47 protein-coding genes and 4 pseudogenes are annotated in these 50,372 nt (G+C 61.5%); 31 read left to right on the top strand and 20 right to left on the bottom strand.

The window, feature by feature from the left end; translation table 11 throughout:
• Positions 1–968, top strand: a 968-nt coding sequence (locus HV823_RS27145; RefSeq protein WP_210270928.1) for a M10 family metallopeptidase C-terminal domain-containing protein, incomplete at its 5' end; no start/stop codon positions are given.
• A gap of 345 nt (positions 969–1,313) precedes the next feature.
• Here HV823_RS27145 and istB read toward each other — a convergent pair.
• Positions 1,314–1,997, bottom strand: coding sequence for an IS21-like element helper ATPase IstB (gene istB / locus HV823_RS24935; protein ID WP_425487700.1), 684 nt, complete (start codon positions 1,995–1,997; stop codon positions 1,314–1,316).
• Between istB and HV823_RS24930 the strand changes: the two are divergent.
• A pseudogene (locus tag HV823_RS24930) lies at positions 1,881–2,152 on the top strand (transposase domain-containing protein); the annotation flags it as partial. The gene istB and the pseudogene HV823_RS24930 overlap by 117 nt on opposite strands.
• Before the next feature lie 470 nt (positions 2,153–2,622).
• On the opposite strand, the gene HV823_RS24925 reads toward HV823_RS24930, so the two are convergent.
• The 9 genes from HV823_RS24925 to HV823_RS24885 form a co-directional block, all read right to left on the bottom strand.
• Positions 2,623–3,774, bottom strand: coding sequence for an ABC transporter permease (locus HV823_RS24925; RefSeq protein ID WP_425487699.1), 1,152 nt, complete (start codon positions 3,772–3,774; stop codon positions 2,623–2,625).
• Positions 3,775–3,820: 46 nt separating this feature from the next.
• A complete protein-coding gene (locus HV823_RS24920) occupies positions 3,821–4,963 on the bottom strand; it encodes an ABC transporter permease (RefSeq protein ID WP_176952375.1) in 1,143 nt (380 codons plus the stop codon).
• Positions 4,963–5,664, bottom strand: coding sequence for an ABC transporter ATP-binding protein (locus HV823_RS24915; RefSeq protein WP_176952374.1), 702 nt, complete (start codon positions 5,662–5,664; stop codon positions 4,963–4,965). Before HV823_RS24915 ends, HV823_RS24920 begins: the two co-directional genes overlap by 1 nt.
• On the bottom strand, positions 5,661–6,761 hold the full coding sequence (locus HV823_RS24910; RefSeq protein ID WP_176952373.1) for an efflux RND transporter periplasmic adaptor subunit: 1,101 nt from the start codon (positions 6,759–6,761) through the stop codon (positions 5,661–5,663). Before HV823_RS24910 ends, HV823_RS24915 begins: the two co-directional genes overlap by 4 nt.
• A gap of 46 nt (positions 6,762–6,807) precedes the next feature.
• Entirely contained in the window at positions 6,808–7,851 is a 1,044-nt protein-coding gene (locus HV823_RS24905; RefSeq protein ID WP_176952372.1) for a helix-turn-helix domain-containing protein, read from the bottom strand.
• A gap of 277 nt (positions 7,852–8,128) precedes the next feature.
• Positions 8,129–8,842 carry an IS6 family transposase gene (locus HV823_RS24900; RefSeq protein WP_176952371.1) on the bottom strand — a complete coding sequence of 238 codons (714 nt, stop codon included), beginning with the start codon at positions 8,840–8,842 and terminating at the stop codon, positions 8,129–8,131.
• Positions 8,843–8,861: 19 nt separating this feature from the next.
• Complete coding sequence (locus HV823_RS24895) at positions 8,862–9,035, bottom strand: hypothetical protein (protein ID WP_176952370.1); 174 nt, start codon at positions 9,033–9,035, stop codon at positions 8,862–8,864.
• A 329-nt stretch (positions 9,036–9,364) separates the two neighbouring features.
• Complete coding sequence (locus HV823_RS24890; protein ID WP_176952369.1) at positions 9,365–9,652, bottom strand: HigA family addiction module antitoxin; 288 nt, start codon at positions 9,650–9,652, stop codon at positions 9,365–9,367.
• Between the two features lie 11 nt (positions 9,653–9,663).
• Complete coding sequence (locus HV823_RS24885) at positions 9,664–9,942, bottom strand: type II toxin-antitoxin system RelE/ParE family toxin (protein WP_176952368.1); 279 nt, start codon at positions 9,940–9,942, stop codon at positions 9,664–9,666.
• A 275-nt stretch (positions 9,943–10,217) separates the two neighbouring features.
• Here HV823_RS24885 and HV823_RS24880 point away from each other — a divergent pair, with 275 nt between their 5' ends.
• From HV823_RS24880 to HV823_RS24830, 11 genes and pseudogenes are all read left to right on the top strand, one after another.
• Positions 10,218–11,573 carry an NAD(P)/FAD-dependent oxidoreductase gene (locus HV823_RS24880; RefSeq protein ID WP_176952367.1) on the top strand — a complete coding sequence of 452 codons (1,356 nt, stop codon included), beginning with the start codon at positions 10,218–10,220 and terminating at the stop codon, positions 11,571–11,573.
• Positions 11,574–11,682: 109 nt separating this feature from the next.
• Positions 11,683–12,531, top strand: coding sequence for an IclR family transcriptional regulator (locus HV823_RS24875; protein WP_210270927.1), 849 nt, complete (start codon positions 11,683–11,685; stop codon positions 12,529–12,531).
• 17 nt (positions 12,532–12,548) lie between these two features.
• Positions 12,549–12,902, top strand: a complete 354-nt coding sequence (locus tag HV823_RS24870; protein ID WP_176952366.1) for a RidA family protein — start codon at positions 12,549–12,551, stop codon at positions 12,900–12,902.
• A 54-nt stretch (positions 12,903–12,956) separates the two neighbouring features.
• Positions 12,957–13,967, top strand: coding sequence for an ABC transporter substrate-binding protein (locus HV823_RS24865; protein ID WP_176952365.1), 1,011 nt, complete (start codon positions 12,957–12,959; stop codon positions 13,965–13,967).
• A gap of 69 nt (positions 13,968–14,036) precedes the next feature.
• Positions 14,037–14,927 carry an ABC transporter permease gene (locus HV823_RS24860; protein ID WP_176952364.1) on the top strand — a complete coding sequence of 297 codons (891 nt, stop codon included), beginning with the start codon at positions 14,037–14,039 and terminating at the stop codon, positions 14,925–14,927.
• Between the two features lies 1 nt (position 14,928).
• On the top strand, positions 14,929–15,708 hold the full coding sequence (locus HV823_RS24855) for an ABC transporter permease (protein WP_176952363.1): 780 nt from the start codon (positions 14,929–14,931) through the stop codon (positions 15,706–15,708).
• Positions 15,705–16,811 carry an ABC transporter ATP-binding protein gene (locus HV823_RS24850; RefSeq protein WP_176952362.1) on the top strand — a complete coding sequence of 369 codons (1,107 nt, stop codon included), beginning with the start codon at positions 15,705–15,707 and terminating at the stop codon, positions 16,809–16,811. The genes HV823_RS24855 and HV823_RS24850 overlap by 4 nt, the downstream gene beginning before the upstream one ends.
• A 22-nt stretch (positions 16,812–16,833) precedes the next feature.
• Positions 16,834–18,300 carry a 2Fe-2S iron-sulfur cluster-binding protein gene (locus HV823_RS24845; RefSeq protein WP_176952361.1) on the top strand — a complete coding sequence of 489 codons (1,467 nt, stop codon included), beginning with the start codon at positions 16,834–16,836 and terminating at the stop codon, positions 18,298–18,300.
• Entirely contained in the window at positions 18,297–19,454 is a 1,158-nt protein-coding gene (locus HV823_RS24840) for an NAD(P)/FAD-dependent oxidoreductase (RefSeq protein WP_176952360.1), read from the top strand. The genes HV823_RS24845 and HV823_RS24840 overlap by 4 nt, the downstream gene beginning before the upstream one ends.
• Positions 19,455–19,496: 42 nt before the next feature.
• On the top strand, positions 19,497–20,924 hold the full coding sequence (locus tag HV823_RS24835) for an aldehyde dehydrogenase family protein (RefSeq protein ID WP_176952359.1): 1,428 nt from the start codon (positions 19,497–19,499) through the stop codon (positions 20,922–20,924).
• 397 nt (positions 20,925–21,321) lie between these two features.
• Positions 21,322–22,301, top strand: a pseudogene (locus HV823_RS24830) (IS3 family transposase).
• Positions 22,302–22,365: 64 nt separating this feature from the next.
• Here HV823_RS24830 and HV823_RS24825 read toward each other — a convergent pair.
• From HV823_RS24825 to HV823_RS24795, 7 genes are all read right to left on the bottom strand, one after another.
• A complete protein-coding gene (locus HV823_RS24825; RefSeq protein ID WP_176952379.1) occupies positions 22,366–23,235 on the bottom strand; it encodes a DMT family transporter in 870 nt (289 codons plus the stop codon).
• On the bottom strand, positions 23,232–24,881 hold the full coding sequence (locus HV823_RS24820; RefSeq protein ID WP_176952358.1) for an ABC transporter ATP-binding protein: 1,650 nt from the start codon (positions 24,879–24,881) through the stop codon (positions 23,232–23,234). The genes HV823_RS24825 and HV823_RS24820 overlap by 4 nt, the downstream gene beginning before the upstream one ends.
• Positions 24,878–25,825: an ABC transporter permease gene (locus tag HV823_RS24815; RefSeq protein ID WP_176952357.1), complete on the bottom strand. Its 948-nt coding sequence runs from the start codon at positions 25,823–25,825 to the stop codon at positions 24,878–24,880. Before HV823_RS24815 ends, HV823_RS24820 begins: the two co-directional genes overlap by 4 nt.
• On the bottom strand, positions 25,822–26,745 hold the full coding sequence (locus tag HV823_RS24810; RefSeq protein ID WP_176952356.1) for an ABC transporter permease subunit: 924 nt from the start codon (positions 26,743–26,745) through the stop codon (positions 25,822–25,824). Before HV823_RS24810 ends, HV823_RS24815 begins: the two co-directional genes overlap by 4 nt.
• A gap of 69 nt (positions 26,746–26,814) precedes the next feature.
• Positions 26,815–28,323, bottom strand: coding sequence for an ABC transporter substrate-binding protein (locus tag HV823_RS24805; protein ID WP_176952355.1), 1,509 nt, complete (start codon positions 28,321–28,323; stop codon positions 26,815–26,817).
• A gap of 141 nt (positions 28,324–28,464) precedes the next feature.
• Complete coding sequence (locus tag HV823_RS24800; RefSeq protein ID WP_176952354.1) at positions 28,465–29,427, bottom strand: dihydrodipicolinate synthase family protein; 963 nt, start codon at positions 29,425–29,427, stop codon at positions 28,465–28,467.
• Between the two features lie 73 nt (positions 29,428–29,500).
• Entirely contained in the window at positions 29,501–30,232 is a 732-nt protein-coding gene (locus tag HV823_RS24795; RefSeq protein WP_176952353.1) for a FadR/GntR family transcriptional regulator, read from the bottom strand.
• Between the two features lie 107 nt (positions 30,233–30,339).
• On the opposite strand from HV823_RS24795, the gene HV823_RS24790 reads away from it, so the two are divergent.
• From HV823_RS24790 to HV823_RS24770, 5 genes are all read left to right on the top strand, one after another.
• On the top strand, positions 30,340–31,044 hold the full coding sequence (locus HV823_RS24790; protein WP_176952352.1) for an FCD domain-containing protein: 705 nt from the start codon (positions 30,340–30,342) through the stop codon (positions 31,042–31,044).
• A 191-nt stretch (positions 31,045–31,235) separates the two neighbouring features.
• A complete protein-coding gene (gene araD / locus HV823_RS24785; RefSeq protein ID WP_176952351.1) occupies positions 31,236–32,966 on the top strand; it encodes an L-arabinonate dehydratase in 1,731 nt (576 codons plus the stop codon).
• 44 nt (positions 32,967–33,010) lie between these two features.
• Positions 33,011–33,736, top strand: coding sequence for a ribonuclease activity regulator RraA (locus HV823_RS24780; RefSeq protein ID WP_176952350.1), 726 nt, complete (start codon positions 33,011–33,013; stop codon positions 33,734–33,736).
• Between the two features lie 37 nt (positions 33,737–33,773).
• Positions 33,774–34,697, top strand: a complete 924-nt coding sequence (locus HV823_RS24775; RefSeq protein ID WP_246301956.1) for a 2-hydroxyacid dehydrogenase — start codon at positions 33,774–33,776, stop codon at positions 34,695–34,697.
• Between the two features lie 77 nt (positions 34,698–34,774).
• Entirely contained in the window at positions 34,775–34,933 is a 159-nt protein-coding gene (locus tag HV823_RS24770) for a hypothetical protein (RefSeq protein ID WP_176952336.1), read from the top strand.
• Here HV823_RS24770 and HV823_RS24765 read toward each other — a convergent pair.
• Together HV823_RS24765 and HV823_RS24760 are read right to left on the bottom strand one after the other, a co-directional pair.
• Positions 34,865–35,055, bottom strand: a pseudogene (locus tag HV823_RS24765) (integrase core domain-containing protein); the annotation flags it as partial. The gene HV823_RS24770 and the pseudogene HV823_RS24765 sit on opposite strands and share 69 nt — an antisense overlap.
• Before the next feature lie 485 nt (positions 35,056–35,540).
• Positions 35,541–36,289, bottom strand: a pseudogene (locus HV823_RS24760) (IS6 family transposase).
• Between the two features lie 38 nt (positions 36,290–36,327).
• On the opposite strand from HV823_RS24760, the gene HV823_RS24755 reads away from it, so the two are divergent.
• Positions 36,328–36,525: a hypothetical protein gene (locus HV823_RS24755; protein ID WP_246301955.1), complete on the top strand. Its 198-nt coding sequence runs from the start codon at positions 36,328–36,330 to the stop codon at positions 36,523–36,525.
• 13 nt (positions 36,526–36,538) lie between these two features.
• Here HV823_RS24755 and HV823_RS24750 read toward each other — a convergent pair whose 3' ends face one another.
• Entirely contained in the window at positions 36,539–37,609 is a 1,071-nt protein-coding gene (locus HV823_RS24750; RefSeq protein WP_176952348.1) for a LacI family DNA-binding transcriptional regulator, read from the bottom strand.
• 267 nt (positions 37,610–37,876) lie between these two features.
• On the opposite strand from HV823_RS24750, the gene HV823_RS24745 reads away from it, so the two are divergent.
• The 12 genes from HV823_RS24745 to HV823_RS24690 all read left to right on the top strand — a co-directional run.
• Positions 37,877–38,674, top strand: a complete 798-nt coding sequence (locus HV823_RS24745) for an ABC transporter substrate-binding protein (RefSeq protein WP_425487701.1) — start codon at positions 37,877–37,879, stop codon at positions 38,672–38,674.
• Positions 38,675–38,731: 57 nt separating this feature from the next.
• Positions 38,732–40,240: an amino acid ABC transporter permease/ATP-binding protein gene (locus HV823_RS27140; RefSeq protein ID WP_176952346.1), complete on the top strand. Its 1,509-nt coding sequence runs from the start codon at positions 38,732–38,734 to the stop codon at positions 40,238–40,240.
• Positions 40,241–40,261: 21 nt separating this feature from the next.
• Positions 40,262–41,269: a Gfo/Idh/MocA family protein gene (locus tag HV823_RS24735; protein ID WP_176952345.1), complete on the top strand. Its 1,008-nt coding sequence runs from the start codon at positions 40,262–40,264 to the stop codon at positions 41,267–41,269.
• Between the two features lie 50 nt (positions 41,270–41,319).
• Positions 41,320–42,450, top strand: a complete 1,131-nt coding sequence (locus tag HV823_RS24730; RefSeq protein WP_176952344.1) for an NAD(P)/FAD-dependent oxidoreductase — start codon at positions 41,320–41,322, stop codon at positions 42,448–42,450.
• A 158-nt stretch (positions 42,451–42,608) separates the two neighbouring features.
• Positions 42,609–43,631, top strand: a complete 1,023-nt coding sequence (locus HV823_RS24725) for a LacI family DNA-binding transcriptional regulator (protein ID WP_176952343.1) — start codon at positions 42,609–42,611, stop codon at positions 43,629–43,631.
• Positions 43,632–43,800: 169 nt separating this feature from the next.
• Positions 43,801–44,814, top strand: a complete 1,014-nt coding sequence (locus HV823_RS24720) for an SIS domain-containing protein (protein ID WP_176952342.1) — start codon at positions 43,801–43,803, stop codon at positions 44,812–44,814.
• Positions 44,815–44,900: 86 nt separating this feature from the next.
• Positions 44,901–46,226 (top strand): ABC transporter substrate-binding protein, encoded by a 1,326-nt coding sequence (locus tag HV823_RS24715; RefSeq protein WP_176952341.1) that lies wholly within the window; start codon positions 44,901–44,903, stop codon positions 46,224–46,226.
• Between the two features lie 10 nt (positions 46,227–46,236).
• The gene (locus HV823_RS27285; RefSeq protein ID WP_343052059.1) at positions 46,237–47,205 is read left to right on the top strand and encodes a carbohydrate ABC transporter permease; all 969 of its coding nucleotides are present in this window, start codon (positions 46,237–46,239) and stop codon (positions 47,203–47,205) included.
• Entirely contained in the window at positions 47,202–48,062 is an 861-nt protein-coding gene (locus tag HV823_RS24705) for an ABC transporter permease subunit (protein ID WP_176952340.1), read from the top strand. Before HV823_RS27285 ends, HV823_RS24705 begins: the two co-directional genes overlap by 4 nt.
• Positions 48,063–48,073: 11 nt before the next feature.
• Positions 48,074–48,919, top strand: a complete 846-nt coding sequence (locus HV823_RS24700) for a sugar phosphate isomerase/epimerase family protein (protein WP_176952339.1) — start codon at positions 48,074–48,076, stop codon at positions 48,917–48,919.
• Positions 48,916–49,779, top strand: a complete 864-nt coding sequence (locus HV823_RS24695; RefSeq protein ID WP_176952338.1) for a PfkB family carbohydrate kinase — start codon at positions 48,916–48,918, stop codon at positions 49,777–49,779. Before HV823_RS24700 ends, HV823_RS24695 begins: the two co-directional genes overlap by 4 nt.
• A gap of 2 nt (positions 49,780–49,781) precedes the next feature.
• Positions 49,782–50,372: NAD(P)/FAD-dependent oxidoreductase (locus HV823_RS24690; RefSeq protein ID WP_176952337.1), on the top strand; the 591-nt coding region annotated here is incomplete at its 3' end.

Here is a 50,372-nt window from a genome sequence, read left to right as displayed (position 1 = left end):
GCTTCGTCCATTCCGGCGCAGAATTGACCAAGGCTTCTTTCAAGGTCGCCGTCGAGGACGGCAACGAGGATGGCTCGACACCGGTCGCCGGAACCTTCAACCTCGCCGTCACCCCGGTCAACGACGCACCGGAGCTCGTCGCCACGCAGACATTGCGCCAGATCGCCGAGGGTGCCTCGACCGCCTCGGCGCGCAAGGTGGCGACGCTGAAGATCTCCGACCCCGACGGCGGCAACAACAAGCTGTCGCTCGCCGGCAGCGACGCGAAGCTGTTCGAGATCAAGAACGGCGCGCTATGGCTGAAGAAGGGGGCCAAGCTCGACTACGAGACCAACCCCTCGCTGAACGTTACCGTGCGCCTCGACGACCCCTCGATCGGCACGAAGCATGAGGACTGGCAGACCTTCAAAGTCGCCGTCACCGACGTGGCGGAAACGAAGAGGGGAACTTCCGGCAAGGACAAGCTGACCGGCACCTCCGCCGCCGACGTGCTCGAGGGCCGGGGCGGCAACGACGTGCTCTCGGGCGGCTCCGGCGATGACCGGCTGATCGGTGGCTCCGGCGTCGACATCATGACCGGCGGCTCCGGCCGCGATACCTTCGTCTTCACCTCGGTCAAGGATTCCGCCCCCGGCCAGTCCGGCCTTGTCAATAACGGCGGTTACAATCCGCTCTCGGGCAGCGACAAGCGCGACATCATCACCGACTTCGTCCACGCGCAGGACAAGCTCGACCTGTCGAAGATCGACGCCGACAGCACGCGCTCCGGCAACCAGGACTTCGTCTGGCGCGGCAAGAACGACTTCACCGGCAAGGCCGGCGAAGTGATCTTCCGCATCTTCGACGAAAAGGGCACGGAGAACGACCGCACCATCGTCTACGGCGACACCGACCGCGACCAGCAGGCCGACTTCCAGATCGAACTGACCGGCATCATCGGCCTGACCAAGGGCGATTTCATTTTGTAGAGAGCCGTCTTCGCTCTCAGCAGAGCGAAGGCGTTGCCATTTCTGGAGTGCGAGTTTGCTCCAGTAGCAACAGGTTCACCTGCTCGCGCTATCGGTCTTCGTCAGACAATCAACCGCGCCGCCCGGCCACGCTTGCGGTCGGGATTGTTGTAATAGGCGGCCGCCTGGGTCAGCGATCTCTGCTGCGATTGCTGCATCGCCTCTGGCTGTCAATCAGCACCGAGCATTGACCCCTTTTACTATCCAATTTTGACCCCCTTGTTGTGTAGATCAGCGCTTGGCCTGCCCGGCGCTGGCCGGGGTTGCAGAGGGTAGGCCAAGTGCGGGTGATGGTCGTCTTCGGCTTTAGCTTTGAGAACGGTTCTTGAAGCGCCAGGACTCGTTTCCGATTTCGACGATCTCGCAGTGATGGGTCAGACGGTCGAGGAGCGCAGTCGTCATCTTGGCATCGCCGAACACCGTCGGCCATTCGCCGAAGGCGAGGTGCGTGGTGACGATGATTGAAGTGCGCTCGTAAAGCCTGCTGATGAGATGGAACAGGAGCTGGCCGCCGGCCTGGGCGAACGGCAGGTATCCGAGTTCGTCGAGGATGATGAAGTCGAGACGGTTGAGATAGTCGGCCGTTCGCCCCTGCTTGCCGCTGCGCGTTTCCGTTTCCAGGCGATTGACCAGGTCAACGACGCTGAAGAAGCGCCCGCGTGTTCCGTTGCGGATGAGGGCTCGGGCAATGGCGATGGCCAGGTGGCTCTTTCCGGTTCCCGTGCCGCCGACGAGCACGATATTGCGCTGATCGGCGACGAAGGTGCCGGTAGCCAGTTCCCGCACCAGGGATTCATTGACAGGCGTATCGGCGAAGTCGAAGTCGTCGATGTCCTTGGCGAGCGGCAGCTTGGCGATGCTGAGCTGGTAGCGAATGGAGCGGGCCTGCTTCTCGGCGATCTCCGACTGCAGGAGATCGACAGCAACAGCGTCGAGCGGACCATCCGGCCGATTGCACTGAACCGAAAGAACGCACTCTTCGCAGGGCACGACACCGCGGCCGAGAACTGGCCACCATCGCCTCGCTCATCGAGACCTGCAAACTCAATGCCGTCGATCCGCTGGGCTATTTGACCGCTACACTCACAGCCATCGTGAACGGCCACAAGCAGAGCCGGGTCGAGGAACTTCTGCCGTGGAATTACCGGGAGCGAACACACGGCGGAAGTCTGCTGTTTGGCCCATGGCCGACCGTCCGCTGCCAAAACAACCAACAGGAAAAGAGGACATCGGAGCTTTTACCGCCCAGGTCCGGGAGTGGCTAAAAACGCCAGGCTTTGGGCCACAAATGCGTGTTTAAACCCGTAGGTGCCGATCGAAGAACCTGTCAAGTTAGCAGCGTGCCTGGATGATGATGTCGCCGTTTAAGGAAGAACCGCCCCTTAATCACCTGTAAAACTGATTGGCGAATTGGGACGCTTTGCGCCAAAAATCATCCCCCTGTAAACGCACGTCAATGTTTGACGTGTAGCTGAGGGCGGAAAGAACCCTTTCGTCGTGCTCGATGATGCCGATATTTCTATTGCCGTCGATGCCGCTGCCAACTCGTCCTTCTGGCCGATGGTTCATATCCCTTCAAGACCTTAGGTTCCTTGCGATTTGTTGTAGCCGTTCGCTAACCACGCGCTCGAAGCGCCGTTGTCAGCGGCAATCTCGTGGCGGCGAGGGCGGGCAGTGCGCCGCCGAGGATGCCGATGGCAAGGCCGAGCAGGCCTGTGGTCAACAGGATGTCGCGCGTCACGGCGAGCTGGAAGGCCATGCGGGTATTGTTTGCGCCGATCGTGCTAGCCTGCCAGCCGTTGAAGGCCAGCCATGACGCGAAGAGGCCGAGGACGACGCCGGCGCTTGCGAGCACCACGGCTTCGATCCAGGTGCCAAGAAAGGCCGAAAGGCGGCTGAAGCCGAGCGCGCGCACGGTGGCGATCTCGACGGTCCGATCGGCAACCGAACTCATCATCGTGTTGAGCGCGCCCGCCGTCGCCCCAACAGCCATCAGCAGCGCGATAGGCCAGCCGAACAGGCGGATGAGGCTCCCCGTGCGTCCGGATTGCGCTGCGTATAGATCGGCTTCGGAGACGGCGACCAGCGGGGTCTCCGTGATCGTGGAGAGAAACTCTTGCAAGCGATTGAGCGAAGCGGGATCGGTGAGGCGGAGTTTCAGGCTTTGCACCTGGCCCTGCCGGTCGAAGGCGGCGCGCACGGCGTCGAGGTCGGCCCAGAGTTCGGATTCGAAGGCGCTGCCACGGGCCGAAAAGTGACCGGCGACCGTCCAGTCGACGGCGCCGAGCCGGACCGTGTCCCCCATGCCGAGGCCGAATTCTCCGGCAAGCCGGTCTCCGACAACGATTTCGCGCGCACCGGGCGCAAAGACGCGGCCGGCCGAAAGCGTGATGCCGTCGCGAATCGACGGGCCGATCGCATCCATGCCGCGCAGCGCCAGCGTGCGCTGCCTCACATCGACGGGCACGACGATCTCGCGGGAAGAGACGAGTTTGCCGCCGGCATCGCGGACGACGCCCATATCACCGGTCATGGCGTCGAGTGTGCGGATGACGGAAGCGGGGATATCCGAGCCGGTCTCCTGATTGGTGCCGCCTCCGAGGACGACGGCGATGGAGTGGGAGCCGGCGCCGTTCAGCGCCCTCTCGAACCCCTTTGCCATGGACAGGAAGCCGGCGAGCACGCAGACGACGAGCGCGACCGACAGGGCCATGGAGGCGGAAATCGCGAAACGACGCGGCAGGCTGGACAAATTTGTCCGGATCATCACGAGCGCTTGTCTTCTATGGGTGGAGGCGAATATCGGCATGGGATTACCTCGTTCTGAAAGCTTTGATGATGGGGGTCCGCATCGCGTTGAAGGCTGGCAGCGCGCCGCTCGCAAGCCCGAGGACGGTGATGATCGCGATCGCCTTCGCCAAAACCGCTGCGGAGAAGACCAGCCCGAGCACCGGGCCGGCGGCTACGGTGGCGAGTTTTGCCAGGGCGAGGCCGATACCGCCGCCCACGGCGAAGACGAAGAGGGTTTCGCCGAGAATAAGCGCCAGGATGCGCAAGCGGGAAAAGCCGAGCGTCTTCAGCAGGCCGATCTCGAAGGTGCGTTCGCGCACGGCAAAGACCATGATGTTGACGACGATCATCAGGAGGGTGACGAAGGCCGCGCCGACAACGAGGTTCACGATCAGCTCGATATCGGCATATTGGCGCAGGAACGCCTCCAGGAACTGCTTTTCCGATTGTGTGCGTGTCGGTGTGGCGGAGTTGGCGAAAAGCGTATCGATCCTGGCGGCGAGTTCCCCCGGCGAAACGCCCGCGCGAGGGCGGACGACGAAGGCGTCGACGGTGTCCTTGGCGCGCGCACGCGCGGCGTTCACATAGCCGTAGCGGGCGATCATGAAGTAGGAGTCGGTGGCGGCGCTTTCGCCCTCGAATATGCCGGCAATCTCGAAGCGCCAATCGCGACCGCCGTCCTCCCTCGGTGTGTCGAAGGCGGTGACCGTCACGCGCTGTCCGACGGTCCAGCCCTGCGCCTCGGCCAGGGCGCGGCCGACCAGCACCTTGTCATGCGACTGGCCGATTGCGCCAACCAATGCGGGTGTCAGGCCCAACTCCTTACCGTTGACGGTCATCAGCAGGTCAGGATCGGCGGCGCTGATGGCAACGACATTCCTCTCCACATCGACGAAGCCGCGCAGTCGCTTGACATAGCCGACCACCGCCACGCCGGGATCGGCGGCGATTCGCGACTTCGCCGCCATCGGCAACGGCTGCGTGCGGCCGCCGGCACTCGTGACGCCGAGAAGGTCGTCGCTGGCTCCAGCCGCTCCCTGTGCACCATTGATGAAGCTCGCGGTCAGGCCGTAGATGAGGAAAGCGACCGCGATCGAGACCATGAGGAGCACGGTGCGCAGCGGCATTCGCCAGGCATTCTTTCGGGCAAGGTCTAAAAAGGTCATCAGGCGGCCCTCTTCTCTTCGACGAAATCGCCCTTGTCGAGGTGTAGCGTGCGGCGGGCGTAAAGCGCGGCCTGCGGGTCGTGCGTCACCATCACGATGGTCTTTTCCAGCTCGCGGTTGAGGAAGCGCAGCATGTCCAGAACCTCGTCAGCGGATTTTCGATCGAGGTCGCCGGTCGGCTCGTCGCAGAGAAGCAGGCCCGGATCGGAGACTATGGCGCGCGCAATGCCGATGCGCTGCTGCTGGCCGCCGGACATCATGGCGGGGTACTGTTTTTCCCACCCGGACAGCCCGACGAGGTCGAGGACCCTTTCGACGCGCAGGCGCCGCTCCTTGCGCGATAGCGGTTTCAACAGCAGCGGCAGCTCGACGTTCTCCGCGGCGTTGAGCATGGGCAGCAGATTATAGAACTGGAAGACGATGCCCATATTGTGCGCCCGCCAGGCAGAGCGCGCAGCCTCGCCCATCTGGTCGAGACGGCTGGTGCCGATGCTCAAGGTGCCGGCATCCGGACGGTCGATGCCGGCGAGCATGTTGAGCAGCGTCGATTTGCCCGATCCGGACGGGCCCATGACGGCGACGAAATCGCCGCGGGGGATGGTGAGATCGAGCCCGGAGAAGATCGGCATCATCTCGCCGCCGATGCGGTATGCCTTCCTGATGCCGATGAGCGCGATATAGGGGGCGATGTCTTGGATCATTGCGGGTTTTCTCCTGTTTCATCAAGGGCGATGCGGATACGGGCGGCCATGTTCGGCAGGATGCCGTCCGGCGGATCGTCGAGCGACAGGTGCAGCGTGACGGTACCTTTTTCCACGGAAGCGACGGGCGCCAGCCGCAGCAGCCTGACGGCGAAGGGTTGGTCGGGAAAACCGTCGAGCACCGCCTGGCCGAGAAGGCCGGGCTTCAGCGCGGCGATGGTGGTTTCCGCCACGTCGGCGTCGATCGCGAGGCTCTTCGTGTTTGCGATTGTCAGCAAGCTCTGGCTTTCGCGAACGCTGTCTATCCGTGCGAGCACCGTATCGCCGACACGGGCGTCGAGCCGGGTGACGGTGCCGGCGAAGGGCGCGCGAACGGTCAGTTCCGCCACCCGTTCCTCGGCGATGCGAATGGCGAGGTCGGCGCTGTCTGCGGATTGCCGGGCCTGCGCCACGGCGTTTGAGGCGCGCTCGGCGGCGGCGCGTGCGTCTTCAAGCGCCTGCCTGGAGGTCGCGTTGCGGGCGGCGAGGATTTCGGTGCGGTCCAGCACGGTGCCGGCCTGCGCAAGGTCGATGTCACGAGCGGCGAGGATCAAACCGGCCTGAACCTTCGCGGCGCTCGCCTGCTCGAGCGCGAACCGGGCGCCGGCATCCTCAAGCGTAACGAGAATCTGGCCCGCCTCGACACGGTCGCCCAGCACCACGGCGATCTGCGTGATCCTGCCTTCATATTTGGCAAAGACGGTCGTCGTGTCTGGCGCGACGACGAAACCGGAGCCGGTGACCTCGCGGTCGACGGGGAGGGGATTGCGAGCGGCGGATCGCTCGCCCTCCATCTTCGTCACGGCGACAAGGTCGACCGTCGCGCGCTCTGGCTCCGACAGGGCGGCATCGACATGGCGAAGCACGTCCGACCGATAGAGGACTGCGCCGGCGGCCGCCCCGACCACCAGCGCGGAAAGGCAAGCCGGAAGAACGAGACGCCGGAGCATCGGCTTCGGCAGCTGTCTGTCGCGGGGGAGGGGTTCAAGCGATAGCGACTTGAGCGTCTCGGCCAGTTTTCGGCCCTGTTCGGCGGCGATGTCGAAATGTGTGTTCATGCCGGACATCATGGCCGGCGATAGCAGAGCGGCGACCTAAAACGCGTTATGGGTCGTGCTTGATCGCGATCGGGGACGTCGCGGTCTTGCGCTCGCGCCATTCGAGCGGTGACATTTCGGTGACGCGGCGGAATTCGCGGTTGAAGTTGGACTTGGTCTGGAACCCCACCTCGAACATGATCTCGGTCACGGACTTGCCCGTCTCGGCGAGCAGCGCGCAGGCCTCGGCAATCCTGTGCTCGTTGACATATTGCGAGACGTTCTTGCCGGTCGCCCGGTTGATCGCCGTGGAAATCCGCCGCGCCGGTATACCGAGCTTGCGCGCCAGCCGGTCAAGATTGAGATCGACATCGCGATAGGCACGCTTGGTCGCCATCAGCGCTTCGACGGCGGAAAGCGTCTCCTCGTCGCTACCTGTTTCGGACCGCACCGTCGCTTCGCCCGTCTCCGCCACCGCGTGGCTTCGGCTGGCGGCGGCCGCGGCAATCGACAGGATGACCAGCGAGACAAGATTGCCGACCGCAATCAGCGGCGGAGCATATTGTCCTCCCATCCAGGTCAGATCGAGGAACACGAAGGTGTCGATCGCTGCGGAGAGAAGCAGAGCAAGTGCTGCAAAGAGGATGGCGCGGTAGGCGCGTGCCGCCTCCTCGAAGGGCGCGAGGCGCAAGGCATCCGTCCCCGGTCGCATTAAAAGCAGGATCGCGACCGCGTAGGCGACGAAGCTCAGCACGAGCGCCATGTCGATGGCGTCGCGCCACGTCGCGAGAAGCACGATGACGATGAGCATGGGAACGGCATGGAGGGCAAGACGGCGGACCAAAGACGTCCGGCTTCTGCGGACCAGTTCCGTCACCCCGGCATAGGCGAGCGGCGGCACGGCGGCGGCGCAGACCGGGGCAAGGAACATGATGGTGCCCTGCATGCCATAGCCCCAGCGCAGGCCGGAGAGCACCGACAGGAACGCGCTGATGAGGATGAGCGCCAGAAACGGCCGGTTCACCGGCCTTTCATCGCCGTGGCGCACGGCGGCGGCGAAGAGAACGAGCAACAGGACAGCGACGACGAAGGAGAGCGGGACGAAGGGCATGGATATCCGGTGCAGGAATGAAACGAGGCAGTCTCCGATATCCTGACCCGCAGGACAATCTCTCGCGACCTGTATCGTGTTCGAGGTCCTTTATGGCCGTCTTTCGCGAGACGTTGATTGCAGTACGGCCGCCCAGAACACGATATCGCCAACTTTTCCTTGTTCGGCGAAAAGACCCAGCAAAACATGAGTGCCAGCGGCTGTCAGTCGGAGCGGGGTTGTAAGGGCACTGTAACGTTAACGCTGCGCATTCAAGATGTGGAATTGAGGCTTTGGTTCAGGCGGCTTGAAGGCGTGCGATCTGGTGCCAGGTACCCAAGGCTACGGCTCGCAGTTCACGATGGTGGGCGGATGGAATGTCGTGGCGGGGAATATGAAAGAGGTTGGCAATCGGGTCGTGCATGGAAGTGAAGCGCTGAAGGTGTCGTGCCGACTTGAAGCGCTTCATGATCTGTTCCCGCCGTCGGATTGGCTGATGGGAGTTTTCCGCCCGATTGTTCAGGGCCTTATGCGAACGATGCTCGACGCCGGGCATGATCTGACGTTTCGCCGCACCGTAGGATCCAAGCTTGTCGGTGATCATCACGCGTGGCGAACGGCTTTGCCCTTTCAGAAGCTTTCGCATTAAACGCTTTGCAGCCTTGGCATCGCGGCGGCTTTGAACCAGCACGTCAAGAACAAAGCCGTCCTGATCAACGGCGCGCCAAAGCCAGTGTTTCTTTCGACCGATGGTGATGACAACTTCATCGAGGTGCCACTTATCGCCGAGCCTGCCGGCTGATCGCTTCCGGATATCATTGGCGTATCTGCCGAATTTCTCCGCCCAGAGCCTCACTGTTTGGTGAGAGACGATGACACCACGGGCGGCCAGCATATCCTCGACCATGCGCAGACTGAGGGGAAATCGGAAATAGAGCCACACCGCATGGGCAATCACCTCTGCGGGAAATCGATGACGTCGATAAAGCGGATCACGGGCCAGTCTGGTCATGCCACCAGATGCCACATTTTCACCAATGCCCGCTTAACGTTACGATGCCGTCAGCGCCGTTCTCAATCTGACCGTGGTGGAGCTCGATGCGGTTGTCAGCCGGGCCGTCGCGGCCGGGGCGACCATCCGTGATGCCGCCCAACTGGACGATAGAGGCGGTCGTTCCGCCGCCGTGCTCGATCCGTTCGGCCATATCTGGGGCCTGTCCAAGCGCATCGCCGATGCCTCCCAACTAGCAGCCTGATCCTACTTGCGAAATGAAGCCGCTGCCTCTCAGCGGCTTTTCTCTGGACCGTATATTGTGGACTGGCGCTGCACTAAGTGACCTACATCGTCATATCCGACTGCGCCCGGCTCGCTCCCGAGGCGAGCCATCGCGCTGATTTCATCCGGACTCGGGTTGGCCATCACGTCATCGAGCAGGTTGTAGTAGTACCGCCGTTCCTCGCCCGTCAGCGTGGCCGGTCGAGCTGACCGGCTATTGCGGACCGTACCCGGTCCAGGGTGTCGCCGGCTTCCATTTCAGGCCGCCGCGTTTTGGAGCGGCCGCACTGGCGGTTGCTCATGCTGCATGGCCACCCACAGGTCATAGTTGGCCTGCAGGTTGATCCAGAAGCGCGCCGTGCTGACCCCGGCCTTTTCCAACCGAAGGGCCAGATCCGGGCTGATACCGGCCTTGCCATTGAGTACCCGCGACAGCGCCACCCGTGACATGGCCAACCGCTCGGCGGCTTCGGTCACGGAGAGTTCCAGCGGCTCAATAACCGTTTCTTTAAGGATTTCGCCCGGATGAGGATGGGTATGGATCATGGTTCGTGTCCTCAGTGGTAGTCCTGATAATCGACCAGTTCGACGTCAGCCCCGTCGAAACGGAAGGGGATGCGCCAATTGCCATTCATCCACACCGACCAATGCCCTTTCAGGTCGCCTTTCAGAGGATTCAGCCGCAAGCCCGGTTGATTCAGGTCCTGCGATTCCTTGGCCACATCGAGCATGGCCAGGATCATCCCGAGCTTTCGGGCATGGGCGGCTTGAATGACTTTGGTTGTACCGGTGCGGTAAAAGGCTTCGAGGCCCTTGTGCCGAAAGCTGACGATCATAGTTTTCTGTATCGCGTATCGCGTATCGCGTATCGCGTATCGCTACAAGATGCAACAAAAAGGGGCGGCACCTGACCGCCCCTTTTCCCCGTGTCCCATCGTGCTTCTCTGCTGCGCCGTTCCTGCCGACCAAAAAGGTGGTCTCCAGCTTGCTGCGTAGGAGGTCGATCGCTGCGTTCAGCATATCGCGTGAAAAACGATGTTGACAAATCGAAAATTTTTCGATGTGATGTTTATATCGATATAAAAATATCGCATAGCGATAGAAGGTCTGAATGTACGATCCCCTCGTCCACCCGTTTCCAGATCAGAAGCAGTCCAATCCGGACTCATACTGGCTGAGAGTGAGTAAGAACGAACCTGAGGATGATGGGGCAGTCGCAGGAGATGTCGACACCGAGGTTGCCATCATCGGCGGTGGCTACACGGGCCTATCGGCAGCATTGGCTTTGGGGCGCAATCACGGGATCAAAGCCACTGTTCTCGAGGCGCGGTCTTCCGCATGGGGATGTAGCGGAAGAAATGGCAGCTTTGCCCGCATCTCCGGTGGGCGTATGCCCTGGTCGACCCTGATCATGGCGTATGGTGCGGATGTCGCTCGGGCCTATTTCGGTGAACTTCGCCAAGGTCTCGATACCGTTCGCGCGTTGATCGCAGACGGTGGCATCGAATGCGACAAGCAGCCGGACGGCGTCTACAAGGTCGCAACGTTCGCCGGCCATGCCGCAGCGCTGAGGCGGGAAGAAGAACTCTACAATACGGTTCTCGGGTATTCCGCACGCTATGTCGACGCCGCGGGCGTGCGTGGCATTCATGAGGGACCGGAAAGTCATGGCGCTCTGCATCTGCCTGACGGGTTCTCCCTCGATCCTTTGAAGTTTGCGCAGGGTGTTCATGGCATGGCGCGCAGCCACGGTGCGCGCGTTCATACGAATTCTCCCGTCGTCGGCTGGAAGACCAAAGGCGATGTTCATCACCTTTCGACGCCCGCCGGCACGGTTCGCGCCAAACGGGTCATCGTGGCGACCAATGGCTATACGTCGTCGCAACTGCATTCACGACTGGCTGCCCGGGTTCTGCCCGTCCATTCCCAGATCATTGTCACCGCCCCGATGACACAAGCGCAGGTGGATGCGAGCCTGCCTTCTGGCAGTTGCATGTTCGATACCCGTGGCCTGCTCTTCTACTACCGCCGCCTTCCCGACAACCGCATGCTGTTCGGCGGACGCAGTGCGATTTCGGGCGCGGACGCGGCGGCGCCCCGCCACCGGCAATATCTCTATGACGCGATGACGCGAAAGTTTCCGGCACTCGCCGGGATCGAGGTGGAGAACTGGTGGGGTGGATGGGTCGCAGTCACCCGCAATTCCCTGCCGTTCTGCTATCGGGTGCCGGGGCTCGGCGCGGTTTTCACCGCCGGTGGCTATGCAGGCAGTGGCGTGTCCTTCTCCATTCACCTCGGCACGAAGCTGGCGATGATGGCGGCCGGCAAGCCGTTCGAGACGGGTGCGACATTCCTGACCCGTGAACCGGAGCGCTATCCGCTCGCGTCGTTCATCCGGCTTGGACAGTGGATGGCCTATCGCTGGCTGCATGCGAAGGACGCGCGCGAAGCGCGGCAGGCAGGTTGAACATGATCAGCAGCTTTACGGCGCAGCGTCATCTGAGTTCGCTCCGGTCCTATGGGGGCGGACAAGCCACACGCCACCGTTGCATCGTGACAGCAGGGAGGGGAATGCTATGACTGCAGGTATCTCCAACCTGACGCGATTGGCTACTATGACCGAAGCTGAAGATTCACCTCTCTACGTCACCGCTCTTGCCAAAGGCCTTTCCGTTCTGACGGCCTTCGGCCCTTCGAGACCCGCGATGAACCTGCTGGAACTTGCGGATGCCACCGGCCTCAACAAGAGCACCGTGCAGCGTTCCGTATTCACGCTGGAGGCTCTTGGCTACCTCGCCCGTGACGGCGGCTCCAAGCGATATCGGCTGACCGTGAAGTCTTTGGAAATGGGAACCGGCTATCTCCAGACCGCGGAACTGGTCGAGAGGGCGAACCCCTTCATCCAGCAGCTGAATCGCCAGACGGGCGAGAGCTGCAACCTGCTCGAGCCGTGGGAAACGGACATGGTGTATGTGGCGCGGTTCACGAGCCACAAGGAAATGCCGATCCATGTTCCGATAGGGCAACGTCTTCCGATGTACTGCACGGCGGCAGGCCGCGCCTATCTCTCGGCGCTGCCGAAAGAGGCAGCGAGGGAGTATATAGAGCGATCCAACAGGATGGCGTTCACCGCCCATACCGTTACGGATCCCGACGCGCTGATGGAGCTCCTGCAGCGCGCCCATACGGACGGCTTTTCCCTTACTACGGAGGAAATCTACGTCGGCGACATCGCCGTCGGCGCGTGCATCGTCAACGCTGACGGCCAGCCGCTTGCCGCAATAAATATTTCCGTGCCGTTCAGCCGGTGGCGGCCAGAGCAGGTCCTGTCGGATCTTGCCCCACAGCTCGTGAACACCGCGCGGGCCATTTCGAGTGCCGCGAAGGGGCTGAAGCCCGCCGGCACAATCAAGCAACAAACTTAGTTTCGTAAGGAGACCGAATGTCCATCCAACGCTTTGAACCGAACGGCAAGCGCCTGAGCCATGTGCTCGTTCACAACGGTATCGCCTATGTCACCGGGCAGGTTCCGGCCGATCGCAGTCAGGATGTCGCCGGCCAGACCGCACAGGTTCTGGCGCGCATCGACGAGCTTCTCGCCAAGGCGGGAACCGACAAATCCAAGATCCTATTCGCGCAGGTGTGGCTGAAGCATGTCGTCTCGGATTTCGCGGCGATGAACAAGGCCTGGGAAGACTGGATTCCGGAAACGGCACTGCCGGCCCGCGCAACCGTTGAAGCCAATCTCGCGGCAGAGAACATTCTCGTCGAGATCGCAGTCCAGGCGGCTGTGTAAAATTCAAGCGCATTCACAATCGAAGAATTCCAAGCAAAGGATGGGGAACTGAACATGCGTAATATTCTTGCAATGACTGCCATGGCGACACTTCTCGCCGGCACAGTCGCCAACGCTGCGGATACGACACTTACGATCTCGAGCTATGGCGGTGTGTACCAGGAAGCCCAGTCGAAATCCTATTTCCAGCCCTTCATGGCGCAGAACCCAGATATCAAGATCGTCGAAGACAGCTCCTCCAGCAACGCCAAGCTGAAGGCTATGGTGGAAACCGGTAACGTCACGCTGGACCTCATCGTGACCGATGACAGTTTCGGCCTCGACACCGACGCGCAGTGGCTGGAGCCCATCGACTACTCCGTGGTCGACAAATCCAAGTTTATCGAAGGCGCCGCCGGCACGTATCGTGTCGCGGCTGATATCGAAGGGACCGTGCTTGCCTATAATGCCGAAGAGTTCGGTGGCGAGGCGCCGAAGGGCTTCGCGGATTTCTTCAATACGGACAAGTTTCCCGGCTCGCGTGCGGTCTGGAAATATGCGGCATCGGGTATTTTCGAAGCCGCTCTCATAGCCGATGGTGTGAAGCTGGAGGATCTCTATCCGATCGATGTCGAGCGTGCGCTCAAGAAGCTCGATACGATCAAGGAGGACCTCGTCTGGTGGGAAAGCGGCTCGCAGTCCGAGCAACTCCTCTCGAGCGGCGAAGCGGGCATGGCGCTCGTCTGGGTCGGCCGTGCCGTCAATGTTGCCGAGAAGGGCATCAAGATCGACTGGACCAACTGGACCTCGCAGACCGGATACTGGGTCGTCCCCAAGGGTACGAAGAACAAGGAAGCGGCGATGAAGGCGATCAACTTCTTCACTGAGCCGGCCCAGCAGATCGCGTTCACGAAATACATGCCTTACGGCCCGTCCAACAAGAACGCGCTTGCTTCTGTTGACGCTAAGTTCAAGGGCAGCTTGCCGACGGACCACCTCGACACCCAGGTTCTGATGAATGCGGACTGGTGGGCCGAAAATGGCGCCAAGGTCGACCTGCGCTTCCAGGAATGGCTTCTCCAGTAACGGATATGGCAAGTGATCCGCCCGCGAAAGCGGGCGGGTCCAGGCGCAACCTCGTGTTTCAGGTTTAAGATGAACGTCTCAGCTCAGGATGGCGCCGTGCCGGTGTCGGCGCGTGCACCATGGCCGTTTCGTGTGCCAACAGCGTTCTGGCTGATTGCGCCAGCGGTCCTGTTCCTCGCACTCTTCTTCGTATTTCCCTTGCTGAGGCTCGTCGCGATCTCGCTGCCGGGCGGAAGCGTGGAATACTACGAGCAGATCTTCACGACCCCAGTCTTCCTGCGGGTGATCGGCGAGACGTTTCGCGTGTCGCTTATCGTGACGGCGGTCACCGTCGCGGTGGCCTATCCCTATGCCTATGCCATGGCGCATGGCGGGCGTACGGTGCTTCTTCTCCTCACCGTGGCGCTGCTCATTCCTTTCTGGGTGAGCCTGCTGCTGCGCAGCTTCTCCTGGATCGTACTTCTTCAGAACAGCGGTCTCATCAATGACGTTCTGATCGCCATGGGCCTGATCGAGAAGCCGATTCGCCTGATACGCACACCGTTCGGCGTGATGATCGGCATGGTCCACATTCTCCTGCCCTATGCCGTCCTGCCGCTCTACACCGTCATGAAGAAGATCGATCTGAGGCTTGTGGAAGCCTCGTCCATCTGCGGTGCCAGCTGGCTCAAGGGGTTCATTCGGATCTACTTCCCCCTGTCGCTGCCGGGTGTGGCTGCATCAGCCATTCTCGCCTTCACGCTCGCACTGGGCTTCTACATCACGCCGGCCCTTCTCGGCAGCCCGCGTGACATGATGATCGCGCAGATGATCGCCGGCCAGTTCAACGAGCAGCTCAATTTTGGCCTCGGTGCGGCACTCGCCGTCGTTCTCATGGTTCTGACCGCCATTGCCTTCGGGCTGTTCGGCGCTGCGCGCGCTGTGCTCCAGTCGCGCGGCCGCTCGAAGGATGGGGTATGACATGGACCGTCTGAGACGCGCGCTCTTCTGGCTCATCGTTGGCCTGACGGCCTTGTTCCTGCTTCTGCCGACGCTGATCATCGTACCGATGTCGTTCACGACGACGACCACGCTGGAATTCCCCCCTGTCGGGTTCACGCTGGACTGGTATGGCAAGGTCATCGGCGCGGCCGATTGGCAAAGCGCACTGATCAACAGCCTTGTCGTCGCGATTGCGGCGGCAGCGCTTGCGACCGTCGTCGGCACGGCGGCTGCCCTTGCGCTGCACGCGCATCGCTTTCGGGGCAAGACCGTCGTCATGGGACTGCTGCTCAGCCCGATGGTCACGCCGGTCATCGTGCTTGCGGTCGGCATGTATATGGTGTTTTCGGGATGGGGTCTCGTCGCCACGCGGCTTGGGCTCGTTCTGGCGCACACGGTGCTGGCGATCCCGTTCGTGGTTGTATCCGTGCTTGCAAGCGCGGGCATGGTGAACCCCTCGCTGGTGCCCGCCAGCCTTGGCCTTGGTGCGAGCCGCTGGTTCACCTTCAAGCGCGTCACGCTGCCGCTCATCATGCCGGGCGTGCTTTCCGGCGCAGTGTTCGCCTTCATCACGTCGTGGGACGAAGTCGTCATTGCGCTTTTCCTTGCCGATGTACAGACCCGGACCGTTCCGATCATGATCTGGAACCAGGTCCGCACCAATCTCGATCCGGCAACGGCCGCCGTTGCAGCCATTCTCATTCTTCTGTCGGCGCTCGGCGTCCTCCTTTCATACAAATTCAGGGACGTAAGATCATGAACGCTGCTCTCCAGAACAACGCCACCACGGCAATGAAGCTTGAAGGCGTTTCGAAACTCTACGGGCCCGTGAAGGCGCTCGACAACGTGTCCTTCGAGCTCAGGAAGGGCGAGTTCCTAACGATGCTGGGCCCGTCAGGTTCCGGGAAGACGACATCGCTTCGCGCGATTGCCGGCTTCATTCAGCCGTCGGCCGGTCGCCTTCTGATCGATGGGCGTGACATGACCGGCGTTCCGCCGCAAAAGCGCAATATCGGCATGATGTTCCAGGACTACGCGCTCTTCCCGCATATGACGGTGCTGGAGAATATCGGCTACCCCCTCGAAACGCGAGGCATCAAGCGTGCGGAGCGCGAGAAGCGCAGCATGCAAATGCTCGAGATCGTCGGTCTGGCGCATTGTGCGGCACGCTATCCGAAGGAAATGTCCGGCGGCCAGCAGCAGCGCGTGGCGCTTGCGCGTGCCCTCGTTTTCAAACCCGACATCGTGCTTCTGGATGAGCCGATGGCGGCGCTGGATAAGAAGCTTCGCGGGCAGATGCAGATCGAAATCATGCACATCACGCGGCAGGTCGGCGCAACCGTGGTATCCGTCACGCATGATCAGGAAGAAGCCCTGGTCATGAGCGACCGCATCGCCATCTTCAAAGACGGCCGTCTCGAGCAGATCGGTAGCCCGCACGAGCTTTACCAGCAGCCGCGTTCCGAGTTCGTCGCGGATTTCATCGGCGAGGCGAACCTGCTGCACGGTAAGGCGCGCATAACGCCGGACGGCGTGGTCGTCGAAGGCGACGGGTGGAATGTCAGTCTGCCGAAGGAAGATCCGCGGGGACAAGCCTTCACCTCGACGGACAACGCCTGCGTGGTCCTTCGTCCGGAGCGGATCCGCGCCGTCGCCGCCGGATCGCCGGGCGTCAACGCCGGCGAAGGTGTGATCGAAGACAAGATCTATCTGGGCGTAGAATATCGACTGGTCGTGCGCATGAATGACGGCAGCAAGATCAACGTCCGCAGCCGTGACGTCACCGCCATCTCCGGCATGACGGCAGGTGACAGGATCGGCATGGCCTGGGCCCCTGACGACATCGTTATCATCGGCGCATGAAAGAGACGGACAAGGCAACGACATGGATCAAGACAGCCGCCAACTTGCGGTAACCTTCTTCTGGAACGGGACATCCATCACCGGGCGGCGCGGGGACACCGTTGCGGCCGCCTTGTGGCGTGCGGGCATTACCACGCTCGCCCGCTCGCGGAAGGTCCATCGTCCGCTGGGGTACAGTGGTTCCAACCCGACCGGTGTACTGGCGCGCGTCAACGGCCGACCGAATGTGCGTCTCGATCAGCTTCCCGTCGAGACGGGGCTTGTCGTCGAAATGCAGAATACGTGGCCATCGCCGCGGTTCGATGTTCTTCGTTTCGCGCAGGCCTTGCCGGCCAAACTGGTCTATGGCGGATTTGAGCATGGCGCGTGGATGCCGAAAAGCGGTCTGGCCTATCGCCTTGCGGAAAGGACGATGGCAAACCTCGCCGGCGTCGCACGCCCTGCAGACATTGCCACTGTGCCAGCCATCGTCCCCGGTCAACGTTTGGAGGTGGAATGCCTCGTTGTCGGTGGCGGTCCTGCCGGGATCGCCGAGGCGAACAGGCGCGCCGCGCTCGGTCAGACGGTGGCGCTCGTCACACGCGGCGATAGCCTCGCACGTTTCGCCAGGTCCATGGGAGCGGCCGTTGAGGAACTGAATTCCGGTGTGCGCCTCTTTTACGGCATGGAACTCTTCGGCGCCTACCGCGACGGCACCCTTATGGTCGCGGCGCCGCATGATCACCGTCGCGGCGCCGTCGCCTTGCTTCCGAACGAAACGGTTCTTGCGACAGGACGGCGTTCGATGCCGCCCCTGGTAAAGGGCAGCCAGTTGCCGGGTGTGTTCGATGCCTACTCCGCGCTGCAACTTGCCGCCGTCCATCGTGTGAAACCGGGTGAGCGTGTGGCCGTGGTTGGAACGGGCGCGGAGGTGGACGTCGCGGAAAAGTTGTGCGCCCTTGGTGTCGATGTGGTTCATCGCGGCCCGGTCTCTGACCTCATCGAAATTTCAGGCCGCCGTCGCGTGACGGGCGTCCGCGCCGGTGCGCAAATCCGGTGCGATGTCGTGGTACATGCGGGACCCTGGCGGGCGGACCCGAGCCTCGGGTTCCAGACCGCCGGCGAGGGCCTTTTTCAGGTGGAGGCTCGCCCTCTGCCACCCTCGGTCTCCATCATAGGCTCGGCGGCGCGCGGCGATGAGCGCATCCACGCGACACGCCACGTGCATCCAGACACATTGATCTGCCCGTGCATGGATGTCACTGCGGGCGAGCTCTACAGCCATATCGACGCGGGAGAAACGGATCCGGAGGTTCTGAAGCGGTTGACCTCTTGCGGCATGGGGACCTGCCAGGGCTTTCCCTGCTGGGACAACATGCTTGCCTTGCTTGCTGCGCGGGTGGGTGCAGAACCCGAGACGTTTGCCCGCCCAACCCACCGGCCGCCGCGCCGCTCAATCACCGTCGCGCAGGCCGCGGGCCTAGCCTCATTGGTGGAGCCTGACCGATGAACACGTTGCCGCTTCCTAAACGGGCATCCGTCGTCATCATTGGTGGCGGTGTTCAGGGTCTTTCCGTCGCCCTCAACCTCGTCGAGCAGGGCCAGAAGGACATCCTGGTGTTCGACGCCGGCTATTGGCAGGGCGGGGCTTCCGGCCGCAACGGCACGCTCATCCGCCCGGGCTTCGCATCCGTGGCGTGGACGGAGCTTTTCGTTCTGACGGTCAATGAATGGCGAAGCTGGTCCAAGCGACTGGGCGAGAACGTCATGTTCACGCAGCGCGGTTACTCCGTGGTGTCCGAGACCGAAAAGAGCGAGGCCATGCTGCGCGAGGGGCTGAAGGTGCAGCAGAGCCTCGGCGTCAACAGTTGGATGCTGTCGCGGCGCGAGATCGACGATCTGCTTCCCGCAATCAACAAATCCCGCGTGCAGGCCGTACAGCATCAGCCGGATGGTGGCGTGGCGCCCCACCACGCGGTGATGAAGGGCCTGTTGGCCTTCTGCCAGCGCAACGGCGTGGACGTTCGTTACCGCACGGCGATTTCCGGTCTGGAGCGTACGGGCTCACGCATCAGCGCGGTGCTCGTCGACGATCACCGCATTGAGGCCGATTGCGTGGTCTCCTGTGCCGGCCCGAACAACCCCGATATCGCGGCAATGGCAGGGGTTCCGCTGGACGGTTTCGGCATGCGCATCGAAGCGATGGCGCTTGAACCGACACGCCCGCTCATCAAGCCTGCTATCGCCCTGATCGACAGCCTCGCCTATTTCCATCAGACCTCGCGAGGTGAGGTGGTGGGCGGCACGGAGGTGCCGGAACGGCCGCGCATGTCGCTGAAGGTCGACGTGCCGGTGATGGCCAATATGGCAAAGGTCTATCTGGAAATGTTTCCGCAGCTTGGCGAAGTGCGCATTCTGCGCCACTGGGCGGGGCAGTTCCATGCATCGACGGACTACGCGCCGCTTATGGGAGAGCATCCGGACCTCAAGGACCTCTGGTTCTCCGCCGGGTGGTCATACGGGTTTGCAGGTGCGCCAGCGGCCGGCCGGCTGCTGGCGGAAGCGATTGCCAAGGGCCGCATCGACCATCGCATGAAACCGTTCGCGCTCGACCGTTTCGAGAAGACGGGACCGATCGTCGAAGGGGGCATCGTCCTTGCGTAAAATGTCGGAAAGCCTCGAAACAATGACAGGAAGGACAGCTCGATGAGCAATCATAAACAATTCTACATCAATGGCGAATGGGTATCGCCGGTTTCGCCGAAGACGTTAGACGTCATCAATCCGGCAACCGAGGAAGCTTTCACGCGCATCTCCGTCGGTTCCGCAGCCGATGTAGACAAGGCTGTCGCCGCCGCCAAAGCGGCCTTCGAGACATTTTCGCGGACGACGCCCGCCGAAAGGCTTGCCCTTCTGAAGCGCGTCCACGAAGTCTATCTCGAGCGCTTCGAAGACATCGCACAGGCCGTATCAGCTGAAATGGGCGCACCGCTGGCCTTCGCACGGGATGCACAGGCCTGGGCAGGCCGGGGGCATCTCGAATCCACCATCAAGGCATTCGAGAGCTACGAATTCACCGAAAAGCGCGGCTCGACGACGGTCGTCAAGGAGCCGATCGGCGTGTGCGCGCTCATCACGCCCTGGAACTGGCCGCTCAACCAGATCGTCTGCAAGGTTGCTCCGGCTATCGCGGCAGGGTGCACCGTCGTCCTGAAGCCCTCGGAGATTGCGCCGATTTCCGGCATCGTCTTCGCAGAGGTCATGCATGAGGCGGGCGTGCCGAAAGGCGTATTCAATCTGGTGAACGGCACCGGACCGGATGTCGGCCAGGTGATGGCCTCCCACCCAGACGTCGACATGGTTTCCTTTACCGGCTCCACCAGAGCCGGCATCATCGTCGCGAAGGCGGCGGCCGATACGGTGAAGCGTGTGGCCCAGGAGCTCGGCGGAAAGTCGGCCAATATCATCCTTCCCGATGCTGATTTCGAAACGGCGGTCACGAAGGGCGTGCGCGGTTGCTTCAGCAATACCGGACAGTCCTGCGATGCCCCAACCCGCATGCTCGTTCCGCGCAATCGCCACGACGAGGCACTCGCGATCGCCAAGGTCGCGGCGGAGGCATTCCGCACCGGTGACCCGAATTCGGAAGATACGAATCTCGGCCCGGTCGTGAGCGATGTGCAGTTCGGCAAGATCCAGGGCCTGATCGAGAAGGGCATCGAAGAGGGTGCGACCCTAGTGACCGGCGGTCTCGGCCGCCCGGACGGTCTCAACCGCGGCTACTATGTCCGGCCGACGGTTTTCGGCAATGTCACGCCCGACATGACCATTGCCCACGAGGAAATCTTCGGACCCGTTCTCTCGATCATCTCCTATGAGGATGAGGAAGACGCAATCCGCATCGCCAACGACACCGTCTACGGTCTCGCCGCGTACGTTCAGTCGACCAACATCGAACGAGCCCGCCGGGTGGCCTCGCGCATGCGGGCCGGTTCGGTTTATCTAAACTATCCGGCGTGGGACACGATGGCATCGTTCGGGGGCTACAAGCAGTCGGGCAACGGCCGGGAATACGCCGACTTTGGGATCCATGACTTCCAAGAGATCAAGAGCGTGGTCGGCCACGGGGAATAGTTTGAATGAATCGTGCGCGCTGGTTCGCCGGCGTGCACGGCTGGCGGCGGAGCGCGGAAAAAAACGGTATGCGGTAGCTACCAATACGAGCTTGATCTTTGCGCCGCAGGGGACATTTTATCCTGCGATAAGCATCTATGATGCAGGCGGCGAGACAAATCGAAATGCAGGTCGGTTTGAACCGACACAAGAACTTTAAGACCTCAATGCACGCCTAAGGAACACTAGAGGGCCACCCCTGAACTGGCGACAGCGGGGACAGTTACAGCATGGGCCAGAGTAGGGCGGTGCGATCCCATGAAATTGACCCAATTTGTTACTTCGCCGTGACCTGGTCGGCCCCGTGAAAAGTGATCTTTCTTGACGTATGGCTTTCGAGCCGAGGAAGGACATTGAAATGGCAGGGAAAAGACACAAGGCAGAAGAGAACGTCACGAAGCTCCGTCAGGTTGACGTTCTGAATGCGCAAGGCAAATCGATGGCGGAAGCGATCCGGTCGAAAGGGGGGCGGAAATTACGTACTATCGCTGGCGAGCCGAATACGGCGGCCTGAAGGGTGATCAGGTGAGGCGACTAAAGGAACTGGAGGCCGAGAATGCCAGGCTCAGGCGGGCAGTTTCCGATCTCACCCTGGACAAGATGATCCTGGCAGAAGGCCGCCAAGGGAAACTTCTAAGCCCCGCCCGCCGCCGCGCCTGCGTGGATCATGTCATCGGGGAACTGGGCGTGTCCGAGAGACGGGCCTGCCGGTCAGCATCGTTCGACGCAGCGCAAGATCGCAAAGACCCCGGATGACGAAGCAGCGTTGACCGCCGACATCACGGCGCTCGCTCTCCAGTATCACCGCTATGGCTATCGTCGCATCACTGCGATGCTGCACGACTTCGTCGAGGATCGCACACACAATGGCAGGAAAATCCGCATGCTCAATGTGAACGACGAGTTCACGCGCGAATGCATTGCCGTCAGGGTCGAGAGGAGGCTGAAGGCCGTCGATGTCATCGACGTGCTTTCCGACTGTTCATCCTGCGCGGCGTCCCAATGCAAATTCGGTCCGACAACGGGCCGGAGTTCATCGCCAAGGCGTTGCGGGAATGGATCGCGGCGGTGGGTGCCAAGACCGCCTACATCATGCCGGGCAGTCCGTGGGAAAACGGCTATTGCGAGAACTTCAATTCGAAGCTCCGTGACGAACTGCTCAACGGTGAAATCTTCCACACGCTCAAGGAGGCAAAGATCGTCATCGAAAACTGGCGATGTCACTACAACACCGTGCGGCCGCACTCATCGCTGGGCTACAAGCCACCGGCACCCGAAACGACCATTTGGCCTCGCCAGAACGGACCAGCGTTGGCCAGCAGGCCAAGCATGCACTAACATTCCAACCGGATCACCCCATGGGGGGCAGACCACTACGCCTTCGTTTCCAGAACACCAAAAGCTAAGGTCGCTCGCGACTCTCCCGATGAAAAAGTACTAGAATGGCGCAAAGAATGATGACGGCGCCGACGACCACCGCAAGCCTGATCGGCTCGCCGAAAAGGACGAGGCCGAAGAAAAGCGCCGTCGGCAGGCGAATGAAGTCGACGACGACGAGCAGGGAGGCATCTGCCAGCTTCATCGCCCGCGCGAAGGCGAGCTGAGCCATAAGGCCGCCGACACCCTGAAGTGCCGTGAGCCCCAGCGCATAGAGGGTAGGGGTGGTCCAGACCGGGATGGCGATCAGAAGCGCGACCGGAACGGTGATGACGAGATTGATCCCGGCGATGCGCAACGGGTCTTCGCGATTAGCCGAAACCTTCATCAGCAGCGCTACCGCCGCCAGCCCTATCGCGCCTCCCAGAGCCCAGAGCGCACCGGTATCGAGCGTGCCCGGACCGGGCTGAAGCACGATCAGCACGCCAGCAAAACCAAGCACGAGTGCTGCAACGCGGGCCGCGTAGAATTGTTCGCCGAGAAACAGCGCCGAGCCGAGCATCACAAAGAGCGGCATGGTGAAGGCGATCGCCGTCGCCGAAGCCAGCGGCATCTGCGTGACGGCCATGAAGCCGGAGAAAAGCGCCAGGAGCTTGATGACAGCACGCAACGCATGCACCCAGAAGGAAATCCCCGGGTCGCTGTGCAGTCGGCTGCGGGGAAAGATCGCGTAGAGTGCGAGAAGGCTGAACAGATTGCGGAAGAAGACGATCCCGAGGGGGTGTATCTCACCGGCGATCAGTCGGACAATAACGCCGTCCATGGCCGCGACAAGCGAGTTGGCGGCCATGAACAGCGCGCCCGCAATGGTCGCGGGCATGGCGCAGGACCTCATGCCGGCACGGTTGCCGGTTCGGTTTCCCATTTCGGCTTCGGCGTCGCATTCATCAGCTGGCGCGTATAGGGATGCTGCGGATTACGGAAGATGTCGTCGGTGCGGGCATGTTCGACGATCGCCCCGCTCTTCATGACGATGATCCGATCTGCGAAATGACGCACGATCGGCAGGTCATGGGTGATGAAGATATACGCGAGGCCGAGCCGGTCGCGCAGCTGTGCCAGCAGATCTATGACCTGAATCTGCACGGAAACGTCCAGGGCGGACACCGCCTCGTCGCAGACGATCAGTTCCGGCTCGCAGGCGAGCGCACGGGCGATGGCGATGCGCTGGCGCTGGCCGCCGGAGAACTGGTGCGGATAACGGTCAGCGTGCTCCGGCTTCAAGCCGACGAGATCGAGCAATTCGACAACGCGGTCGCGCCAGCGCGGCTTGTCGAGGATATCCTTGTGGATGCGCCAGGGTTCCGAGACGATGTCGAAAATGGTCATGCGCGGATTCATGGAGCTGTAGGGATCCTGGAACACCATCTGCACCTTGCGGCGAAAGGTCAGGAGTTCCTTCGCGTCCATCTGGAAGATGTCGCGGCCGTGGAACAGTGCTTGACCGCTCGATACCTCGTTCAGCCGCAGGAGCACGCGCGCCACGGTGGATTTTCCCGAGCCGCTTTCGCCGACGATGCCGACAGTTTCACCCTTCGCCACATTGAAGCTCAGATCCTTCACCGCATGCAGCTGCGTATGCTTGGCGAAGAAGCCGGAGGAAAGGCCGTAGAATTTGTTGAGGTTCTTCACCTCGAGGATTGGCTTGCCGGCCTCGACAGTGGAGCGGCGGCTGGCACCTTCCGCCGTATCGTGCGGCAGGGCATTGATCAGGGTGCGGGTGTAGCTGTGCTGCGGATTTTCAAAGACGGCGCGCGCCTCGCCCTCCTCGACAATCCGGCCGGAATTCATGACGATAACGCGATCGGCCATCGAGGCGGCGACCTCGAGGTCGTGAGTGATCATGATGATCGCCAGACCATCCTCGGCCTGCAACTTTTTTAGAAGATCGAGGATCTGCGCCTGCACGCTGACGTCGAGCGCTGTCGTTGGTTCGTCGGCGATCAGGATTTCCGGGCGCAACGCGATGGCCATGCCGATCATGATGCGTTGGCGCTGGCCGCCGGAAAACTGATGCGGATACTGGTCGATGCGCTTTTCCGGCTCGGGAATGCCAACGCGGCCGAGGATGTCGATCGCCTTGGCGCGGGCTTCCGCGCCGGTTGCCAGTCCGTGTGCCGAGAAGACCTCCGCCAACTGCCAGCCGATCGGATAGACCGGGTTCAGATGCGACAGCGGGTCCTGAAAGATCATGGCGATCTTCTTGCCGTTAAGGTCGCGTCGTTCTTCGGCGTTGCATTTGTCGACGTTCCTGCCGCGATAGGTGATGGTTCCGGAACAGATATCGCCGGGCGGGGTGTCGATCAGGCCCATGATGGCGCTGGCGCTCACCGATTTGCCGGAGCCGGACTCTCCCAGGATGACCAGCGTTTCACCGGCATCGACATGGAAGCTGACGCCATTGGTGGCCCGGAAGGCGCCGCCCAGCGACAAGAAGTCGACGGTGAGATCCTTCACTTCGAGGAGATGGGAAGCGGTCATGTGCGTTTCTCCGGAATTCCCTTTTTCGAGCGCGCAAGTTCGATGCGCCAGCGCTGCTGCGGATCGGCATAGGTGCGCCACCAGTTGGAGAGAATGTTGAGCGAGAGCGTCGTGAGAAGGATAGCAAGGCCTGGCCAGAAGGCGATCCACCAAGCATTGGCGAGGTAACCGCGGCCGGTTGCCACCATGGCGCCCCAGGTGAATTCCGGCGCCTGGATTCCGAGACCAAGGAAGCTCAGCGAGGATTCAGCTAGAACCACCGTCGCGAAATCGATGGCGCCGATGGTCACGAGCGTCGGGAGAACGATCGGGGCGATATGGCGGAAAACGATCCGCACGTGTCCGGCACCCAGCGCCGTGGCGGCGCTTACGAACATGCGCTCGCGAACTTCCAGCACCTCGGCGCGTGTCGTGCGCAGGTAGATCGGGATGCGGGTGATCGCGAGAACGATGATCAGGTTGGTAACCGAGGGACCCAGGCTGAAGAGCACGATCAGCGCCAGAAGCAGCGAGGGGAAGCTCATGACGATATCGGCAACACGTAGAATAATGCTGCTGAGAAGCCCGCGGGAATAGCCTGCGATCAGGCCGAGGAAGCCGCCGATCAGCATCGAGAAGAACACCGCGAAGAGGGCAATGCCAAGCGTATTCTGCGCGCCGACGATCAGGCGTGCAAGAAGGCTGCGGCCGAGCGTATCGGCACCGAGCACGTAGGCCCAGCCCTGGGCAAAGCTGAACGGCGCCATGTTGCGGGCACGGAAATTCGGCTTGTCGATCAGGTCGCCCATCAACCAGGGGCCGAAGATGGCACAGAGCACGACGAGGGTAAGGAAGATCACAGCGGCCAGCGCCAGTTTGTTGCGGGCAACCAGGTGCAGGACCTGAAAACGTCCGGCCGTCTTTGGCTTGGTGTCTGCGGAGATGGTCATCTCTGGCATACTCATTTCGCTTGAAACCTGATGCGCGGATCGAGCCTTGCGTAGAGAAGGTCAATCAGGATGTTGAGAACGAAGATCGCAACGGCTGTGATCAGCACGGTCGCCTGGATCAGGGCGAAATCGCGCCGGATGATCGCATCGATCATCAGCTTGCCGATACCCGGCCAACCAAAGATGGATTCGACGACGACGGCGCCATTGACGAGGCTTGCGGCGAGGTCGCCGGCAACGGTAATGACTGGCAGCAAGGAGTTGCGGAGCGCATGGCGGAAGATGATCCGCGAGCGCTGCACGCCTTTGGCGCGCGCCGTCTTCACATAGGGTGAGGCGAGCGCACTGATCATCGTACCGCGCACCACCTGCACCAGAAGGCCGAAGGGGCGCAGCGTCAGGACGAAGATGGGCATGATCCAGTGCAGCGGCGTCCCCGTTCCCGAGGTCGGCAGCAGGCCGAGGCCGACGGAGAAGACGAGGATGGCGACGATCGCCACCCAGAAGTCCGGAGCGCTGGCGCCGGCAAGGGAGGCAGTGCTGGCAAGGCGATCGAACAAACTGTCAGGCTTGGCCGCCGCCAGCGAGCCGACGACGATCGCAAGCGTGAGCGCCAGCGTCATGGCGATCGCTGCAAGCTTCAGGGTCTGGGGAAAGGCTTCGAGCGCCACTTCCATCGCCGGCCTGTTGCGGCTGAGCGCTGTGCCGAAATCGAGATTAGCGACGCCGAGCAGGTAGCGTCCGAACTGGACGTAGAGCGGATCGTTGAAGCCGTGGGCTTCGGAGAAAGCCTGACGCTGCGCCTCGGAGGAATCCAGCGGCAGATAGAGATAGGCCGGATCGCCGGTAAGGCGCGACAAGAAAAAGACGAGCACAAGCAGGCCGATCACGGCGATCAGGCTCTGGGCCGAACGTCTCAGGATAAAGCCAAACACAGCCATTCCTTCCACAGCGAAAAGAGAGAAAAAGGCACGACGCTCCTGCCGCCGTGCCTTAGATCAAGGTTAGTCCTTGAACTTAATCTGGGACAGCGCGATTTCGCTGTTTGTCTTCAGATCCGGCTTCCAGTCCAGGCGGTTGCCGACGCGGACGTAACCGATCATGTGGTACATTGGGATATCGGCGACGATCTCGTCATGGACCTTGAGGAAGGCTTCCTGGAAGAGTTTTTCGCGCTCCGTGCCGGTCGCCGCCATCGCCTTTTTCAGAACGACATCAAGTGCCGGATCGGCAATCGTCGAATACTGGCCTTCGCTCAGGAACATGACAGGGGCGGTGAAACCGGCGTCGCCCGTGTTGTTGTCATGCTGCTGCTGGAAGAGTGTCGGGCCGCGGCCCTGCGGGAAAGGCTTATCGAGATAACGAACCCAGTCTGCGGCTTCGAGCTGGCGCAAGGACACCTTGAGGCCGATTTCCTGCCACATGGCCATCATCGCTTCCAGGGACTCGGCGGAGTTCGGGAAGAAGCCGTTGCGGCCGATGATGACGATTTCGGTATCGACCGGAACGCCGTCCGCCTTGGCTTCCTCGATCAGCTTCTTGGCCTGCTCGGGATCATAGGGCCAGGGCTTGATATCCGGGTTGTGGCCGAGGACGCCGGGAACCACCATCTGCGATGCCCGCAGTACGTCCTTGCCGAACAGAGCTTCGCCCATGCCGTCCCAGTCGATTCCAAGGTTCAGCGCCTTGCGGACGCGCACATCGTTGAGAGGCGGAATTTCCGCATCGATACGCATGCGGGTCGTTTCGGAATTCAGATAGGCGAAATCGGTGTCGGGATTGGTGGCGTCCTGCACGGCGAGCGACGGCGTCATGTCGGCCTCGCCGGATTCCACCATGGCCGCGCGGATGGCGGATTCATTGCGCCAGACGTAGGTCGCCTTGGTCACTTCGGGTTTTGCCCCCCAGTAGCTGTCACTGCGGGCCAGGACGATTTGTTCGTTGCCAGCACTTTCCAGCGTGTAGGGGCCGGTGCCCACTGGTGCGTTGGTCTCGCTGTCGAACGGCATGTTTGGCGAGACGATCTGCACAGTGCCGAGCAGCGTCGGCATGATCGGGATGGGGCTGTCGGACGTGATTTCGAGCGTTGTCGCATCGATCGCCTTTGGTGTCAGCTTGACGTCTCCGAACTTTGAGCGGCTGTCGCAAGTGAGCTTGGGGTTCATCAGCCGGTCGATCGACTTCGCGACGGCCTCGGCGTTGAAGTCAGTACCGTCCTGGAACTTGACGCCGGACTTCAATTTGATACGCCAGGTGAGGTCGTTGACCTGCTCCCAGCTTTCGGCGAGCCATGGCGCAACCGTGCCCTTCTCCGGCTCGATGTTGGTCAGCGTTTCCGTAATGTTTGAATTGATGACGCGTCCGATGTCAGAGCGGATCGATCGACAGGGTTCAAGGTTAGCTGGCTGCTCGGGCAGCACGATTTTGACTTCCCCCTCGGCAGCATGGGCTGCGCCGGAAAGCAGGATCGTCATCAGCGCCGCCGATACGCCCCTCGAGAATTTCATCGTCATTGTCATTTCTCCTCCCAGATAAAGACTTCGATGTGACTATTGCCTGGCCCCGCGCTGGATGCGCGAGGCTGGCGGAAAGCGCCTCCAAGCTGCAGAAAACACACTAGAGCACTAATGTATTAGTGTAGATACACGTGCCTGTCAACTAACGTGGACGCCGCGCCTCCGGTTTGCCAGCGACCGCGAAACTGCCTGTTCCTCTGCGGATTTTAGGGCTTCGACAGCGTCGCTGGCGCGCGCCAGCTTGTCGGTCGGAAGATTCGAGACCATCGGCATTAACGGACCGGTATCGGCAACGCCCGACAGCCGCAGGCCATCGTGCAGAACCTGAAGGCCGCCGAGCATCATCCTTACCTTCTCGAAATGCAGAAAAGGCTTGCTGAGCTCGAAGGCCTCTGCGGTACGGCCGGACTTGTAGAGCTCGAGAAGCTCCGAAGCGGCAGTCGGGGCAATGCAGACGGCGCCGGACGTATAGGTCGTCAGTTTGCGTTTGCCGAGATGGTCATGTATCGGCGTTTCGCCCATGCCGCTGGCCAGATATTCCGCCCCGATCGCCGAAAGCACCGCATCGAGGTAAGGGTCGTCAGCGGCTTCCGATTTCTCAACGGCATATTTTACGAAGCTGACTGCCTTTTCGGAGATCAGCTTGGCCAGTTCGTCCGGTTCGACGTAGTTCTCGCGCTTGAGATAAAGAATGAGGCCGCTTCCGAAAGCAGCGGCGAGCTTGCGCACACCATTGGCAACGCCGGCCGGATCGGCCGGGAAGCTGGTCGGCAGGACCATGACATTGCTAAAGCCGAGATGCCGGACGATCGGCACCTGCGCCATCGCCTTGCCGAAGTCGCTCCCAACAGAGGTGATGAGATGTGTCGTTGGGGCGGTCGATGCCTTGATCGCTTCCATGGAGGCCCGGTAATCGTCGAGACCGAAATGATAGAGATTGGCATTGCCGCCATAGAGCAGGATGTTCACCCCACCCGCTTCGATATGTTTGATGATAGCCTCGTTCGCGCTCGCATTCACCGAATGATCGGCATTGAGCGCGATGGGAGGCACGGCGACCACGGAAGATGCGTAGTCGGCCGGAGCAAGTGGTTGTCGCATAGTTGACCCTCCTGAAGTCAACTATCCTTACTGAATTTGGAAAAAGTTGTAAAGAAAAATTACATATCTGCTTTCAAGGGTCGAGATCGCCGTTCGTCATACGCCGGCGCGCCTGCAGAAGGTGGCTTTCCATCGCGACCCGGGCCCAGACCGGATCCTTGTTGCGGATCGCTTCAACGATATCGGCGTGCTCGCCGATGACCTTGCGGGCGCGGGCCGGCGATCCCGAGCGGGTCAGCGACAGCGATACGTTCATGAAGCTGCTGAGCGATACGTTCGGCCCCTCAAGCGCCATGCTGAAAAACTCATTGCCGGTCGCCTCCGCGATCGACAGGTGAAAACGGCGGTCGCTTTCCGCCAGAAGCAGGCCACGGGCCACCTGGCTTGAAAACTCCTCATGCGCTTCAATGATGTCACCGAGCGCCTTGTCCGTGCGCCGCTCGGCCGCAAGTGCCGCCGCGTTACCTTCGATGCAGAGCCGCAGTTCCTGATAGCGCAAGAAGCGCGAGATATCGGTGAGGTCGGCAAGATCGGGCAGGCTGCGCGACGGCGTGGTCAGCACATAGGTGCCGCTGCCGCGACGGGCTTCCACGAGGCCATCCAGCCGTAGACGCGCCAGAGCATCGCGAATGACGGGACGGGATACGCCGAACCGATCAGAGAGATCGCTTTCGGATGGCAGCCGGCTGCCCGGCGGAAATGCGCCTTTCAAGATATCACGCAAAACATGACCGTAGACCTGATCGGCATAGCTGGACGGTCTTATTTCAGGTATGTCTGCAACAGGGTTTGTATCGTCTGCCAAGGAGGCGCTGCCTTCTACCGTCGGTTTCACAAAATAGGCGGGCTGCTTTTCACTAAAGCATTAATGCATTAAAACAGTCAAAGACGATTTGAAAAAGGAAGACGTCTGTGACTTCTGATCTGCCCCTCGCCAAGCATCGTACCGGACTGGACCGCACGCGCCAAATCGCCCCGCAGATCGTCGAATATCTTCGCGAGAAAATTCTCGAACTGGAGCTCGCGCCGGGTACGCCACTATCGCGCCTGGAGTTGCAGAAGCAGTTCGGCCTCAGCCAGACGCCGGTTCGCGACGCACTGATGCGGCTGGAGGAGGAGGGGCTGGTCACCGTTTATCCGCAGTATGCCACTCTGGTTTCCAAGATCGATATCAATCTTGCGCGACAGTCACATTTTATGCGGCGTGCGGTCGAGCAGGAGATTGTCTATGAACTTGCGTCCAAACCGGACCGCCGCTTCATCGATCGTCTCGTCAACGCCAATGCTCAGTTGAAGACGCTCGTTTCATCTGGTGAATATGGGGACTTCCTGCGCCACGACCGCGCCTTCCATTACATTCTCTATGAAGAGGCCGGATTGATGGATGTGTGGCCGGTGGTGCGGCGCCACAGCGGTCATATCGACCGGCTTCGCCGACTCAACCTACCGAATGTCGGCAAGGGCCGCGTCGTCGATAATCACGATGCGATCATCGATGGGCTTGCGGCGGGCGATCCCGAACGGGCCGAACAGGCGATGAAGCTACATCTCTCCGGCACTCTTTCCATGGTTGCCAGCATTGTCGAGCGTTATCCTGATTTCGTTCAGGCGGACTGAAGCTCTCCGCATCCTGACGTCGCCTGTCTTGGCGGCGACGTTCCGCCTTGATCCGAATATATCGTCAGGCCGAATCCGGTGGGGCAGTGGCCGAAGTTCTTGATATAAACACTAATGCATTAGTGTATTGCTGTTGTGTTCCGCCTGTGCTACTTCCCGAAGCAAGACCAGATCACGCACAGGAAACGCCCATGCCCAAGACAGTCAGTGCGCTGCGCAGCGCCAGATGGTTCGCCCCCGACGATCTCCGCTCTTCAGGCCACCGTTCGCGCCTGATGCAGATGGGCTATGACGAAAAGGATTGGGGCAAGAAGCCGATCATCGCGATCCTGAACACATGGTCCGATCTCAATGCCTGCCACGCGCACTTCAAACACCGCGTCGAGGACGTGAAGCGCGGCGTGCTGCAGGGCGGGGGATATCCCGTCGAATTGCCTGTGCAATCGCTCTCCGAAAGCGCACTGAAGCCAACGAGCATGCTTTATCGCAACTTCCTTGCCATGGAGGCCGAGGAGCTCCTGCGCTCCCATCCTGTCGATGGCGTTGTGCTGATGGGCGGTTGCGACAAGACCACGCCGGCGCTCGTCATGGGTGCCATCAGCGCCGGTTTCCCAATGATCTTCCTGCCGGCAGGCCCGATGCTGCGCGGGAATTACAAGGGCGAATATCTGGGCTCCGGATCGGATGCCTGGAAATACTGGGACGAGCGCCGCGCCGGAACAATCACCAACGAACAGTGGACTGGCGTGGAAGAGGGCATCGCCCGCTCCTACGGTCATTGCATGACATTCGGTACGGCAAGCACGATGACTGCAATCGCCGAATCCATGGGCCTGACGCTGCCGGGCGCAAGCTCGATCCCGGCCGCAGACGCCAACCATATTCGTATGTCCACCCGCTGCGGCCGCCGCATCGTCGACATGGTGTTTGAGGACCTGACGCCGGACAAGATCATCAATCGCCAGTCCGTGGACAACGCCGTCGCCGTCGCCATGGCCACGGGCTGTTCCACCAATGCTGTCGTGCACCTGATCGCCATGGCGCGCCGTGCCGGCGTGCCGCTGACGCTCGACGAGCTGGATGCGGCCGGCCGCACGACGCCGGTCATCGCCAATATCCGTCCCTCGGGCAAACAATACCTGATGGAAGATTTCTACTATGCCGGCGGCCTGCGCGCGCTGATGGCGCAGATGAAGGACCGGCTCGATCTCGATGTCATGACGGTCAGCGGCTTCAAGCTGGGCGATACGCTGGAAGGCGCCGAAGTGTATAATGACGACGTCATCCGGCCACTCTCGAACCCGATTTATCACGAGGGCTCGCTCGCTGTCCTGCGCGGCAACCTTGCGCCGAATGGCTGCGTCATCAAACCGTCGGCCTGCGAGGAGCGCCTGCGCGTGCATGAAGGCCCCGCCCTTGTCTTCGACAGCTATCCCGAGATGAAGAAGGCGGTCGAGGACGAAAACCTCGACGTGACGGCCGATCATATCATGGTGCTGCGCAATGCAGGTCCGAAGGGCGGTCCGGGCATGCCGGAATGGGGCATGCTGCCGATTCCCAAGAAGCTGATCAGGCAGGGCATTCGCGACATGCTGCGGATTTCCGACTCTCGCATGAGCGGCACAAGCTATGGCGCCTGTATTCTGCATGTCGCGCCGGAATCCCATGTCGGCGGCCCGCTCGCGCTTGTCCGCACCGGCGACATCATCCGGATCGATGTGCCGAACCGCTCGATCGACATGCTTGTGGACGAGGAAACCTTGGCGAGGCGCCGGGCTGAATGGGTCGCCCCCGCCGACAAGTTCGAGCGCGGCTACGGCTGGATGTTTTCGAAGCACATCACCCAGGCCGATGACGGCTGCGATTTCGACTTCCTGAAAACCGAATTCGGCAAGTCTGCCGGCGAGCCCGATATTTTCTGATTGCCCGCATTTCCGGCCGGCACACATTTCTGATTGGAGGAACCATGACCGCGTACACCCTTTCCGACGCCACCCGCAAGAAATACGAAGCCGTCAGCACCGCGACGCTCTGCACGGCACTGTTCAAGCGGGGCCTGCACAACCAGTTCATTCAGGATGTGCGCCCCGTTGCGCCCAAGGCGAAGAACATGGTCGGTCAGGCTTTCACGCTGCGCTACATCCCGGCGCGCGAAGACCTGAACCAGATCTCGGTTTTCCAGAATCCGGAACATCCGCAGCGCGCCGCTGTCGAGCAGTGCCCGCCCGGCTCGGTGCTGGTCATGGATAGCCGCAAGGATGCGCGTGCGGCCTCTGCCGGCTCCATCCTTGTCTCGCGGCTGATGGTGCGCGGTGTGGCCGGTGTGGTGACAGACGGTGGTTTTCGCGACAGCCCGGAAATCGGCGAGCTGGACATACCCGCCTATCACAACCGTCCCTCGGCGCCGACCAACCTGACCCTGCATCAGGCACTCGACATCAACATGCCGATCGGCTGCGGCGATGTCGCGGTCTGGCCGGGCGACGTTGTCGTTGGCGACCGGGAAGGCGTGATCATCGTGCCTGCAGGTATTGCCGACGAGATTGCCGACGAGGCCGTGGAAATGACCGCTTTTGAGGATTTCGTGACTGAGGAAGTGTTGAAAGGTCGTTCGATCATCGGCCTATACCCGCCGACGAAGGAGCAGACGAAGGTCGACTTCACTGCATGGCGTCAGGCCAAGGGCCGGTGAAATCGTCCCGATTTTCCTCAAGGACATGGCGGATCACATGCACAACGACATCACCATTCTTCAGGCAGCACACCTCCCGGAAAAGACCGAGCGAGAACTGCAGGCGGCATTCGACATCATCCGTTTTCCAAAGGACCATGATGAGGGCATGCGCCTGCTTGCCGAGCATGGGCCGAAGATCCGCGGCATCGCGGTGCGCCATGCCCATATAGACAAAGCGATGCTCGATGCCATGCCGGCGCTGGAAATCATCTCCAGCTACAGCGCCGGCCTCGACGGCATCGATGTCGAGGCCGCGCAGGCGCGCGGCGTCGCGGTGCAGAACACTTCGAAAATCCTCGCGGAAGATGTCGCCGATCTCGCTATGTCGCTCGCCATATCGGTGACCCGCGGCACGGTACGCGGACATGATTTCGTGCGGGATGGCAGTTGGGAGAATGGTGGCACGTTTCCGCTTGGCCGTTCCCTACGGTCGCTGAAAACAGGTATCATTGGTCTCGGGCATATCGGCTCCGCCGTTGCCAAACGTCTGCAGGCAACGGGCGCCACGGTCGCTTACCAAGGACCCCGCAAGAAGCCCGTGGATATGGCCCACTTCCGGACCGCTAAGGAACTTGCCGCCTGGGCGGACCTGTTGATCGTGACCTGCCCGGCCATGCCGGAGACCATCGGCCTCATCGATCAAAATGTACTCGATGCTCTCGGCCCGGATGGCTTTCTGGTCAACATCTCCCGTGGCACCATCGTCAATGAGCCGGCGCTGATTGCGACCCTGGCGCGGGGCGGCATCGCAGGGGCCGGCCTCGATGTATTCGAGAAGGAGCCGCATGTGCCGGAAGTGCTGCGAAAAGACCCGCGCGTCGTGCTCTCGCCACACATGGGCAGCGGCACGCGGGAGACGCGCCAGCAGATGGGCGACCGGCTGGTCGAGGCGCTTCTTGAACATTTCGCGAAACGATAGACCGGCCTTGGGGACGCGCAATTGCATAGATCTCATTCAAGGCAACTCCGCATGTTCAAGAACCTGATTGCCGCCGAATGGTTGCGGGCGAAGGCGCCATCGAGAACATCAACCGGTCGAACACGAAGGATGTCGTTGGACTCTATGCCTGCGCCGGCTTTAGCGACACGACCGCTGCGATTGTCGCCGGCCCAGTCGGCGATGGCGCTGCGGGCATGATCCAGGCCGAAGAATAGGCTTCATTCAACAGTTCGTCACGCATGCGTGCGTTGAGGAACTCCACATAGCCGTTCTGCATCGGCTTTCCCGGTGCGATGTAGTGCCACTTGGTGACCCTCGACAAGGCCAGGATCGCATGGATGGCTGGTGTCAGCGATCGACGCCTATGCGCCGCACTCGGCCCGGAACCTTATCCGGAGGCCAGCAAAAAAAGACCCCGCACTGTGGCGGGGCAATAAGCGCGCCGCTGTTTGCTCAGCAGGACGCGGGGAGGCTCGGCATGATCGAGCCGCGTCAATCTACGACTGCGAATGTCGCTGCGGGAAGGCCTGATTCCGCGATTCCGGTACGGTTGGGCGAGAAAAAGTACCCGCCAGAGCGGGCAGATAAATTCGGCGCGTACGCAATGACAAGTCACGCCTCGTCGAATGTTGTGCGCAAAGCATGAACATCGGGTAAATACTACGGCTAGATCAATCCATCCGACTCGCAGACCTCGTCCAGGTCGTCGATCGGCAAATAGCCGTGGCTTTCAAGCCAGTCGTGCAGGATTGCGCGAAGAGCATCCGATCGGCGATGTCACGTTGTTTCATCAAAGCCCGGTGAAGCCGTTTGTCAGTAAACTCACGCAGTTGCGCTGGTCACGGCTGTCCACTGCGCCATTGCGCGGATCCGATGAATGTGGGTGGCCAGGGCTGAGCGGTTCCTGTGGTGCGACGAAAAGATTTCTGACTGCTGAAAAGTCCGAGATGAAACGTTGTAAGCCGCCGACAGATCGAATCCCTGCATCTTCCGTTCTCGTTTTCGAAGTTGCACGTGAGAATTCTCCGCGCGATTGTTCAGGCCCTTGTGCGATCAATGTTCGACAGAGGGCATCACATCCCGTCTTGCAGCTCCGTATGAGCGCAGTTTGTCGGTGACGATGCGCTTCGGCGTCGGGCCTTGCTTCTTCAGCAGTCTGACCAGCAATCGCTTGGCAGCCTTGGTATCGCGACCGGCCTGGACGATCTCGTCGAGAACATATCCGTTCTGGTCGACCGCTCGCCAAAGCCAGTGTTTTCGACCGCAGATGGAAATCACCACCTCGTCCAAATGCCAGATATCTTTTCGCGACGGCTTCTTTCTGCGCAACTGTTCGGCGTAAGCCGCCCCGAACTTCCGGCCTCATCGCCGGATGGTTTCGTAAGACACGACAATGCCGCGCTCCAACAGCATTTCCTCCACCAGCCGCAGGCTCAAAGGGAACCGGAAATACAGCCAGACCGCATGGGCGATGATCTGCTGTGGAAAGCGGTGGTTCTTGTAACTGATCGTCGGCGAGTTCATCTCAGCCGAATTATCCTCCAAACGATAAGCTGCAGACAACGTGACATCGCCCGGCCATGTTATTGTCGAGCATGGGACGATCCCGGTGAACGCCCTCTTCGATGAATTGCGGCCGCTCTCAGTGAATGATGGCGTCACGGAGATAGAAAGACTGGTCGGTTCAAAGCCTCTGGCTGCCCGGCCGCCCTCTGGCTTCGAACTGCACAGGATCGGCGGCGCGGTCAGCAGTCGATCGGTTCATGCGGCCATGCTGGATGCCCTGCGGCTTGGGGTACAGTTCTGATAGCGCCGAATGTCTATGTGGGCGCGGCGGCCACGGAGGCGCGCTCGACGACTTCCGTCTTCAGGACGACGCGCGTCGCCTTCGCGGTGTTTCCGTTAAGCCGCTCGACCAGTAGCTTTGCCGCCGCTTCGCCAAGGCCGTAGACGGGCTGGCGCACGACCGTGACGGGCGGTGTTGTGACGGACGTCCAGTCCGCATCGTGAAACGACACCAGCGACAGGTCGTTTGGAATGGTGAGGCCAAGCTCGCGACAGACCTTGAACACTTCAAGGCCGATCACGCTGTCAGATGCGATTACAGCTGTCGGACGCCGCGAGGATTTGAGCATGACAGTGGCGATACGGTGGGTGTGTTCCGGCGTCACGGCGCCCACATGCACCCAGTCTTCCATGTCCTCCAGGCCTGCTTCCAGGCAGACGTCGAGAAAGCCCTCGATGCGCCGGCGCACCGAGCCGGTATTGATATCGGCCGGGGTGCGGAACCGGTGTTCGGGGGTGTCGCAGGCGGTGATGTAAGCGATGCGCCGGTGGCCGAGCGCAATGAGCCGCCGCGTGATACCTTCGGCGGCATGCCGGTCGTCGGCGATCACGGTGTCGATGTCGAGTGTCTCGCTGCCGCGGTCGAGCAGCACGAGGGGCCGGCCGGAGCGGGCAGCCTCCCGCAAATGGTCGGCATCGCTCTCCTTGGCCGGCGAGACGATGAGGCCGTCCACCCGCTTTGCAAGCAGCGTACGAATTGCGGACTTTTCCGTGGCGGCGTCTTCGCCGGAATTGATCAGGATGACGGTGAAGCCGGTCTGCCGGGCGACATCGGTGATACCTCGCATCGCCAGGCTGAAGAACGGATTCTCGATATCGCCCACCACCACCCCGATCGTGCCGGACCGCCCCGTCGTCATACTGCGGGCCAGTTCGTTCGGCTGGTAGTCGAGGGCGCGGGCGGCGGCGGTCACCGCATCACGCACATGGTCGCTCACGGTTCCATAGCCCCCAAGCACGCGCGCGGCGGTGGCTTTCGAGACGCCCGCCTTGCAGGCGACGTCGGCTACCGTGACGGAGGGGGAACGGGGTGGGTTTTGGTCCATGGAGGCTAGCCTTACAAGAGATATTGACGACTGGCAAATGCGAAGATAACAATTGCGAAAGGTCAAAGAGACCGGTCTCTTTTTAATTTGAGACCGGTCTCAATGTGAGAACAGTAAGATCCCGGCATGCGATGGCGTGGGCCGGACGAGCGGGTCGTTCCCTCGTCCGGGTGGGACCCATGCGCGCAGAAAACATCGCAGATAACACCACCAGAGGAGACCAAGCCGATGAGACTATCAGACGCCATCACTTTCCCGCTTGCCCGAATGCGCGCCACTGCAGCCGCAGTAGCCCTCGGAGTCATGGCAAGCGTCGCAACGCCGGTGCTCGCCGAGGACAATCCCCTCGGCCTGATCGATCCAACCGTCATCAGCGTTGGCACGATGGGTGATGCCAAGCCCTATGCCTTCACCACGTCAGACGGTAATTTCACGGGCTTCGACATTGAACTCTTTCTGAACGTTGCCGAGCGCATAGGCTTCAAGAAGGACCAGGTGATCTTTACCGGCCAGGAATTTGCCGCTCTCATGCCGTCAGTCGCCAACGGCCGCTTCGACGTCGCGGCGGCCGCGATCGGCACGACCGACAAGCGCAAGGAGACAGTCGATTTCTCCGAGGGTTATCTGGCGGGCTATCTTTCGATCATGACGCCGAATGCTGCCATCAGGGATGCGGCGAGCCTTCAGGGCAAGCGCCTCGGCGTCGTGCAGGGCACGCTCCAGGAAATCTACGCCCAGAAGAACTTCACGGGCGCTGATCTGGTCAAGTTCCCTGACAACAACTCCGCCGTGGCCGCCCTCAACAACGGCACTGTGGATGCGCATTTCCTTGATTTCGAGGCGGCTAAGGACTACTCGGGCCGCTACCCAGATCTGAAGATCGCGGTCAACATCCCAAGCTTCGACGCGCCGGCCGGCTTCGTCGTGCGCAAGGGCAATGACCCGCTGCGCGAGGCGCTGAACAAGGCGCTCCATGACGCCATGCAGGATGGCACCTGGAAGAAGATCCACGAAAAGTGGTTCCCCGGCACGCCGATGCCGGCCGAATATCTCCCCAAGTCCTGACTCCATCTCCTGGTCCGGCCGGGCGGCCGGACCAGCCTCTCCCTGAAGGGCCGCTTAATGAACTGGCTTGAAAACCTGCGCCGCAGCTTCCTCGACTGGAATGCGATGGCCGAAGTCCTGCCGACCATGATCACGGTCGGTCTCAAGAATACGCTGATCCTTGCGGCGGCTTCGACAGTGCTCGGCGTCGTCATCGGCATGGTGCTTGCCATCATGGGCATTTCCCGTTCGCCCTGGCTGCGCATTCCGGCGCGCATCTACACGGACATCTTTCGCGGCCTGCCTGCCATCGTCACCATCCTGCTGATCGGCCAGGGCTTTGCGCGCATCGGCCGCGAACTGTTCGGCCCTTCGCCCTATCCGCTCGGCATTCTGGCGCTCAGCCTCATTGCCGGCGCCTATATCGGGGAGATCTTTCGTTCGGGCATCCAGAGCGTCGATCGCGGTCAGATGGAAGCCTGCCGGGCGCTATCGATGAGCTACGGCCAGGGCATGCGGCTGATCGTCGTTCCCCAGGGCGTGCGCCGCGTCCTGCCGGCGCTGGTCAACCAGTTCATCGGCAATGTGAAGGATTCGAGCCTTGTCTATTTCTTGGGGTTGCTGGCTTCCGAGCGCGAGATCTTTCGCGTCGGTCAGGATCAGGCGGTGGTGACCGGCAATCTCTCGCCGCTGCTCCTTGCCGGAGTCTTCTATCTCGTCGTCACCGTACCGCTGACCCATGTCGTGAATGCCATCGACAACCGGCTGAGGATCGGCAAGCAGCGCCCGGCCACTATCTCCAGCGGGCTGGAGGAGGTCAGCGAACTCGACGGAGCGAGCCGTGCCACAGAGGCCGAATTCAAGGGTGGCAGCCTGGACATCCGCAATCTCGGCATGGCCTATGGCGAACTCGACGTGCTGAAGGGGGTCGACCTTTCGGTCAGGCCCGGCAGTGTCACCTGCGTCATCGGTCCATCCGGCTCCGGCAAGTCCACACTGCTTCGCTGCATCAACCGGCTGGTCGAGCCGAAGAGTGGGGACGTTCTGCTCGACGGCGACAGCATCCTTGCCATGAAGCCAGAGCGCCTGCGCCGCCGGGTGGGCATGGTATTCCAGCACTTCAATCTCTTCCCCGATCACACGGCGCTTGAGAACGTCATGCTGTCGCTGACCGAGATCAAGGGCTTGCCAAAGGACAAGGCAGAGCATATCGCCAAGGCGAGGCTTGCCGATGTCGGTCTCGCCAGCCGTGCGCATCACCGTCCTGGCGGGCTGTCCGGCGGCCAGCAGCAGCGCGTCGCCATCGCCCGCGCCCTTGCCATGGAGCCGGAGGTCATCCTCTTCGACGAGGTGACGAGCGCGCTCGATCCCGAACTCGTCAAGGGCGTCCTCAATCTCATGGCCGATCTCGGCAAACGCGGCATGACCATGGTTGTCGTCACCCATGAGATGGGCTTTGCCCGGCGCGTCGCCGATCAGGTCGTGTTCATGGACGAAGGTCGCGTCGTGGAGGCGGGCGCGCCGGAGGCGATCTTCGACAATCCGCAAAGCTCGCGCCTGCAGCGCTTCCTGGCCGAAGTGCTCTGATCCCGGCGCAAGGAGAAGACAATGAAAGAAATGGTTCGATGGGGCGTGCTTGGCTGCGCGGGCATCGCCGCCAAGGCCGTCATTCCCGCCATTCAATCCAGCCGCCTGGGACGGGTCGAGGCGATAGCCTCGCGTGATCCGGGCAGGGCGGGGGAGATGGCGGCGCGCTTCGGCATCGCCAAAGCATATGGCAGCTACGAGGCGCTGCTGGCCGACCCGGAAATCGATGCGATCTACAACCCGCTGCCCAACCACCTACACGTGCCGATGACGATCAGGGCGCTGGAACAAGGCAAGCCGGTCCTTTGCGAAAAGCCGATCGCGCTTAACGCCGACGAGGCGACGAAGTTGGCGGCCGCGCAAAAAGCGGCGGGCCTGCCTGTCGCCGAGGCCTTCATGGTACGCCATCATCCGCAGTGGAAAAGGGCGCGGGTGCTTGTTGCCGAAGGGCGGATCGGCGAGGCCCGGGCCATCCAGACGATCTTTTCCTACTATCTCGACGATCCCCGGAACGTGCGCAACCAGGCCAGTATCGGCGGCGGAGGCCTTTACGACGTCGGATGCTACGCCATCAACACGGCGCGCTTCCTCTTCGGTTCCGAGCCGAAGCGGGCGATCGCGCTTATGGAACGCGACCCGGCCTTCGGTACGGACCGCCTGACCAGTGGCCTCCTGGAGTTTCCGGAGGGCCGACAGCTTGCCTTCACCTGTTCGACGCAACTTTCCCTCACGCAGAAGGTCACTGTGCTTGGCACGCGCGGGCGCCTGGAAATCCCGGTTCCCTTCAATGCGCCGGCTGACAAGCCGACCGTGCTCGTCGTAGATGACGGACGCGATCTTGCCGGCGGGGGGCGCGAGGAGATCGCGATCGAACCGGTCGACCAGTACCGCGAGCAGGCCGATGCCTTCGCGGCCGCGGTGCTTTCCGGCGAGCCGCTCATCTCCGGTATCGATGATGCGGTTGCCAACATGAAGGCAATCGACGCCCTGATTCGCTCCGCGAAGAGCGGCCGATGGGAAGCGCCCTGACCCCTTCCTTTACCATCCCGACTGTCCCACGGATTGAAAGACAAGCGACCATGACAGACAAAAGCATCACTTCGGCGGTCATCATCGGCGCCGGCATTTTCGGCGTTTCCACGGGCGTGCAGCTTGCCCGGCGCGGTATTGCCGTGACCATTCTCAACGACGGCCCGCCCGCCAATGGCGCGTCCGGCCGCTCACTCTCCTGGCTGAATTCGGCGCGCATGCGCTCCGAGCCTTATCATCGCCTGCGCATGGCCGGGATCGACCGTTACCGCACGCTTTCCACCCGCTTTCCCGATGCGGACTGGCTTCGCTTCGAGGGGGGGCTGACCTGGGACGCCGACGACAAGGACAACGAGATTGATACCGCATACCGCCACGAGGTCTCGCTCGGTTATGACGCCCGGCATCTTGCGGCAGATGATGTCGCAACAGTGACGCCAGGCCTTGATGCGCGTGCGATCACGCCGCAGGGGGCGATCTTCAACCCGGGCGAGGGGTGGGTCGATCTGCCGATCCTCATCGATCTGCTTCTCAAGGAATTTGCCGCACTCGGGGGTATGCTCGTCACCGATCGGGGCAAAGCGCGGATCATGGTCGAAGGCGGCCGGGCCGTCGGCGCCGAGACGGCGACGGGCGGTCGTTTCCTGGCCGATGCCGTCGTCCTTGCCACCGGGCCGGCTGTACCGAAAATGGCGGCGGACGCGGGACAGACAATCGGTGATGGAACGCCGATCGCGCTTTTGGTGCAGACCAAACCGGTCACCCATCCCTTGCGCGCCGTTCTCAACACGCCGCGCGTGGCGGTTCGTCCAGCGCCGGGCGGCGCCTTCTCGCTGGATGCCGACTGGGCCGCAGACGAAGGTGTGAGGGTGCGCGAGGACGGCGGCTATGAGATCGATGACGCCGTCGTCGACGCCCTGCTTGCGGAGGCCTCCAGGGTGATGGAAGGCAATCCCAGGTTCGAGATCGCCGCCATCGGCGTTGGCGGCAAACCGATCCCGGGTGACGGCGAGCCGGTGGTCGGCGCCCTCAGGGCCGTTCCCGGCGCCTATGTCGTCTTCAGCCACAGCGGCGCGACGCTCGGTCTTATCCTGGGCGAGCTCTTGGCCCACGAGATCGCGACCGGTGGGGAACATCCTATGCTCGCAACGTTTCGTCCCGAGCGCTTCCTATCGCGATAAGGCGACCAGTCCTTCCGGACCGGCCCACCCGTGCGGGGCCTGGACCCGTGGTTGCAGAGGCATGCCGCTTTCCTCGGTGGCATGCCTATGCGAACCGTCGACCCGACGCTACAAGGAGGATCGTGGTGGATCCCGCTTGTGCGATGGCGAAGAGTGAAATGGTTCGGAAACCGGCGACTTTGAAGGATGTGGCGGCGCTGGCGAATGTGTCGCGCGCAACGGCTGCCCGCGCCCTGAACAGTTATGGCTATGTTGGCGACGAAACCGCCCAGAAGGTTCAGGCCGCTGCGGAAAAGCTCGGCTATCGCGGCAACCGGCTGGCCCAGGCGTTGCGGAGCGGGCAGTTGCCGATCGTCGGCTGCATCCTTGGCGATATACAGAACCCGTTCTTCGCCCGCATCGCGCACGACATCGAGGTTCTCGCCCGCGAGTGCGGACACAATCTGGTCATCGGCAGCAGCGAAGAGGAGCTTGGACAGGAAATCTCTCTGCTGGCGAGCCTCCAGTCGCTCAGTATCCGCGGCTTCATCGTGGCGCCGACGTCGGCCGACAACAACGCCCATCTCAAGGGTCTGATCGCCGAAAACGTACCGCTGGTCCTGATCGACCGCGTAGCGGAGGGCATCGACTGCGACAGCGTCGTCGTGGACAACGAGGGTGGCGCGCGCAAAGCCGTCGAGTACCTGATCGGGATGGGCCATCGCCGAATAGGACTGTTGCAGGACGACATGCGCATCTTTACCTCGCGTGAGCGCATGAGCGGCTATCGGGCGGCACTTGCCGCAGGCGGTATTGCGCCGGACGATCGGATGGTTGCCGTTTCGCAATCAACGGTTGAGCATGCCGTCGACGCGACCATACGCCTCTTCAGCCAGAAGAACCCGCCGACCGCGCTTTTCACAGTCGACAGCTTGATGACGCAGGGCGCGCTTTTGGCCTTCCGTTCCATGGGCATTTCGATTCCCCATGACGTCTCACTGATCGGTTTCGACGACTTCAATCTGGCGACCTTTACCGATCCGCAGATCACCGTTGTCGCGCAGCCAGTGGCTGAAATCGGTCGCGCGGCAGCTCGGTTGCTGTTCGATCGCCTCTCTGGACAGGGCGGCCAGCCGCAGAAGTTTCGCTTTGAAACCAAGATGATAGTTCGCGGCTCCGTCAGCCGCCGAAGAGACGCCTGAGCGGCGCACATCCCCATCGGAAAATTTTTGAACTGCCCACTTGCCACCGCAAAATTCTTGTGCGCTAAATATATGTGAGATCGATCTCACACAGTCTCAATGATCATTTGCGCAAGACACGATCTCGCTACGAAGGCGATCTTGCGAGGCGCAAAACGGGAAGGTTCTAATGCTCAACTTCGATAGAGATCGCTTTGTTAAGATCCAAAGCGGCGCAGTTGCAATCGCGCAGGACGTGCGTCACCTGATGCGCGAACTACTCAATGACGGTCTGGAACGCATTTTCTTCATGGGCACCGGCGGCGTGCAGTTTCTCACGCAGCCGGCAATCGAACTTGCGCGGAACTCGACGCTCTTCCCGGTTTCGGCAGCCTATTCGGCGCAGGTCGTTCTGGAGCCGCCCGCCGGCTTGAACGAGAAGGCACTGGTCGTCCTGCCCTCCTTGTCGGGCACGACCAAGGAGAGCGTCCAGCTTCTGTCCTTCCTCAAGGAGCGCGGCGTGAAGACGCTGTCTCTGACCGGACACAAGGACACGCCTCTCGGTCGCGACGCCGACTACAACTTCACGAACTTCGCCGAGGACGACACCTCCTCCGAATCTTTCTACCTGCAGACCTTGATCATCGTCCTCGCGCTCCTCGCAGAGCGTGGCGAATATGTTGACTTCGACGCGACCGTGGCCGAACTCAAGCTGCTGCCGGAACTGCTGGTCTCGGTAAAGGAAAGCTACGAGGTTGAGGCCGCCGCACTCGCTAAGGAAATCAAAGACGAGACTTATCACATCTTCACCGGTGCGGGATCGGTCTGGCCGGAAGCTCACTACTACGCCATGTGCATTCTGGAGGAGATGCAGTGGATCCGCACCCGTCCGGTGCAGGCCTCCGACTTCTTCCACGGCACGCTCGAACTGGTTGAACCGGGCGTCAGCCTCTTCATCTTCAAGGGCGAGGACGCCTGCCGGCCGCTAACCGACCGGGTGGAGAACTTTGCCAAACGCTACACCGACAAGGTGCGCATCCTCGATGCGGCTGCGGCCAGCCTTCCGGGCCTTTCCGCAAAAACTCGCGGCCTGATTTCCCCGGTCATCCTGGCAACCATGCTGGAGCGCCTGAGCGCGCATCTGGAAGTCCTGCGCGATCATCCGCTGACCACGCGCCGCTACTACAAGCGCGTCGAATACTAATCGTTTCCCTGCCCGTCGATCACGCCGGGCAGGGTTGCACCTTGGCATGCCTTAAGAAACGAACGACAACAGAGAGGAACTGCGAAATGAAAGCAAACGCGTTTTTGAGCACGACGAGCCTCGGATCGCTCGTTGCAGCCGCATTCGTCATCGGTGGCGCCAGCGGCGTGGCTGCGGCGGACCCGGTCGTGGCCGATCCCAGTGCCGCAGTCGAACATTCGGGCACGATCAGCGTGCTGACGAAATTCGGCCTGCAGCAACTCTCCCCCTTCTTTGTCGATGCGGCAAAGGCATACGAGAAACTTCACCCAGACGTTAAGGTCGAGCTCATCCAGGAGAGCGACGACAGCGTGAAGGGCAAGACGAAAGCCCTGGTGGCATCCAACTCGCTGCCCGACATCTACTTCACATGGACGGGCAGCTGGGGCGAGAATTTCGTGCGTGGCAATCGCGCCGTCGACCTCACCCCGGTCATCGGCCCGGAGACCGAATGGGGCAAGGAGCTCGCACATGCCGCCGTTTCCGCCTTCCAGTACAATGGCAAGCTCTTTGGTATTCCGCTTTATCTCGACGCCAAGTTCATGGGCTACAACAAGAGCCTGTTCGAAAAGGCGGGCGTTTCCGAACCGAAGAGCTTCGAGGAGCTCCTGAGCGCCTGCGCGACGCTGCGCAAATCGGGCGTCACGCCGATTTCGTTCGGCAACAAGGAAGGCTGGCCGGGTGTTCACTATGCGGGACAGTTGCTTGCCTACAACGTGCCGCAGGCGACGCTTGAAAAGGACTTCGTCCCGGCCACGGCCGAATACAGCGACCCCGGTTATGCCGTCAGCCTGACGCAGTTCAAGCAGTTGATCGACGAATGCTCCGACGGCGCCGGCACCAATGGCTCCTCCTACGCATCGGCCTTGCAGCAGTTCAGCAATGGCAAATCCGCGATGTACTATCAGGAGATCATCGAATTCGATCAGGCGACGGCCGAGGGCGCTCTGAAGCGCGAGGATTTCGGTTTCTTCAAGCTGCCGGCTCCGAAAGATGCCAAGGGCGACGTCAAGGCTATCGAGGGCGCGCCGGAAGGCTACATGATCAACGCGGCCTCGAAAAACATTCCGCTCGCGATCGATTTCATGCGGTTCGTCACCTCGGCTGAAAACGGCAAGATCCTGTCGGCGCCGCCTTACGGCCAACCGAGCGCGACGGTGGGCGGCTATTCGGCCGAAACCATGAACCCGGCCGTCGTCGATGGTCTGAAGGTGATCGCGGACTCCTCCTATCTCATGCCCTGGCTCGACACGGCCAACCCGCCGCGCGTGGCGGCTGCCTGGCTTTCGGGACTGCAGGCCCTGATCGGCGGCTCGATGACGCCCGAAGAGGTGGTGGAGCGCGTAAAGGAAGCGGCGGCTTCGTCCAAATAAGGATCGGCCAGTGATTACTGCGGTGAAGCATGACTACAAGGGTGAAGCCGTCAAAATCGGCTTCACCGGGTCGCGCCGGCCTGAAAGGGCCCGGCTCGGCCCGATAACCGGGGTTCTTTCGTTCCGCTGGATCGTGATCGCATTCGTGCTGATCCTCTGGTTCGTCTACTATCCGATCATCGACAACTTCGTCGTCAGCACGAAGAACCAGGACATCTTCACGGGCGAAACGGCCTACGTCGGACTGGATAATTACCGGCGCCTGCAAAGCGATCCGGTGGTTGGGACGGCAATCCTCAACAACACGCTCTATGCCGTTATTTCCGTCGTTTTCCAGGTTTTCGGCGCCTTCGTGCTGGCTGCACTCATCGAGGGGCTGAGCGAGGAGAGGTGGCGCCGTTTCTGGCGCGCCGTTTACTTCGTGCCCTCGGCCATTTCCATCACTGTCACCGGCCTTCTCTTCTATTTCATCTATCAACCCGACATCGGCCTTCTGGATTCGGCGCTGACGCAGATCGGCCTGGCGGACTGGTCGCGCGCCTGGCTCGGCGAGGAACAGACTGCGATATATGCCATCATCGCCATGAGCCAATGGCAGGGTTTCGGCTATTCGACGCTGCTGTTTGCCATCGCGATCCAGAAGATCCCACGCGAACTCTACGACGCGGCGATCATGGACGGGGCAGGGACCTGGCGGCGCCTGTGGAACATCACCTTTCCGCTGACCCGCGAAATGACGGGCCTGATGGTCATCGTCACCATCACCGGCGCATTCCAGGTCTTCAATGAGGTCATGGTCATGACCGGCGGGGGGCCAAACAACAGTAGCCAGGTGCTGGGGACATGGCTCTATCAGCAGGGCTTCATCGAAAATGATTTCGGCTATGGCGCAGCCATCGCATCGGTCATCTTCGTCATCACGCTCATCACGGGTTTTGCGCAGCTATGGTACACGAAGACACGGAGGGTGGACCTGTGAGCGTCTCCCATCAGCCGCGCGAAACCGAGCGCACCGACTTCGTCGCCGTGCTGGCGAAGGCCTGCCTCGTCACCTTTCTGATCAGCCTCGGCGTGGTAGTCCTCTATCCGCTGTTCTGGATGGCACTGAACGGCTTCAAGACCAATGCCGAAATCTTCGGCAATCCGTTTGCGCTGCCGAGCGGTTTCAGCTTGGCCAACTACGTGTCGGCCTGGAACCAGGGCATCCGGAACTACATTGCGACGAGCGTCATCGTTACATTGGGATCGGCCGTCTGCACCGTGCTGGTCAGTGCGTGGACCGCCTACGGCCTGACGCGCTCGAAACTGCCAGGCAAGCCGTTCTTCGTCGGCATTGTCCTCGGCGGCCTCATGCTCAGCCCGACGGTCGCGGTCATCCCGCTGGTGCGCATGATGCAGGATCTCGGCCTCTACAACACCTATTGGGCGCTGATCATCCTCTACACCGCTTTCCGCATTCCCTTCACGACCTTCCTCATCCGCGCCTACATGCTCGGCCTGCCGCGCGACCTGGATGAGGCCGCCATCATGGACGGCGCCAGCGAAGGCCAGATATTCTGGAAAGTGACGCTGCCCTTGTGCAAACCGATCCTGGTGTCCTGCGTGATCCTGCACGTGCTCTTCGCGTGGAACGAATATCTGTTCGCGATGATCTTCACCAGCGGCGCGGACCTGCAGACACTGCCCGTCGGCCTGACGTCCATCATGGCAAAGCACGGCACGAACTATGCCGTCGTCTTCGCCGCCATGACGCTCTCGGCACTTCCCATCGTCATGACCTTCTTCGCGGCCCAGCGCTTCTTCATCCGCGGGCTTGCCGAAGGCATCGGGAAATAGGAGCGGAATCCATGTTGAAACGCGAACAACTCATCGGTGCGAATTTCTCCTTTCAGCACTTTCCCTTCCGCTGGGCTGCCGAAAAGCTCAGCGCCATCGGCTTCCAGCAGATGGAGTTTTGGGGCATCGCCCCGCATCTCGATCTCTTCCACGACAACCGTGCGCGACTTGCGGAGGTGAAGGCGATCCTCGGCGACAACGGCCTGACGGTCCGTTGCTTCACGCCCGAGCAGGTCCTCTACCCGATCAACATCGCCTCCGGCGACAGCGCATATCGCAAAGCGAGCGTCGAGCGCTTCATGCGGGCCGCCGACATCTGCGCGGAACTCGGGGCGGCCTATCTCTTCCTGACGCCGGGCCGTGGTTTGGAATGCGAAAGCCGGGAAACCGCCTTTGCGCATTCGGTCGCCTCCATCAACCGGATCGCGGCGCATGCAAGGTCGGTCGGGGTCTCCTGCCTCCTTGAACCGCTCCAGCGTCTCGAAAGCAACATCGTTACCAATGCCGACGAGCTTCATGCCCTTTGGCGCGCGCTCGACGGCGACGATATCGACGTGGTTCTCGACATCGTCGCCATGGCGACCGCCGGCGACAGCGTCGGCGAGTACTTCGAAAAATTCGGAAAACGCGTTGCCCACGTCCATGTCGTAGATGGAACGCCAGCAGGCCATCTTGCCTGGGGCGACGGCAACCTGCCGCTCCACGTCTATCTCGCCGAGCTCGGTGCGCACGGTTTTGCCGGTACGCTCACCTTCGAGCCCTTCGGCAACGGCTCCTATGCACTCGAACCCGTTTCCGTCTGGCGGCGGTGCCTGGAAGCGATCGCTCCCCATTTCGATCAAGCAGAGAAAACATGAACAACAGCCGTCCCACCCTGATCGCCGTCGGCGACAATTGCCTCGACGCCTATCTCAGCAAGGGGTTTGTCACCGTGGGCGGCAATGCGCTCAATGTCGCCGTGCAGTGGCGACGGCAGGGCCTGAATGCCCGCTATTTCGGTGCGCTGGGTCCGGATGCGGAGGCAGACATCATGCTCGCCGCCATCGAGAAGGCCGGCCTCGAGCGGAGCGATGTCGAAATACGCCCCGGCGCTTCCGCCGTGACGCTATTGACCGATGATGCCGGGGAGCGGCGCTTTCTTCTCGAATCGCTTGGCGTCGGCGGAAACTATGTTCCGAGCCTCGATCGATACGAAGCGCTGCGGCAGGCCGATTGGGTGCATCTTGGCACGAACTCCAGCGAAAGCCTCGTCCGGCGCCTTGTCGCGGATGGGGTGCCGTTCAGCATCGATGTCTCGACACGGCATTTCGACCTTTCGCTGGAAGACGTACCATTGGTTTTCGCCTCCGGCCCGGATGATCCGGCCAAACCGGTCGAGCCGCTGATTGAGCGGTTCAAGAAGGTGGGCGCGCGGCAGGTCGTAGTCACGTGCGGCAAACGCGGTTCCTTCTATGACAACGGCAGCGAAATGTTTTTCGCAGGCTCGGTGCCGGTGACGGTGGTCGATACCTGCGGGGCGGGGGACAGCTTCATCGCGACCTTCCTCGTGTCGCGCTTCTTCGAGCACTATTCGGAGCAGGCTGTCCTTGATCATTCCGCGGCCAATGCCGCGGAAACCTGCACGCATCTCGGCGGCTTTCCCCAGCCGATCCAGGCAATTCCCCAATGGTTGCTGGACAAGTACGACAGCGTCATCCGCACGACACAGAGGGCCTGAGCATGAACACCATCACGATGAGGCCGCCTGTGGCTGCAGCAAAGGGGGACCGCTCCTTCTGGCTGCAGAGCATCGATGCGGACGCAGTCACCGCTCCGTTGCAGGGCAGCGAGGACTGTGACGTGGCGATCGTCGGCGGCGGATATGCCGGTCTCTGGACGGCTCTCCGCATAAAGGAGCAAGCCCCGCAGACACGCGTGACCGTTCTCGAAGCGGACTTCTGCGGATCGGGTGCTTCGGGCCGCAATGGCGGCCAGGTTCACAGCTGGTTTGCGGAAATCGACATGCTGCGCGTGCTTGTGGGTGAAGATGACGCGCTCATGCTGTGCCGCGCGACGACCGATGCCATCGAGGAACTGAGCAGCTTGCAGGCTGCAGGCACCATCGACATGGATCTGCGACTCGACGGCTGGCTGTGGACGGCAAGCTCGACCGCGCAGGAAGGCGCCTGGGCGCAGGCTTGCAACGTGTGCCGCACGATTGGCGAAGCGCGCTTCCGGCCGCTTCAGCGCGCTGAAATCCTGCTCCGCACGGGCTCCGCCGCCTCCTATGTTGGCATCGTCGAGGAGAGGGCAGGGACCGTCCAGCCCGCA

Origin of the sequence: Mycoplana rhizolycopersici (assembly GCF_013378445.1) — a bacterium.
Classification (GTDB): Bacteria; Pseudomonadota; Alphaproteobacteria; order Rhizobiales; family Rhizobiaceae; genus Mycoplana; species Mycoplana rhizolycopersici.
The sequence above is the reverse complement of the archived record's forward strand: the minus strand, read 5'-3'. Positions and strand labels throughout refer to the sequence as shown.

Bases quoted from the DNA above. Each gene is read 5' to 3' on its own strand.
- HV823_RS24925 (WP_425487699.1), bottom strand. From the start codon at position 3,774: ATGATCCGGACAAATTTGTCCAGCCTGCCGCGTCGTTTCGCGATTTCC.
- HV823_RS24920 (WP_176952375.1), bottom strand. From the start codon at position 4,963: ATGACCTTTTTAGACCTTGCCCGAAAGAATGCCTGGCGAATGCCGCTG.
- HV823_RS24915 (WP_176952374.1), bottom strand. From the start codon at position 5,664: ATGATCCAAGACATCGCCCCCTATATCGCGCTCATCGGCATCAGGAAG.
- HV823_RS24910 (WP_176952373.1), bottom strand. From the start codon at position 6,761: ATGAACACACATTTCGACATCGCCGCCGAACAGGGCCGAAAACTGGCC.
- HV823_RS24905 (WP_176952372.1), bottom strand. From the start codon at position 7,851: ATGCCCTTCGTCCCGCTCTCCTTCGTCGTCGCTGTCCTGTTGCTCGTT.
- HV823_RS24900 (WP_176952371.1), bottom strand. From the start codon at position 8,842: ATGACCAGACTGGCCCGTGATCCGCTTTATCGACGTCATCGATTTCCC.
- HV823_RS24895 (WP_176952370.1), bottom strand. From the start codon at position 9,035: ATGGCCGAACGGATCGAGCACGGCGGCGGAACGACCGCCTCTATCGTC.
- HV823_RS24890 (WP_176952369.1), bottom strand. From the start codon at position 9,652: ATGATCCATACCCATCCTCATCCGGGCGAAATCCTTAAAGAAACGGTT.
- HV823_RS24885 (WP_176952368.1), bottom strand. From the start codon at position 9,942: ATGATCGTCAGCTTTCGGCACAAGGGCCTCGAAGCCTTTTACCGCACC.
- HV823_RS24880 (WP_176952367.1), top strand. From the start codon at position 10,218: ATGTACGATCCCCTCGTCCACCCGTTTCCAGATCAGAAGCAGTCCAAT.
- HV823_RS24875 (WP_210270927.1), top strand. From the start codon at position 11,683: ATGACTGCAGGTATCTCCAACCTGACGCGATTGGCTACTATGACCGAA.
- HV823_RS24870 (WP_176952366.1), top strand. From the start codon at position 12,549: ATGTCCATCCAACGCTTTGAACCGAACGGCAAGCGCCTGAGCCATGTG.
- HV823_RS24865 (WP_176952365.1), top strand. From the start codon at position 12,957: ATGCGTAATATTCTTGCAATGACTGCCATGGCGACACTTCTCGCCGGC.
- HV823_RS24860 (WP_176952364.1), top strand. From the start codon at position 14,037: ATGAACGTCTCAGCTCAGGATGGCGCCGTGCCGGTGTCGGCGCGTGCA.
- HV823_RS24855 (WP_176952363.1), top strand. From the start codon at position 14,929: ATGGACCGTCTGAGACGCGCGCTCTTCTGGCTCATCGTTGGCCTGACG.
- HV823_RS24850 (WP_176952362.1), top strand. From the start codon at position 15,705: ATGAACGCTGCTCTCCAGAACAACGCCACCACGGCAATGAAGCTTGAA.
- HV823_RS24845 (WP_176952361.1), top strand. From the start codon at position 16,834: ATGGATCAAGACAGCCGCCAACTTGCGGTAACCTTCTTCTGGAACGGG.
- HV823_RS24840 (WP_176952360.1), top strand. From the start codon at position 18,297: ATGAACACGTTGCCGCTTCCTAAACGGGCATCCGTCGTCATCATTGGT.
- HV823_RS24835 (WP_176952359.1), top strand. From the start codon at position 19,497: ATGAGCAATCATAAACAATTCTACATCAATGGCGAATGGGTATCGCCG.
- HV823_RS24825 (WP_176952379.1), bottom strand. From the start codon at position 23,235: ATGAGGTCCTGCGCCATGCCCGCGACCATTGCGGGCGCGCTGTTCATG.
- HV823_RS24820 (WP_176952358.1), bottom strand. From the start codon at position 24,881: ATGACCGCTTCCCATCTCCTCGAAGTGAAGGATCTCACCGTCGACTTC.
- HV823_RS24815 (WP_176952357.1), bottom strand. From the start codon at position 25,825: ATGAGTATGCCAGAGATGACCATCTCCGCAGACACCAAGCCAAAGACG.
- HV823_RS24805 (WP_176952355.1), bottom strand. From the start codon at position 28,323: ATGACGATGAAATTCTCGAGGGGCGTATCGGCGGCGCTGATGACGATC.
- HV823_RS24800 (WP_176952354.1), bottom strand. From the start codon at position 29,427: ATGCGACAACCACTTGCTCCGGCCGACTACGCATCTTCCGTGGTCGCC.
- araD (WP_176952351.1), top strand. From the start codon at position 31,236: ATGCCCAAGACAGTCAGTGCGCTGCGCAGCGCCAGATGGTTCGCCCCC.
- HV823_RS24780 (WP_176952350.1), top strand. From the start codon at position 33,011: ATGACCGCGTACACCCTTTCCGACGCCACCCGCAAGAAATACGAAGCC.
- HV823_RS24775 (WP_246301956.1), top strand. From the start codon at position 33,774: ATGCACAACGACATCACCATTCTTCAGGCAGCACACCTCCCGGAAAAG.
- HV823_RS24770 (WP_176952336.1), top strand. From the start codon at position 34,775: ATGGTTGCGGGCGAAGGCGCCATCGAGAACATCAACCGGTCGAACACG.
- HV823_RS24750 (WP_176952348.1), bottom strand. From the start codon at position 37,609: ATGGACCAAAACCCACCCCGTTCCCCCTCCGTCACGGTAGCCGACGTC.
- HV823_RS24745 (WP_425487701.1), top strand. From the start codon at position 37,877: ATGCGCGCCACTGCAGCCGCAGTAGCCCTCGGAGTCATGGCAAGCGTC.
- HV823_RS27140 (WP_176952346.1), top strand. From the start codon at position 38,732: ATGAACTGGCTTGAAAACCTGCGCCGCAGCTTCCTCGACTGGAATGCG.
- HV823_RS24735 (WP_176952345.1), top strand. From the start codon at position 40,262: ATGAAAGAAATGGTTCGATGGGGCGTGCTTGGCTGCGCGGGCATCGCC.
- HV823_RS24730 (WP_176952344.1), top strand. From the start codon at position 41,320: ATGACAGACAAAAGCATCACTTCGGCGGTCATCATCGGCGCCGGCATT.
- HV823_RS24725 (WP_176952343.1), top strand. From the start codon at position 42,609: ATGGTTCGGAAACCGGCGACTTTGAAGGATGTGGCGGCGCTGGCGAAT.
- HV823_RS24720 (WP_176952342.1), top strand. From the start codon at position 43,801: ATGCTCAACTTCGATAGAGATCGCTTTGTTAAGATCCAAAGCGGCGCA.
- HV823_RS24715 (WP_176952341.1), top strand. From the start codon at position 44,901: ATGAAAGCAAACGCGTTTTTGAGCACGACGAGCCTCGGATCGCTCGTT.
- HV823_RS24700 (WP_176952339.1), top strand. From the start codon at position 48,074: ATGTTGAAACGCGAACAACTCATCGGTGCGAATTTCTCCTTTCAGCAC.
- HV823_RS24695 (WP_176952338.1), top strand. From the start codon at position 48,916: ATGAACAACAGCCGTCCCACCCTGATCGCCGTCGGCGACAATTGCCTC.